47 protein-coding genes (1 of these 47 running past the window's edge) are annotated in these 55,396 nt (G+C 36.5%); 19 read left to right on the top strand and 28 right to left on the bottom strand.

All coding sequences use genetic code 11. From position 1 onward, the window contains the following. From ACUN8G_RS00460 to ribH, 5 genes are all read left to right on the top strand, one after another. On the top strand, positions 1-305 hold a 305-nt coding region (locus ACUN8G_RS00460), incomplete at its 5' end, for a GIY-YIG nuclease family protein (RefSeq protein WP_445480883.1). Positions 306-436: 131 nt separating this feature from the next. Continuing rightward, positions 437-886, top strand: a complete 450-nt coding sequence (ribD, locus tag ACUN8G_RS00455) for a bifunctional diaminohydroxyphosphoribosylaminopyrimidine deaminase/5-amino-6-(5-phosphoribosylamino)uracil reductase RibD (protein ID WP_437346670.1) — start codon at positions 437-439, stop codon at positions 884-886. Beyond that, positions 879-1,514, top strand: a complete 636-nt coding sequence (locus ACUN8G_RS00450) for a riboflavin synthase (RefSeq protein WP_437346669.1) — start codon at positions 879-881, stop codon at positions 1,512-1,514. Before ribD ends, ACUN8G_RS00450 begins: the two co-directional genes overlap by 8 nt. A 3-nt stretch (positions 1,515-1,517) precedes the next feature. Next, a complete protein-coding gene (locus tag ACUN8G_RS00445) occupies positions 1,518-2,735 on the top strand; it encodes a bifunctional 3,4-dihydroxy-2-butanone-4-phosphate synthase/GTP cyclohydrolase II (protein WP_437346668.1) in 1,218 nt (405 codons plus the stop codon). A gap of 12 nt (positions 2,736-2,747) precedes the next feature. Further along, the gene (gene ribH, locus ACUN8G_RS00440; RefSeq protein ID WP_437346667.1) at positions 2,748-3,212 is read left to right on the top strand and encodes a 6,7-dimethyl-8-ribityllumazine synthase; all 465 of its coding nucleotides are present in this window, start codon (positions 2,748-2,750) and stop codon (positions 3,210-3,212) included. On the opposite strand, the gene uvrA is transcribed toward ribH, so the two are convergent. Beyond that, positions 3,198-6,041 (bottom strand): excinuclease ABC subunit UvrA, encoded by a 2,844-nt coding sequence (gene uvrA, locus ACUN8G_RS00435; RefSeq protein WP_437346676.1) that lies wholly within the window; start codon positions 6,039-6,041, stop codon positions 3,198-3,200. The two genes, ribH and uvrA, sit on opposite strands and share 15 nt — an antisense overlap. An 80-nt stretch (positions 6,042-6,121) precedes the next feature. Between uvrA and ACUN8G_RS00430 the strand changes: the two genes are divergently transcribed. Both ACUN8G_RS00430 and ACUN8G_RS00425 read left to right on the top strand, forming a co-directional pair. After that, positions 6,122-6,754: an IMPACT family protein gene (locus ACUN8G_RS00430; RefSeq protein WP_437346666.1), complete on the top strand. Its 633-nt coding sequence runs from the start codon at positions 6,122-6,124 to the stop codon at positions 6,752-6,754. Between the two features lie 102 nt (positions 6,755-6,856). After that, the gene (locus ACUN8G_RS00425; RefSeq protein WP_437346665.1) at positions 6,857-7,297 is read left to right on the top strand and encodes an RrF2 family transcriptional regulator; all 441 of its coding nucleotides are present in this window, start codon (positions 6,857-6,859) and stop codon (positions 7,295-7,297) included. Positions 7,298-7,336: 39 nt separating this feature from the next. On the opposite strand, the gene ACUN8G_RS00420 is transcribed toward ACUN8G_RS00425, so the two are convergent. From ACUN8G_RS00420 to lepA, 5 genes are read right to left on the bottom strand one after another with little or no spacing between them, the layout of a single operon-like run. After that, positions 7,337-7,768, bottom strand: a complete 432-nt coding sequence (locus ACUN8G_RS00420) for a hypothetical protein (protein WP_437346664.1) — start codon at positions 7,766-7,768, stop codon at positions 7,337-7,339. Further along, positions 7,765-8,409, bottom strand: coding sequence for an O-methyltransferase (locus ACUN8G_RS00415; RefSeq protein WP_437346663.1), 645 nt, complete (start codon positions 8,407-8,409; stop codon positions 7,765-7,767). The genes ACUN8G_RS00420 and ACUN8G_RS00415 overlap by 4 nt, the downstream gene beginning before the upstream one ends. Position 8,410: 1 nt before the next feature. Then, the gene (locus ACUN8G_RS00410; RefSeq protein WP_437346662.1) at positions 8,411-10,408 is read right to left on the bottom strand and encodes a S8 family serine peptidase; all 1,998 of its coding nucleotides are present in this window, start codon (positions 10,406-10,408) and stop codon (positions 8,411-8,413) included. A gap of 6 nt (positions 10,409-10,414) precedes the next feature. Beyond that, entirely contained in the window at positions 10,415-11,317 is a 903-nt protein-coding gene (lepB, locus tag ACUN8G_RS00405; RefSeq protein ID WP_437346661.1) for a signal peptidase I, read from the bottom strand. Positions 11,318-11,334: 17 nt separating this feature from the next. Further along, on the bottom strand, positions 11,335-13,128 hold the full coding sequence (lepA, locus tag ACUN8G_RS00400; RefSeq protein WP_437346660.1) for a translation elongation factor 4: 1,794 nt from the start codon (positions 13,126-13,128) through the stop codon (positions 11,335-11,337). Between the two features lie 133 nt (positions 13,129-13,261). Between lepA and ACUN8G_RS00395 the strand changes: the two genes are divergently transcribed. Together ACUN8G_RS00395 and ACUN8G_RS00390 are read left to right on the top strand one after the other, a co-directional pair. Continuing rightward, positions 13,262-15,085, top strand: coding sequence for an outer membrane protein assembly factor BamB family protein (locus ACUN8G_RS00395; RefSeq protein WP_437346659.1), 1,824 nt, complete (start codon positions 13,262-13,264; stop codon positions 15,083-15,085). After that, complete coding sequence (locus ACUN8G_RS00390) at positions 15,072-15,722, top strand: HAD family hydrolase (protein ID WP_437346658.1); 651 nt, start codon at positions 15,072-15,074, stop codon at positions 15,720-15,722. Before ACUN8G_RS00395 ends, ACUN8G_RS00390 begins: the two co-directional genes overlap by 14 nt. A 6-nt stretch (positions 15,723-15,728) precedes the next feature. On the opposite strand, the gene ACUN8G_RS00385 is transcribed toward ACUN8G_RS00390, so the two are convergent. The 9 genes from ACUN8G_RS00385 to ACUN8G_RS00345 form a co-directional block, all read right to left on the bottom strand. Further along, positions 15,729-17,057: a hypothetical protein gene (locus ACUN8G_RS00385; RefSeq protein WP_437346657.1), complete on the bottom strand. Its 1,329-nt coding sequence runs from the start codon at positions 17,055-17,057 to the stop codon at positions 15,729-15,731. Between the two features lie 17 nt (positions 17,058-17,074). Next, a complete protein-coding gene (locus tag ACUN8G_RS00380) occupies positions 17,075-18,466 on the bottom strand; it encodes a sigma-54-dependent transcriptional regulator (RefSeq protein WP_437346656.1) in 1,392 nt (463 codons plus the stop codon). Positions 18,467-18,477: 11 nt separating this feature from the next. Beyond that, positions 18,478-19,167, bottom strand: coding sequence for a two-component system sensor histidine kinase NtrB (locus ACUN8G_RS00375; RefSeq protein ID WP_437346655.1), 690 nt, complete (start codon positions 19,165-19,167; stop codon positions 18,478-18,480). A gap of 107 nt (positions 19,168-19,274) precedes the next feature. Next, the gene (locus tag ACUN8G_RS00370) at positions 19,275-20,219 is read right to left on the bottom strand and encodes an NAD-dependent epimerase/dehydratase family protein (RefSeq protein ID WP_437346654.1); all 945 of its coding nucleotides are present in this window, start codon (positions 20,217-20,219) and stop codon (positions 19,275-19,277) included. Further along, a complete protein-coding gene (gene htpG, locus ACUN8G_RS00365) occupies positions 20,212-22,122 on the bottom strand; it encodes a molecular chaperone HtpG (RefSeq protein ID WP_437346675.1) in 1,911 nt (636 codons plus the stop codon). The genes ACUN8G_RS00370 and htpG overlap by 8 nt, the downstream gene beginning before the upstream one ends. A 96-nt stretch (positions 22,123-22,218) precedes the next feature. Then, complete coding sequence (locus ACUN8G_RS00360; RefSeq protein WP_437346674.1) at positions 22,219-22,386, bottom strand: Sec-independent protein translocase subunit TatA; 168 nt, start codon at positions 22,384-22,386, stop codon at positions 22,219-22,221. A gap of 49 nt (positions 22,387-22,435) precedes the next feature. After that, positions 22,436-22,930, bottom strand: coding sequence for an Aq_1264-related membrane protein (locus tag ACUN8G_RS00355; RefSeq protein ID WP_437346653.1), 495 nt, complete (start codon positions 22,928-22,930; stop codon positions 22,436-22,438). Continuing rightward, positions 22,927-23,454, bottom strand: a complete 528-nt coding sequence (locus tag ACUN8G_RS00350; RefSeq protein ID WP_437346652.1) for an FMN-binding protein — start codon at positions 23,452-23,454, stop codon at positions 22,927-22,929. Before ACUN8G_RS00350 ends, ACUN8G_RS00355 begins: the two co-directional genes overlap by 4 nt. A gap of 8 nt (positions 23,455-23,462) precedes the next feature. Continuing rightward, a complete protein-coding gene (locus tag ACUN8G_RS00345; protein ID WP_437346651.1) occupies positions 23,463-24,527 on the bottom strand; it encodes a porin in 1,065 nt (354 codons plus the stop codon). A gap of 130 nt (positions 24,528-24,657) precedes the next feature. Between ACUN8G_RS00345 and ACUN8G_RS00340 the strand changes: the two genes are divergently transcribed. From ACUN8G_RS00340 to ACUN8G_RS00315, 6 genes are all read left to right on the top strand, one after another. Beyond that, a complete protein-coding gene (locus tag ACUN8G_RS00340) occupies positions 24,658-25,245 on the top strand; it encodes a TetR/AcrR family transcriptional regulator (RefSeq protein ID WP_437346650.1) in 588 nt (195 codons plus the stop codon). A 122-nt stretch (positions 25,246-25,367) separates the two neighbouring features. Further along, positions 25,368-26,765 (top strand): TolC family protein, encoded by a 1,398-nt coding sequence (locus ACUN8G_RS00335; RefSeq protein WP_445480882.1) that lies wholly within the window; start codon positions 25,368-25,370, stop codon positions 26,763-26,765. Then, on the top strand, positions 26,758-27,735 hold the full coding sequence (locus ACUN8G_RS00330) for an HlyD family secretion protein (RefSeq protein ID WP_437346648.1): 978 nt from the start codon (positions 26,758-26,760) through the stop codon (positions 27,733-27,735). The genes ACUN8G_RS00335 and ACUN8G_RS00330 overlap by 8 nt, the downstream gene beginning before the upstream one ends. A 6-nt stretch (positions 27,736-27,741) precedes the next feature. Next, entirely contained in the window at positions 27,742-28,917 is a 1,176-nt protein-coding gene (locus ACUN8G_RS00325) for an ABC transporter permease (protein WP_437346647.1), read from the top strand. After that, complete coding sequence (locus tag ACUN8G_RS00320) at positions 28,907-30,055, top strand: ABC transporter permease (protein WP_437346646.1); 1,149 nt, start codon at positions 28,907-28,909, stop codon at positions 30,053-30,055. The genes ACUN8G_RS00325 and ACUN8G_RS00320 overlap by 11 nt, the downstream gene beginning before the upstream one ends. A gap of 1 nt (position 30,056) precedes the next feature. After that, a complete protein-coding gene (locus ACUN8G_RS00315) occupies positions 30,057-30,581 on the top strand; it encodes an outer membrane beta-barrel protein (protein ID WP_437346645.1) in 525 nt (174 codons plus the stop codon). A gap of 63 nt (positions 30,582-30,644) precedes the next feature. Here the strand turns inward: ACUN8G_RS00315 and ACUN8G_RS00310 are convergent, their stop codons facing one another. From ACUN8G_RS00310 to ACUN8G_RS00270, 9 genes are all read right to left on the bottom strand, one after another. Further along, on the bottom strand, positions 30,645-34,289 hold the full coding sequence (locus ACUN8G_RS00310) for an alpha-amylase family glycosyl hydrolase (protein ID WP_437346644.1): 3,645 nt from the start codon (positions 34,287-34,289) through the stop codon (positions 30,645-30,647). 91 nt (positions 34,290-34,380) lie between these two features. Further along, on the bottom strand, positions 34,381-35,469 hold the full coding sequence (locus ACUN8G_RS00305) for a prephenate dehydrogenase/arogenate dehydrogenase family protein (RefSeq protein ID WP_437346643.1): 1,089 nt from the start codon (positions 35,467-35,469) through the stop codon (positions 34,381-34,383). Position 35,470: 1 nt separating this feature from the next. Continuing rightward, complete coding sequence (gene aroF, locus ACUN8G_RS00300; RefSeq protein WP_437346642.1) at positions 35,471-36,484, bottom strand: 3-deoxy-7-phosphoheptulonate synthase; 1,014 nt, start codon at positions 36,482-36,484, stop codon at positions 35,471-35,473. Positions 36,485-36,498: 14 nt separating this feature from the next. Beyond that, the gene (locus ACUN8G_RS00295) at positions 36,499-37,104 is read right to left on the bottom strand and encodes a DUF1684 domain-containing protein (RefSeq protein ID WP_437346641.1); all 606 of its coding nucleotides are present in this window, start codon (positions 37,102-37,104) and stop codon (positions 36,499-36,501) included. After that, the gene (gene mutS, locus ACUN8G_RS00290; protein WP_437346640.1) at positions 37,101-39,719 is read right to left on the bottom strand and encodes a DNA mismatch repair protein MutS; all 2,619 of its coding nucleotides are present in this window, start codon (positions 39,717-39,719) and stop codon (positions 37,101-37,103) included. Before mutS ends, ACUN8G_RS00295 begins: the two co-directional genes overlap by 4 nt. 1,197 nt (positions 39,720-40,916) lie before the next feature. Beyond that, positions 40,917-42,470, bottom strand: a complete 1,554-nt coding sequence (locus tag ACUN8G_RS00285) for an NAD(P)/FAD-dependent oxidoreductase (protein ID WP_437346638.1) — start codon at positions 42,468-42,470, stop codon at positions 40,917-40,919. 1 nt (position 42,471) lies between these two features. After that, positions 42,472-43,263 carry an SDR family oxidoreductase gene (locus tag ACUN8G_RS00280; RefSeq protein ID WP_437346637.1) on the bottom strand — a complete coding sequence of 264 codons (792 nt, stop codon included), beginning with the start codon at positions 43,261-43,263 and terminating at the stop codon, positions 42,472-42,474. 151 nt (positions 43,264-43,414) lie between these two features. Then, the gene (locus ACUN8G_RS00275) at positions 43,415-44,632 is read right to left on the bottom strand and encodes an acetate/propionate family kinase (protein ID WP_437346636.1); all 1,218 of its coding nucleotides are present in this window, start codon (positions 44,630-44,632) and stop codon (positions 43,415-43,417) included. A gap of 9 nt (positions 44,633-44,641) precedes the next feature. Next, positions 44,642-45,589, bottom strand: a complete 948-nt coding sequence (locus ACUN8G_RS00270; protein WP_437346635.1) for a 3-hydroxyacyl-CoA dehydrogenase family protein — start codon at positions 45,587-45,589, stop codon at positions 44,642-44,644. A gap of 145 nt (positions 45,590-45,734) precedes the next feature. Here ACUN8G_RS00270 and ACUN8G_RS00265 point away from each other — a divergent pair, with 145 nt between their 5' ends. Then, a complete protein-coding gene (locus ACUN8G_RS00265) occupies positions 45,735-48,278 on the top strand; it encodes a RecQ family ATP-dependent DNA helicase (protein WP_437346634.1) in 2,544 nt (847 codons plus the stop codon). Here the strand turns inward: ACUN8G_RS00265 and ACUN8G_RS00260 are convergent. The 4 genes from ACUN8G_RS00260 to gap all read right to left on the bottom strand — a co-directional run bounded on the left by ACUN8G_RS00260 (position 48,271) and on the right by gap (position 51,966). Continuing rightward, on the bottom strand, positions 48,271-48,600 hold the full coding sequence (locus tag ACUN8G_RS00260; protein WP_437346633.1) for a hypothetical protein: 330 nt from the start codon (positions 48,598-48,600) through the stop codon (positions 48,271-48,273). The genes ACUN8G_RS00265 and ACUN8G_RS00260 overlap by 8 nt on opposite strands. Continuing rightward, positions 48,578-49,498, bottom strand: a complete 921-nt coding sequence (locus ACUN8G_RS00255; protein ID WP_437346632.1) for a rhomboid family intramembrane serine protease — start codon at positions 49,496-49,498, stop codon at positions 48,578-48,580. The genes ACUN8G_RS00260 and ACUN8G_RS00255 overlap by 23 nt, the downstream gene beginning before the upstream one ends. A gap of 117 nt (positions 49,499-49,615) precedes the next feature. After that, the gene (locus ACUN8G_RS00250; protein ID WP_437346631.1) at positions 49,616-50,815 is read right to left on the bottom strand and encodes a phosphoglycerate kinase; all 1,200 of its coding nucleotides are present in this window, start codon (positions 50,813-50,815) and stop codon (positions 49,616-49,618) included. A gap of 92 nt (positions 50,816-50,907) precedes the next feature. After that, a complete protein-coding gene (gene gap / locus ACUN8G_RS00245) occupies positions 50,908-51,966 on the bottom strand; it encodes a type I glyceraldehyde-3-phosphate dehydrogenase (protein ID WP_437346630.1) in 1,059 nt (352 codons plus the stop codon). A gap of 321 nt (positions 51,967-52,287) precedes the next feature. Between gap and ACUN8G_RS00240 the strand changes: the two genes are divergently transcribed. The 3 genes from ACUN8G_RS00240 to porZ all read left to right on the top strand — a co-directional run. After that, entirely contained in the window at positions 52,288-52,968 is a 681-nt protein-coding gene (locus ACUN8G_RS00240; RefSeq protein ID WP_437346629.1) for a Crp/Fnr family transcriptional regulator, read from the top strand. Position 52,969: 1 nt separating this feature from the next. After that, positions 52,970-53,791, top strand: a complete 822-nt coding sequence (locus tag ACUN8G_RS00235; protein WP_437346628.1) for a PHP domain-containing protein — start codon at positions 52,970-52,972, stop codon at positions 53,789-53,791. A gap of 100 nt (positions 53,792-53,891) precedes the next feature. Then, positions 53,892-55,396, top strand: partial view of a type IX secretion system anionic LPS delivery protein PorZ gene (gene porZ, locus ACUN8G_RS00230; RefSeq protein WP_437346627.1) — the 5' portion only. It continues 715 nt past the right edge of the window; the window shows 1,505 of its 2,220 coding nt (coding positions 1-1,505); it begins with the start codon at positions 53,892-53,894; its stop codon lies beyond the right edge, outside the window.

Here is a 55,396-nt window from a genome sequence, read left to right as displayed (position 1 = left end):
AAGGTCTGCAACCCGCCTTAGGCGGGCGAATCCGACCGCCGCCTCTCCATTTTAAGCATAACATTGTTATGTTTTACGTTTACGTCTTAAGAAGTCTAAAAGACAATAAAAGGTATATTGGACTCACCAATGATATTGCTCGTCGATTCTCTGAACATCAACGTGGCCTTGTAAAATACACTCGCAATCGTCGTCCTTTTGAATTGACTTACTATGAATCCTTTTCACAAAAGTCCGACGCCATGAAAAGAGAAAAGTTCTTCAAAACTGGCAAAGGACGAGAATATCATATTATCCCCTCTTAATTTTACATATAAATTTTAATCTCATAATACTAATCCAAGTCAATCATATTTCTATCCCAACAATTAATAGAGCAATAATTTTTTTACTCACGAAATAAAGTTATTTTTGAGATATCAATTTTAATATTTCTATGGATGCAAATAGAGACAAAGATTATATTTTACGATGCTTTGAACTAGCACTCAAAGGCGAAGGAAAAGTAGAGCCTAATCCGATGGTTGGTTGTGTAATCGTCAAGGATAATAAAATATTATCCGAAGGTTATCATGAATATTTTGGCGGACCACATGCAGAAGCCAATGCTATAAATAATGCAAAAGAAAATCTCGAGGGAGCAACACTTTATTGTAATCTTGAACCGTGTTGCCATACAAACAAAAAAACTCCTCCTTGCGTACCGCTGATAATTAAAAACAAAATTAAAAAAGTTGTTATCTCTTCAATAGATCCTAATCCGCTGGTAAATGGCAAAGGAATTGAGAAACTACGCCAGGCCGGCATAGAAGTAATAGTAGGCATTTTAGATGACGAGTCAAAAGAGTTAAATAAAAAATATTTTGAAAGTTTGAAAAATGTTTAGCGGTATCATTGAAGAAATAGGTTGTATAGAAAAAATCGAGAAAATTGAAAACGGAATTAAGTTTTCAACAAAATGTAACCTGATTTTTGAAGATTTAAAATTGGGCGATTCTGTCGCCGTTGATGGTGTGTGTTTAACTGTAACTTCGATAGATAATAAAATTTTTACAGTCGAAGCTGTAGGTGAAACTTTATTTAAAACTACACTTGGAAAAATTAAATCGGGTGATTATGTAAATTTAGAACGCGCAATTAGATACAACGAAAGAATAGGTGGACATCTTGTGCAGGGACATGTTAATCATAGAGGTAAAATAAGAAGCATAATACCAAAAGGAGAAAATTATTTATTAGAAATTTCGTATCCATATGAATTGAAAAAATATTTTATTAAAGAAGGGTCAGTAGCAATTAATGGCATTAGTTTAACTATTGCCCAATTATACGATGAATACTTAGTAATTTCTGTAATTCCATACACGTGGGAACATACAACACTGAAATTTAAAAAAACAGGCGACCTGGTAAACATTGAAGTTGATTTGATTGCCAAATATGTAGAAAGATTACTTAATTCAAATGAAGATTCAAATATTACTATAGATAAATTAAAAAAGATGGGTTACTAAAAAATGTCAAACGAAAATAAGTTAGACACAATTGAGCATGCGATCGAAAAATTCAAAAAAGGCGAGATGATTATTGTAGTTGATGATGCCGATCGCGAAAATGAAGGCGATATTATAATGGCTGCTGAATTTGTGACACCAGAAGCAGTAAATTTTATTACACGCGAAGCGAGGGGTATTCTGTGCGTAGCAATTACTCCTGAAAGAGCAGATCAACTTGGACTCGACTTAATGGTTAAATATAACACATCTCCCCATCAAACCCCTTTTACCATTTCAATCGATTACAAATACGGCACAACAACCGGTACATCAGCTTTTGATCGCGCAAAAACAATTAAAGCAATAGCAGATAATAATGCTAGAGCTGATGATTTCATGCGTCCTGGACATGTTTTCCCACTTATTGCTAAACGTGGGGGCGTTTTGAAAAGAGCCGGTCATACTGAAGCCGCTGTTGATCTGGCTCGCCTTGCTGGTTGTTACCCCGCAGGCGTATTATGCGAAATACTGGATAGCGACGGTACAATGTGTCGTGGGGACAGATTAACTGAATTTGCTAATAATCATAATTTATCAATTATCTCAATTGCCGACTTAATTGAATACCGCCGAAAACGCGAAAATTTAATTAATAAAATCGTAGTAGTCGACCTTCCATCCAAATACGGCGATTTTAAATTGCACTTATATGAAAGTACAATAGAACCTCATGAAAACGCATTAGCACTTGTTAAAGGAAATATATCCGATGGGAATCCCGTCTTAGTTAGGGTCCACTCAGAATGCTTAACAGGCGATGTCTTTGGTTCTTTAAGATGCGACTGCGGAGATCAACTGGTCACAGCGCTCGAAATGATTGAAAAAGAAGGTCGAGGAGTACTATTATATATGAAACAAGAAGGAAGAGGAATAGGACTGGTAAATAAATTACTGGCTTATTCTCTACAAGAAAAAGGAAAAGATACTGTAGAAGCCAACGAGGAACTCGGCTTTAAGGCAGACCTGAGAGATTATGGAATGGGTGCTCAAATCTTGAAAGATCTCGGTATTTCAAAAATCAGATTACTCACCAATAATCCGAAAAAAATTATTGGACTAAAAGGCTACGACCTCGAAATTGTAGAACGTGTGCCGATAGAAATTCCTGCTAACGAAGTAAATAAAAGATATCTTAAAACAAAAGCCGAAAAATTGGGACACATGATAAAAAATTTATAATAAGGAGGAAACATGGTTAAAATTACAGAAGGCCTACTAAATGCAGAAGGCAAAAAGTTTGCAATTGTGGTCTCACGTTTCAATGAAATGGTTTCCAAACAATTATTAAACGGAGCACTCGATTGTTTAATACGCCATAAAGCCGCTGAATCGAACATTCAGGTATTCTGGGTACCCGGATCATTCGAAATTCCTTTAACCGCACAGAAATTGGCTCAAACAAAAAAATATGATGCTATAATTTGTTTGGGCGCAGTAATTAGAGGAGGTACACCACATTTTGAGTATGTTGCCTCTGAAGTTGCAAAAGGGATTGCCAATGTTTCATTAAACACCGAATTACCTGTAATATTCGGTATTATTACAGCAGATTCAATGGAACAAGCTCTTGAAAGAGCAGGTGTTAAAGCTGGTAATAAAGGTTGGGATGCAGCACTATCTGCCATCGAGATGGCTGATTTATTAAGTAAAATTTAAATTATAAGTTAATTCTTTTTTCAGAAATTTTCCCGTAATGCTTTCTTCAACATTTGCAATTTCTTCGGGCGTACCGGCGGCTATAATATTTCCGCCGGCATCACCTCCTCCAGGTCCAAGATCGATAATATAATCTGCCACTTTTATTACATCCAGATTGTGCTCAATTACAATTACCGTATTCCCCTTATCGACAAGTTGATTCAATACATTTAATAAAATTCTTACATCTTCAAAATGGAGACCAGTTGTTGGTTCATCGAGCACATATAATGTTTTGCCAGTTGCCACTTTACTCAATTCTGCAGCTAATTTAATACGCTGTGCTTCACCACCCGACAAAGTAGTAGCCTGCTGACCCAATCGAATGTAACCCAATCCGACGTCATAGAGAGCTTTAATTTTTCTTTGAAGTACGGGTAGATCTTCAAAAAAATTCAGAGCTTCCTCAACTGTCATCTCCAGAACATCAGATATTGATTTTGTCTTGTATAGAATTTCGAGGGTCTCTCTGTTGTATCTTCTTCCATTGCAAGCTTCGCAAACCACATAAACATCCGGCAAAAAATTCATTTCGATTTTTTTAACTCCATCGCCACCACATTCTTCGCATCTACCTCCTTTGACATTGAAACTAAAACGCCCAGCATTATAACCACGCACTTTCGATTCAGGTAGCTGCGCAAATAGATCTCTGATATGCGTGAAAATACCCGTGTAAGTAGCTGGATTTGATCTAGGAGTCCTGCCGATTGGCATCTGGTCAATCTCGATTATTTTATCAATATATTCGAGTCCTCTTATGTCTTTATAAGGCAGTGGAACAACTTTAGAATTATAAATTTTCTTATAGAGTACGGGAACCAGAGTCTCGTTAATCAATGTTGATTTGCCAGATCCACTAACCCCTGTTATAAGAGTTAATGTACCAAGAGGAATTTTGAGATTTACGTTCTTTAAATTATTTCCAGATGCCCCTATCAATTCCAGAAATTTACCAGTACCTTTTCTTCTCTCTAAGGGTATATCAATCTTCTTTTTATTTTTTATGTATTCAAGCGTTAGCGAATTAAATCGATCGTCAATTTCCATTAATTCTTTCGTTTTCCCAGTAACGCATATTTTACCTCCGTGTTCTCCGGCCTTGGGGCCGAGGTCAACAATGTAATCAGAGTTTTCAATTGTTTGTTTATCATGTTCAACAACGATGACGGTATTGCCAAGGTCGCGCAAATTCTTTAATGATTCGATAAGTCTCACATTGTCTGATTGGTGCAATCCAATACTCGGTTCGTCAAGTACATAAAGTACACCCGAAAGTTGCGAGCCGATTTGTGTTGCAAGTCGTATTCTTTGCGATTCTCCGCCGGAGAGAGTCCTGGCAGAACGTCCTAAAGTCAAATAGCTCAGACCTACGTTCATTAAAAATTGTAATCTCGATTTTATTTCCCTCAGAATTTGTTTTGCAATCAATTCTTCTCTTTCGGTAAGCTTGAGGTTATTGAAATATTTTAGGGCATTATCGATCGATAGATTTGAAACTTCGGCAATATTCAAATCGCCAACCTTAACAGACAATGCTTCCTTCTTAAGTCGTCCACCGTTGCAGGCAGAACACGTATGAGTACTCATATAAGCTTCTGCCCATTGACGAACTTTATTTGACGATGTGCTTTCATAGTAATGTTTAATATAATTCAAAACCCCACCAAACTTATGCATATAAGTAACTTCTTTATCGCCGGCGTATGTATAAGTAAAAGGAATTTTTTCCTGTGTACCGTTTAATAAAACATCGAGTTGTGTTTTATCCAAATTTTTAAGGGGAGTATCGAAGTCAAAACCAAATTGTTTCGCAACACTTTCAAGTTGTTTAAAAAACCAAATTGATCGGGGTTTCCCCAGAGGTGCAATTCCTTCCTGGTTAATAGATTTGTCCCAGTCGGGTATAATCAAATAAATATCGAGCTCTTTTTTTTCTCCAAGGCCATCACATTCTGTGCACGATCCGTAAGGGGAGTTAAAAGAAAATGAATTTGGTGCAAGTTCTTGAAATCCGATACCACAATGTGCACATGCAAAATCTCTACTGTACCAATGGTCATTTTCCCCATCGTTAATAATTACACTTCCATTACCGTAATTTAGAGCTACTTCAACCGATTGACGAATCCGATATTTGGAAGCCTGATTAACCTTCAATCGATCGATAACTATTTCGATGTCGTGTGTTTTATATCTATCCACTTTAAAATTATCAATTAATTCGTGTACGACCCCGTCAACACGTACCCTCAAAAAACCATCCCTGAGGATTTCATTAAACAATTCTCGATAGTGCCCTTTCCTGCCGTGAATGACCGGCGCAAGTATTTGAATTTTTTTCTCAGCAAATTCATTCAGTATAATATCAATAATCTGGTCGGACGATTGTTTTTCAACAGGTCTACCGCAATTATAACAGTAAACTTTTCCAATCCGTGCATAGAGTAATCTGAGATAGTCATAAATTTCGGTAATAGTACCAACAGTTGAGCGTGGATTGCTTGCCGTAGTTTTTTGTTCGATAGAAATAGAAGGACTTAATCCTTCGATTAAATCGACATCTGGTTTTTCCAGTAGAGTCAAAAATTGGCGTGCGTATGTCGATAACGATTCAATGTAACGCCGCTGTCCTTCTGCATAAATAGTATCGAATGCAAGCGTAGATTTACCCGAGCCGGATAAACCTGTAATAACCGTAAGAGTATCACGCGGAATTTCCAGATCGATATTCTTCAGATTATGTTCCCGCGCTCCTTTTATTATAATTTTATTATGTTCTTCCATTTCAATAAATTTGCTCAAGTTCAATCTCTTATTTTATATAATAAACAGACTAAAATCAATCCATTTTTCTACTTATACCAATGACAACAATAAAAACGTTGAAAAAAGAGAGTCAATATAAATTCAGGGAAAAAGGTTCGCTCTTTCTGTCGCAGGGTTTTCCTGCCGAGACGATTGATGCTGCAGAAGAAATTCTGGAACGCATAAGGAAAAAATATTACGATGCCACGCATAATTGTTATGCTTTCAAAATTGCCGACGGGAATTTTAGATATTCTGACGACGGCGAGCCGAGTGGCACTGCCGGCATCAGAATATTAAATGCCATAAATCACTTTGATTTAACAAACATAATTGTGATTGTAACCCGCTATTTCGGGGGTGTTAAATTGGGCGTAGGTCTACTCGGAAAAGCTTATTATAACGGAGCTTATGAATTGCTCAGAAACTCAGAAATTAAAGAATTAAATCTTTTTTTGAGGACTTCTCTAAAATACAATTATAAGCATTCAAGTTCCGTCCACCATTTATTATCAAAATACGAAGCTGTCATAGAAGACAACATTTTCACATCTAAACCTGAAATTATTTTTAGCTTGCCAGCTCTTAATTACGAGCAGTTTAAATCTGACCTCGAGAGTCATTTTCCCCCACAAAACGACGGCAAACGCCCGATAGAACTTACAGAAAGACTTGAAAAAATTTACAAATAAATTTTATATATCATATCCGAAAATATTGACAAATATGGACTAAATAACTAATTTTAATTAAGATATAAATCTCTTTTTAATAATCTTAGAGAGGACTGAAGTATGATTTACACCAAAACTGGAGAATATGCAATTAGAGCAATTTTATTTTTAGCGCGCCAATCGAAAGACAGATTAGTAATGTCGTCTGAGATTGCTAAAAGCGAAGATATTCCTTCACATTATTTGGCAAAAATCCTTCAGAGAATGGCAAAATATGGCTATGTCGATTCGTTTAAAGGCAGAGGTGGCGGCTTTAGAATTACCGAATTGGCAAAGAAAAGTTCTATTCTGGAAATCGTAGAAAGAGTCGAAGGACCAGTTATTAACCTTAAATGCGTTACGGGCTTAAAAGAATGCTCCGAAGAAAATCCATGCCCTCTGCACGACGAATGGGAAGAATTAAGAAATAGAATTTATAATTTGATATCAAGCAAGTCGGTGCAAGAAGTAGCAGAAAAATATGCAGAAACCCTCAGTAAAAACACCTCACGTCAGAAATAACATTTTGTGAAGGGTTGGTAGCTCGTCTTCAACCCTTCTTTACTTGCCGTATTTCATGTCGTTAAAATAGAGCTTTAGAAAACTCAAATCCTCACATAGAAATTTCAAATTATTCATCGATTCGTAAGTAAGCTGTAGATATTTTTCCTCAAAAATTGTGCGAAGAAAATCGGTAGCATTAGACAAAATGCTTACCAGTAATTCCCTGATTTTGATAATAGTGTCAAGATATTCTTTCTCAATTGTCTGTAAATATTCGTTCTCCAGATGTTCGTCTTTTCTCTGAATAATGCTGATAATACCCCTCGAAAATTTGGCATGAAACGAAAGCTGTTCGAGCAATTCCAATTTATCCGACTTTATCGATAATTCAGCCAGTCTATAGATATCTTCTTTAAAATGAAGTTTACCTTTAGATAGATCTTCGATGTAATTACAAATTTTTTCCGCTTCTAATTTTGAATCTTTCATTTTAATTTAACTCCTATACCGATACCGTCGCCTACGGGAAGGATAGAAGAACTGAGTGCCGGATGCTCTAAAAAAAGTTGATTGAATTGACGAATTATACTGGTTGACTTATTATAAGAAAGAGGTACACGATTGGCAGCAGGATAACCATGCCACAGCAAATTGTCGATGAATAATATTCCCCCTTTTTTAAGAAGCATTAACGAGTAATAAAAAAGTTTTTCGTAGTCTTCTTTGTCGGCATCGAGAAAAATAAAATTATATTTTTTTTGAAGCGAAGGCATTATCGACAAAGCGTCGCCCTCTATAATTTGAATCTTATCTGATAGACCTGAGCGTTCAATGAACTCAGCTGCTAGTACTATGTTATCTTTACTTTTCTCGATAGTATCGATCACCCCCTTTTTTCTGAGTTCTTTTGCAATCCGTATGGTTGAATAACCGATTGCCATACCAATTTCGAGAACTCTTTTGGGGCGCGAAATCAGTATTAATTGCTCCAATAATTCAGCAGCTTTCCAGTCGAGTATAGGAATTCTGTTATTGAGGGCAAATTCCTCCATCTCAAAAATGAGAGGGTCGTCATTCTTACGTAGTTTCTTAAGATAGTCTATCTGAATCTTATTAATAATTTCCGGCATATTACCTCATCAACATGATTTTAATAACTTTTTGCTTCCCATTAATCAAAAACCTGCAAAAATATATACCGTTCGAAACATATTGATTATTATTACTTGATCCGTTCCATTTGAACTTATGCCAGCCTTCGTTTAAAGCTCCCTCATAAAGCGTATAGACCTTTTGTCCCAATAAATTATATACACTCAGTTCAATATTGCTCGTTTCGGAAAGAGCAATTTCAATATTTGTTTCTGCATTGAAAGGATTAGGATAGTTCTGAAGTATTGTGGGTTCAGAAGGGATTCTTTTTTCTACGACATTCAAATTATAACCAACGTTAAGCAAACCGTACTGAATTTTATAGTATCCTGACGATGGGACCCGTATTTCTTTTCCGTCTATTTCGTATGTATAATAAAACGACATTACTTCTCCATCTGATAAAACAGGAAGTTCGAATTGATAAATATTTTTTTCCTTTTCAACAAGTGGATATACAGAAAAATTCACATTGTCGGTCGATATATATATTTGAGGAACAGTAATCTCATTACTCATAGTATCAAAAAAAGTTTTATTGAGAATATATAAACTCCCAATTTTGTTCAGATTCGGGAAATTGATTGCTCGCAAAGAGGATATTAAGCCCCACCCTCTTTCGTTATTTGGAGAGGAAGAGTTATCGCCTGCCTCGAGCATAATGTGTCGTATTTGGTCATTAGTAAGATGCGGATAAAATGATTTTAACAAAGCAGCAATGCCCGCTGTTATAGGAGTCGAAAAAGAAGTGCCGTTGCCGGAATAATAGCCATCGGACGTGGCATAACTTACGGCTGAACCCAGTGCCACAAGTTCAGGTTTAATTCGTCCATCGGCCGTCGGTCCACGGCTACTGAAACTCGTAACTCTGTTGCTATCATCTACAGCGCCGACAGCAATTACATTAAAGGCATCGGCAGGACTTATAATTTTCCCGTACCGATTATCGCCGAATTCTGCGCCCCAACTTGTTGTACCTTCATTCCCCGCCGAGGTAAAAGTTGCCACACCAAATTCAAAAGCTTTATTTAGTGCACGCGCAACTATTGTCGTTCTACCATTCATATCTTCAAAAAGATAGGAAGATTCGGGTTTATCGAAAATATTATATCCGAGTGAACTGCTTATAATAAAAGCACCATTGGCTTCGAGCCATTCGACTCCAGCAGCATAATTGTCTTCTTCCAGATGTGTTTCAGACGAAACATTTTCTGTTTTTGCCAATAAATAAGAAGCTTCGTAGGCAGGTCCAATTATATTACCGGGATCATAACCGGCAATAATAGATAAGACCGCCGTACCGTGCCTGTCCTGATTTGCGAGGTCTCCTTTTAACGGCTCGTTCTCAGTAATATTGTCATTTTGAATGAAATCTTTTTCACCAATTACATTCACAAATTTCAAGGCAGGATTATCCCTGTAACGAAATCCAGTATCTAATAAACCTATAATAACACTTTTACCAGTTATACCATGATCGTGGATGTATGGAATATCTGAAAGAAGATTTTGTTTTAATGAGTAACCGTAGTTTTCTTTAAAAATCGATTTTCTAATCGAGTTACTAAACAATTTATTATAATTTTCGGGGTATACGTAATTATATTTTTTTACTTCACTGACTGAATCGACAAAAGGAAGAGATTTAATTTCGTCGAGTTTACCCTCTTCTATATAACATGAAACCGCATTGAACCACTTGAGCTGATGTACAATTTCAGCTCCCAATTTTTTGAGTTTATCAACATAACTTGAATTTAGAGGCAAGTCTTCATAACGGAGTAGATTGTTTTCACCAAAAATTTTTTTCCGTCTTTCGATTGTCGACGGACTCAGTAACGAGCGGATCTTACCTTCGTCAATTTTTTGAAGACTGCTGATATCTTCTTTGTCTTTAAAAAAAACAAAATACTTCGACTGGGCAGATAAATATTCAGTGGTGATTAGCAAAAAGCAAGATATAATAATAAATTTCATTATAAATCAGTGGACTAATTTAGCAATTCGATTAAGTCGAACAGAGCCCAGCAATTTAAAGAAATCGGAAAAAGGTATTGAAGGATCCCACGACCAATAAATCATAAAGGCTTGGCCAATAACTTTGTCGCGCGGCACAAAACCCCAGAAGCGGCTATCTGCGCTGTCATCGCGATTATCTCCGAGCATAAAATAATAATCTTTCTTAATTGTGTATTCGGTAACTTCTTTCCCATCAATCAAAATTTTATCACCCGCCACTGTGACAACTCTTCTTCCAAATTCTCTGTCAATTATTGTTCGCCACTGTTCTATGTTTTGTGTCGATAATTTTATAACATCTCCTTTTTTGGGAACTACGACTGGACCATAATTGTCTTCGTTAAAATTAGCTCCCTTTGGAAATATTCTCGGGTTAGCCACTCCTTTCGGTGTTACATAAGGGTTTGCATATTGAATATATGGCGGAATCCAGGCTTCTTCTCCATTTATGAACACAACCTTATCAATGATTTCAATTGTATCGCCCGGTAAACCGATGCATCTTTTTACGTAGTTGCTAATTACACTCGGACGCAACTCGTCCCTGTCGCCTGGATATTCGAATACAACTATATCGTACCTTTCGGGATCTTTTATAGCTGGCAATTCAAAATATGGCAATACAATGTTTGTAAATGGAATTGTACGAGGAGAAGTTGCTCCGTAAATAAATTTATTGACAAAGAGGAAGTCACCAATAAGTATTGTCTTTTCCATCGAACCTGTTGGTACCCTCGATGTTTCTATAAAGAATGTCTTAATAAATAGAGCAGCAATTGCAGCATAAAAAAGATTCTTAAATTGATCATAAATTTTTTGGAATGTAGTTTTGACCGGTATTTCGGATTTTTTGTTTTTGTGTTCCATATTTTTCCCAGTTAGTATTAGTCTTCAATTTGCAAAACTGCCAGAAAGGCTTCCTGAGGAATTTCCACATTCCCGACCTGTTTCATTCTCTTTTTACCTTCCTTTTGTTTTTCAAGTAGTTTCCTTTTTCTTGTTATGTCGCCCCCGTAACATTTAGCCAGTACATTTTTTCTGAGTGCTTTTATATTGGTTCTGGAAATTACTTTATTACCAATAGCGGCCTGAACGGCAATTTCAAACATATGACGTGGTATCAATTCCTTCAATTTGGTACATACTTTCTGACCCCACGTATAAGCTTTTTTTTCGTGCACAATGATTGATAGTGCATCGACTTTTTCTCCGTTCAGTAGTATATCTAGTTTTACCAGGTCAGATTCTCTGTAGCCAATAAATTCGTAGTCGAAAGAAGCATAGCCTCGCGAAATCGATTTTAATTTATCATAGAAGTCAAATATGATTTCCGACAGAGGAAATTCAAATGCCATGTCTGCTCTTGTTGGATCAATATAAGTAGTATTTATGTAAACACCTCTTTTTTCAATAGCAAGTTGCATTAAGTTCCCGATGTATTCGCTGGGAGTTACAATTTGTGCTCTAACGTACGGTTCTTCAACTCGATCAATTTCACCCTGCGGGGGCATATCGGCGGGATTGTCTACAATTACTTTTTCACCATTCTTTTTGTATACCCAGTATTCAACGTTAGGTAAAGTTGTAACAATCGACTGACCGAATTCTCTTTCCAATCTTTCCTGAACAATTTCCATATGAAGCATACCGAGGAAACCGCATCGGAAACCAAATCCCAGCGCAGCAGAGGTTTCTGGTGTGAAAGTTAGTGAAGAATCATTGAGTTTGTATTTTACGAGGGCGTCCCTCAAATCTTCATAATCATCTGAATTGGTAGGATACAAACCACTGTAAACCATCGGTTTAATTTCTTTATAACCGGGTAGCGGCTTTTCGGCACCGTTGCGTACATGCGTAACAGTGTCGCCTACTTTGGTATCTTCAAGTTCTTTAACATTGGCAATCAAATATCCCACATTACCCGCTTCTAATTTGCCCGTCCTGATGCGATTTAAGTGGAGGATTCCAATTTCCTCAGCCAGATACTTTTTCCCACTGGCAAAAAACTTTATTTCATCTTTTTCATTTATTATGCCGTTGACTACTCTTATATACGCTATAGCTCCACGATACGAATCAAATATTGAGTCAAATATCAGAGCTTGTAATGGAGCATCAGGATTTCCCTGGGGGGCCGGCACTCTTGCCACAATAGCCTCAAGTATCTCTTTGATACCCACGCGTGTTTTAGCACTAGCCAAGATAATTTCGTCTTCTTTGCATCCAATTAAATCAATTATTTGTTTTTTTACCTGGTCAATCATCGCGCTGGGCAAATCGATCTTATTAATCACGGGAATTATTTCCAGACCTGCATCGATTGCCATATATAAATTTGAGATTGTTTGAGCTTCGACACCCTGTGCTGCATCGACAACAAGTAAAGCACCTTCGCAGGCAGCCAGCGAACGCGAAACTTCATAAGAAAAATCGACGTGCCCTGGAGTGTCAATTAGATTCAGGATATAAGTATTGCCATCGTCAGCATTGTAATTCATCTGAATGGCGTGGGATTTAATGGTAATCCCTCTTTCACGCTCCAGATCGAGACTGTCGAGTAATTGTTCTTTTGCTTCCCTTTCAGAAATTGTATGCGTGAATTCGAGCAATCCGTCGGCTATTGTCGATTTTCCATGATCTATATGAGCTATGATACAGAAATTGCGTATGTTTTGCATGCCTAAAAATATATAATCCGTTGCGAAATATATAAATAAGTGACCCTATTTACAATTTACTCATTTTTCCACAACTCCAACTTGCCAATCAATTTTTTATTAAATTTGTACCTGTATGCTAAGGACAATTTATATGAAACGATTATTTCTCATTTTCATTCTTTTCAACTTTCATACTCTTCTTGCACAAAGTTTGAGTATTGCAGTCCTTTCATCTCCAGATGTCTCAAATTATAGTAGTGCGGAACTCGATTCGTTAACAAATTACATTAACTATAAAAGCAATGCAGACCTGATAATTTTAATCGGAAATTTAATCGATGATTATCAATCTGTAACTAAAATAAAGACATTTTCAGATAAGATTAACAAAGACCTACTTTTCCTTCCTTCGGCCAGAAACCTTTCAAAAATTAACTCAATACTGACGATGCCGGAAATATTCAACGACAGGTTTGATTTAAAGTTAGATAAATTTTTTCTGTTGGGTACTTCTCCTCTAATACCGTTCAAAAATTATCGTCATATTTCGGGGGAATTTTTTAACTGGTTGAGCGAAACACTCGATACGATTTCATTGTCGGAAGAAATCTACCTTTTTCTGCCAGAACCGGTTAACAACCTGGCCGATAACTGGAAAGAGATGCTAAAGATAATCTCTTCAAAAAATCTCAAACTTATTGTTTGCGGAAATTCCTCTCGCACTGAATTAAATAACATTTACGGCTATCCGGTACTCAACTTAGAAAATTTTAAATCAGTAAAATCAAATAAGTGGGAATTGCCTGAAATTCAGATTACGAAGGATTCGATAATCATTCAATACGGAAAGTTGCTTGAAGTTATAGATAAGACAATAGAATTAACAAAAGAAAAGATTGAAATCGACACGAACTCACTTCCAGATTCGACAATAGTATTTAAAGCATATCTTGAAAATGATTTGTACAGCCGTCCCATTTACTACAACAATAAATTATTTATTGCCGATGCTTCTGGCATTCTAACTTGCCGGGATACTAACGGTGATATCCTTTGGGATTACGATCTTAACGGAGATATCCACGGCTCAATTACAATGGCAGATCGAACGATCAATGCAGTTACTTTCCAAGGCGACCTGCAATCTGTTAGCTTAACTGGCGAACAATTTCAGTCAATCGGCTTCAACGAATATATAACCACCTCCCTATTGCCAATAGACTATGAGGGCAATAAGGAATTAATGATTCCCAAAGTTACCAAATCGAAGAAAGCACTTGTCTTCGGTACCAATGAAGGTAAAGTTTATTGCTATGATCTAGAAACTTTACAAGAATACTGGGTTAACGATATATCGGATGACGCTATCAACGACAATCTCATCATTCACGACAATAAAATTTTCTACACATCCGACGACGGATTTTTATACTGCATTGACGCCCGTACTGGACTTTTTATATGGCGATGGAAATACAAAAAAGGGATTGAACTTTCCAATTCCGAATTAATTATTACATCGAACTCGATTTTTGCAGTAGCTGACGACGGCCAACTTTTTTGCATCGATTATCTTCTCGGGAAATTAAACTGGTACAGAGATAAATATAAACTAAGAAAAGAACTTAGCCTCAGCAGCGACGGCAAATATCTTTTTTCATTCAATGATGAAAAAATACTGGTATTTGCCGTAAACACTGGCAATATAATTAAAGAAATAAAACTAGACCAAAAAATTAATTTCCATGCATTTCCTCCACTCTATTTAAACGACAATATGTATATCCTGGCTGTTGATGGAATAATTTATGTGTGGGACGGCAATAAAAAAATCAAAAGAATTTTTTCTTCAGGGAACGCGCCAATTCTAAGCATGTCTGTATTAAATGATTCTAATATATTGATTTCCACAACTGATGGGCTGATATTCAATCTAAACTTGAACAAACTGGTAAACTGGAATGAAAAATTTTGATGGAATTATTTTTGATATCGACGGCACTTTAGCAGATACTCATGAACTCATTTTCGACACATTCAACCATGTAATCGAAAAATATTTAAATAAGAGAATGAGCAATGATGAAATCGTCGCCCTTTTTGGTCCCACGGAGGATGTTATACTTAAGGAGTATTTTGCTGAAAGATACACCGATGCAAGGAATGATTATTACAATTATTACCAAAAAAATCATAAAGAAAAGGCTCCTGCATATCCTGGCATCGAAGAAATCTTAATATTCCTGAAGAGCCGTTCGATACCTGTTGGAATTTTTACCGGGAAAGGGAGACAATCCTCTGAAATCACTTTAAAAGAACTCGGATTGCTCGACTACTTTGATTTAATAATAACGGGCGACGATGTTGAAAATCATAAACCCGATCCAGAAGGTATAAGACTCTTTCTCTCGAAATTCAATCTTAAAGAAGAAAGAGTACTTATGGTAGGCGACGTTGCCAATGATGTTAAAGCGGCGCGGGATGCAGGCGTTAAATGTGCACTGGTTTTGTGGGATAAATTTTCACGAGAGAAATTTTATAATGTCGAAACTGACTTTAAGTTTTACAGTGTGGAAGAATTTAAAGAATTTATTAAGCACAATTTCGATTAATCTATCTTAATTGCTTATCGGATAAATAAAAGAGATTCTCGGTTCAATACGCCTTTGTGGTTTGTAACCCATAATTTCGTTTAGATTATTTCTAACCGGTTCGAAAGTCCAGCTATAAAAAAGTGAAAAAAGAAAATACTTTCGAAACTTATATCCCGCTTCGGCAAATGCAAATGAATGTTCGTCTGTTCCAAATAGATCCGTAAATTTTTCTATACCACACTTGTCGTATCCAGCACGAAAGGTGTAAGGAAACTGTTCAGAATCGAAAATAACTTGCAAATGTAAAATGCCGTCGTTTACTCCAACGGTCTTACTGAAACTGCCAGAAATTTTAAGTATGCCAAACCAATCGCCTGATAGTTCACCGAAGTAGCCGCTACCAGCTTTAACTTGCTTTAAAACATTTAACTTGCTACTAAAAGTCTTTTTGCCATAGTCCAGAGCAAACTTTTCAATTTCATAAAGAGAATTGAAGTAAGAAGGTATAAATTCTTTGCCGATAAATCTTTTTTCGATTCTTGCAAAGAGTTTTACTATCGAAAAACCTTTAAAGCCAAATATCATTCCAATTGAAGTACCGCTGCCAAAGTTAATAATCTTAGAATGATCAACATAAAAATCGAGGTCAGCGATTTCTGTTCTCAAAATCGGAAGACCGACATCGAAGCCCACTACAGTTGTATTGCTCTCCTTCTGATTAGCAACAAAAAATGAATCGATGAACTTTCCCGACGTAACACCCGCATTATCATCTGTATCTGTAACAAGCGTAGCACCGATTTCAAGCGAACCGACAACTAACAGACGAGCCAGGTTTGTATATTTTAGTGGTCTAACATAAAAACGTCCGCCGATCAATCCACCACTGCCGAAATTACTGTAGACCAACTCGAATCCATACTCATTAAAGTCAGCGTCAAATGCAAGCCCGATTTTTTTTGAATCCAGAGAAGGGCTGTTATTATAAAGATAAACTATACTGCCGTGACCTAATGTGGTATAATCGAGTGCACCCAGGCGAATATAAAGCGGATCGTTCTTTTGCCCGTATCTGACATATCTGATTAAACTTAGATAATCTGAAAATTCGTTGAAATTTTCAGAACGGATTTTGCCATCGGCTGTAAAATTGATATTCAAATCCAAACCGATCCCAACTTTTGAAATCGTAAATTCGGGAAACATTCTAAATGTATAGTGCGGTGCTCCGTTAATCCAGTTGAGTCCGAATCCACCTCCGAAATATGAATTGCCGCTATATGGAATTAAACTTTGTCCGCAGGTAAGACTGTTTATAAAATAAATCGAAATAAAAAAAATAAAATACCGCATAAAAGGAGGGGGTAATTTTAACTTATTTTTTTTGTTACTTCGATTCCGAGTTGTTCCATCCTGTAACGAAGTTTAGATCTCGACAGTCCCAGAATTTTTGCAGCCTGCACCTGATTGCCGTTTGTAATCAAAAGGGTTTTCTGAATCAGTGTTTTGACGACTTCGTCCATAGTTACACCTTTAGAGGGAATTTTAAGTACAAGACTGTCGGAATCGTTAACCGATTCTATTTTCTTTTCGATCAGAAAAGCAAAATGATGAACTCTCAACATATCTTCTTCGCAAAGAAGAACAACTCGCTCCATAACATTTCTCAGTTCTCTGATATTTCCTTTCCATTTGTAGGATTTAAGCAAGTCGAGAGCCGCAGGATCGATGCCAGCGATCGATTTATTAAATTTCTGATTGAACTCCTGAAGGAATGAATATGCAATAAACGGAATATCTTCCTGCCGTTCACGCAAGGGAGGAATTTCAATTTTGACAACATTCAAGCGGTAGAACAAGTCCTCGCGGAAATTCCCCTTTTTTACTTCTTCTTCGAGATTTCTGTTTGTTGCTGCCAGAACTCTCACATTGACACTTATTTCTTTTTCGCCGCCGAGACGATAGAACTTTCGCTCCTGCAAAACACGTAAAAGTTTTACTTGCATATCGAGACTCAATTCACCAATTTCATCAAGTAAAAGAGTTCCGTTGTTAGCCAGTTCAAATTTACCCAGTTTTGTTTTTTGCGAAGCTCCTGTAAATGCACCTTTTTCGTGACCGAACAATTCGCTTTCTGCCAGTTCTCTCGGAATCGAGCCGCAATTGATCGTAATGAAAGGAGCTGAAGCTCTCGGACTGTTTTGATGGATAAAACGTGCAAAGACTTCTTTTCCGGTACCGCTTTCTCCTTCGAGCAAGATTGTAGTATCACTGCTTGAGGCTAACTTTTCGACAGAATCCAGAAGACGTTGAATTTTTGAGCTCCTACCAAAAAATTCTTTCGTCAATTTATCCGTTTCAAGAATCGAATGAAGTCTGTCAATTTCACTTCTAAGTTTAATATTTTCAAGAGCCTTATCGAGTACAATGTTTAATTGTTCCAGTTCGATCGGCTTGAGAAGAAAGTCGAAAGCACCGAGTTTAATTGATGTAACCGCCATTTTTATGTCAGCGTATCCCGTAATCATGATTACAGGCAATGTCGGGTAATCTTTTTTAATTAATTTCAGTATATCGATACCATTGTGCGTGGTGAGATATATATCGAGAAGAATTAAATCGGGCTGATATTTTTTGACAATATCGGACCACTCTCCTGCGTCGTTACAGATTTCGACTGAATACCCCTCTTTGACAAGCACTTTTTTAAGGGACATTGAGACCAGGTCGTCGTCATCAATTATTAAAATTTTCGGTTCCATTTAAACCCGATTTAGAAAATGAATTTAATAAAAAATCTTGAGCCTTTTCCGAATTCCGAATCAAATCCAAGTTGTCCGCCCATTTCTTCAAGTAATCTTTTACAAACTGTTAGCCCAACTCCGCTACCTTTTATTTTACTTGTATAAAATCCGGCAAGAATTTTTTCTTTATCTTCTTCTTTAATGCCGCAGCCGAAATCTTCAACTTCCCAGACAATTTTTTTGTTTTCTGGAGTTTCATTGTATGAAGTTTTCACATAAATAACGCTCTTATCCTTTGAAGCTTCGATACTGTTATTAATCAAATTCAGCATTACTTGAAGCAATTTATTCTCGTTAATATTAATTTCAGGAATGTTAGGATCGAACTGCTTTATGATATTGATATTTCTTTTGGAAGCAGTAAATGAGATTATGTCGATAGCTCTTTCGGCAACAGAATTGATGGAAACACTTTTTTGACGATCGCCCGATTTACGTGTGAAATCGAGTACATCGCTGATGATAAAATTAATCCTTTCGAAAGCCTCCAGTGAAGAAGCTATTGATTCCCTCAGCTCGGCTGAAAGTTCTTTTTCGAACATATTGAGGTAGTCAAGATTCAACTTGATTACAGTAAGAGGATTGCGAATTTCGTGTAGTAATCCCGCTGTTAATTTACCTAATAAAGTCAGTTTATTATTCTGGATATAATCTTCCAAAACCCTATATTACCCTTTTATTGGAACCAGATGTAACTAAAATATAATCCAATCACTTGCAGCAAAGTTACAAAAAGATTTTTTTATTAAAAAATATCTTATTCGATTTATGCATTTAATCCATTGGATTTATAGAAATTGATAGTTTCTTCAAGAGCAATTTCCAGAGGGATTTCAGGTACAAATCCGAGTTCAGTTTTCGTTTCGGCAATTGAAGCCACACTTTGCTTAATATCTCCCGGCCTTTCAGCAAGATGAACAATTTTCGATTTACTGCCGGTTAAATCGATAATCATCTCCGCTAATTTATTGATAGTAATACTGCTTCCTGTAGCGATGTTAAAAGTACCCTGCGCAATCTTAGATTCTGCAGCCATGATATTTGCTTTAACTACATCTTTAACATAGATAAAATCGCGCGTTTGATTGCCATCACCAAATATTAATATGTCTTCTCCTTTTATCGCTCTTGTGATAAAAATCGGCACTGCTGCTGCATACTGGCTTGCCGGATTTTGTCTGGCTCCAAATACATTAAAATATCTGAGCGCTATTCCATTGACTCCAAATTGCTCGTAGTACATTCTCAGATAGAATTCACCGTCGAGCTTTGTAATGCCGTAAGTCGATTTAGGAAACAGGGGTGAATTGATCGATTTCGGTAACTCAGGATTGTCTCCGTAGACTGCAGCCGAACTGCTAAATATTACTTTCTTTATTTTTTTTGCTTTAGCTGCTTCGAGAATATTTATCAATCCTCCCACATTAATATCGATACATTCTTCTGGTTTTTCTATCGATTCTGGAACTGATATAACAGCAGCAAGATGATGGAGATAATCTGCGTTTTCTGTAACATCGAAAACAAGTTTTCTATCGGTTATGCTACCTTTGTGAAAAATAACGCCATTGAGTTTTTTGATATTGGAAAGTGAACCGGTCCTGAGATTATCAATAATATGAACTTCGGCACCTTTTTCGAGCCAGGCTTCGGCTATATGGCTGCCAATAAACCCGGCTCCTCCCGTAATTACAATTTTCTTTTTATTCATTATTTCTTTTTGATGTGTAGTTGATATACCACGAACTTGATTCTTCCAGATACTTGTTTACAAGCGACGAAAAATAATGCGGATCTGTCAAATCTCCATCGTTGAGTAATGAAATAAAATAAAGTTGTTCTGTAACTTCTTGTATAATCCTGTCGTTGGAATCTTTTTTAAACACTTCGAGCAAATTACGTATTAATTTATTATTTGGATTAATTTCAAGGCGTTTTTTACTTGGTTGCACGTCTCGATTTGTCATTCTAAGAATTTTTTCCATAGTTGAAGTCAAACTGTCATTAGTCGAAACAAGGCATGCTGGACTTTCAACAAGCCTCTGAGACTCAACAACGTCTTCAACTTTATCGCCCAGTATTTTTTTCATTTTTGCAAGCAAACTACTGAAATGTTTTTTGTCGTCCTTGCTTAATTCATCCTTCTTATCGGCGACTTCGTTTTCATTGCCTTTAATATTCTCAAGCGATTTTGCGTCTATGTTTTCAATTGATTTAAGAAGAAAGTCTTTATACTTACCGATAGAATTTACTACCAATTCATCAATTGGGTCAACCAAACAAAGAACCTCGATTCCTTTATTCTTAAAGATTTCAATATGTGGATTACTTAAGATAGCCTCCCGATTTGGCCCACTCGAGTAATAAATTTCCTTCTGATTTTCTTTCATTCTGTCGACGTAATCTTGCAGAGAGATTACTTCATTCTGGTCTTTACAGAATGATGAATTGAAACGGAGCAATTCGACATATTTTTCTCTATTGACAAAATCGACATAACCAAGTTTGAATATTTTCCCGTGCTCTCTCCAGAATTTTTCGTATTCTTCTTTATTGTTTTTGGCTTTTTCCTCGAGATATGAGAGTACTGTGGATGTAACGCTTGAGGCAATTTTATTGAATATCACATTTTCCTGAAGAGTTTCTCGCGAAATATTGAGAGGAAGGTCTTCAGAATCGACAACACCTTTTACAAAACCGAGATATTCCGGCAGCAAGTCTTTATTCTTATGCTGAACAAGGACTTTTCTTACATAAAGATCTAATCCGTAATTATCTCTATCGAGCCAGAAAAATTCGTCGCTTTTCCGGGGAATAAATAGAAGCGAATTAAATTGAATTGGAGCATCAATCGATTTGTGAATAACATCAGCAGGGGGTTCAGTGTCGTGTGTTAGAAATTTATAAAATTCTTCGTACTGTTCTTTTGTAATCGAGCTTTTTGGCTCTTTCCAGATAGCTGAGATTGTATTAATTTTTTCTTTTTCAACGAATATTGGGAATGAAATAAAATTTGAATGTTTTTTAATAATTGATTCGAGTCGCCATTGTTCAAGAAATTCTTGTGCGTCGTCTTTTAATAATACTTTGATTGATGTACCTCTGGGTAATTCTTTATCCAGTATCGCTACTTCGTATTGTCCTAAACCATCGGAACGCCATTCGACTGGTTGATCATCTTTTCTATATGAACGAGAAGTAACGATAACTTCTTTTGCAACCATAAAAACGGAATAGAACCCAATTCCGAAACGTCCAATAATATTTGTTGCGTCGTTTGAATCGGCTACCATCTTCAAAAACTCTTCCGTCCCTGATTTAGCAATTGTACCGAGATTCTTTGTAATTTCATCGTAATTCATACCGATTCCGGTATCGGAAACTGTGATTGATTTATCGTCTTTGTTTATTGTAATTTTTATTTCAAGTGGTAAATCTGGATTTATAACTTCTGTACCTCTCGTTGTTTCGAAGCGGAGTTTATCGAGAGCGTCCGATGCATTCGAAATCAACTCTCTTAGAAATATCTCTCGGCTTGTATATAAAGAATGGACTAAAATGTCGAGTAGCTTTTTAATCTCAGCTTTGAACTTGTACTTTTTAGCGGTATGCATTTCTTCCATCTCAACTCCCCAAATTGTGAAACACCACAAAAAATGCTACCGCAAAAATAAGGATGATTCAGTTCAGCTTCAATCTGACGCGGGCATTTAAGATTTGTCGTTTTCGGAATTTGTATCGTCTTCGTTGATGGCTTTTTTAAAAGACTTAACTCCCTGTCCCAATCCTCTCATCAATTCGGGTATTTTCTTACCACCGAATAATAATACAAGCACCAAAACTATTAGAATAATTTCAGTTGCGCCTAAATTTCCCATCATTCACCTCTTTTTTACGTGCAAAAGATAATAAAAATAATCCATTCTGTCATAATTTTTTTATGAATAATATCTCAAATATTGAAATTGCCACCATGATATAAAACGAGGCAAACATTAACAACGAGGAAATAAATGTTAGATAAACAAAGACAGGATTATAAAATCTAATTAACCAGATAGACCCGAATGTAATTAAAAGAGAAATTAGCGGTTCTACCATAAAAAATATCTTCCACGGTCCTTTGATAATGGAATTAAAATAAAATATAAGTCCCACAGAAAAAAATACAAATGAAAGTCCCAAGATATGATTATGAGTAGTGATCATTAGCTCAGATATCGGTTTGGGAAAAGCTTCTTTAATTTCGAAGTCTTCGTCTGTCTCCGAACCATTAAATCTTTCAACTACTCCTTCGGTGGATATATTCGTAGTATGTTTGACAAACAAAGCTCCAATACTCACACCGATTGTAAGCGTGAACAAATAAATCGCAAGAAAGGCTTTAAGTGATTTATCCAGTTTATACAGTACGAAGTTCATAAATCAGCTTGAATAATTTTTATTAACTCTGTTAGTTTGGCGATGCCCCTTGTAACTGCATCTGCGGAAATTGTAGCCCCGCTTATGGAATTTATATCCTCTCCAAGCTCGAAAGACGAGGAGTGGTCTTTCCCGATAAATTGTTTCAACCAACTTTTTTCCTTAACAGCTCCTCCGTAGGATTCTCTGTATTTAATAATTTCTGCATTTATTACTTTTGTTTTTGAATCGAAGATAACAAGAAATGTAATTGGAAGAGATTTACCGTAAACATTGTCCATAACTGCAAAGGCATGCAATGAATCTTCCCGGTATATTTTCCATATGTATAAATAATCTCTGAAAAACTTCTGCCTATGTTTAACCTCAAGCTTCGTTTTAATATTTGGAGCTATATCGTACTTAATCATAACAAATTTATGGCCGGAACCGAAAAAGCTTTTTACTGCTTTTTCGGCATCTTCTTTTATACCAGCATTTATTGAACCGAATAAGAATAAAAGTGCTATAAAAATTCTAAACATAAATTTCCTCAAAACATATATCCAACGCCAAGGTTAAATAGAGTTGTTTCTTGAGAGCCAAGTTCTTTAGTCCGTATGCCGTAATCAATTTTAAATACAACTTTTTCAATTGGTTTTACTGAGCAACCGACCATCCAGTAAGAATTGTGATTAGCTTTTTCTGAATTTCCACCAGTAAGAGTTGAAGCAGCTGTGTTATAATCAGTGTACCTGATAAAAGGAATTATTCTCGTTCTCCAGTTCAGCAGGCTTGAAACATCATAACCCAGATCGATATAAAAACCGTTTGATTTTTTCAAATTGTATTTTTCATAGTCAATATTACCATATTCAAACACGAGATATAGATTATTTCTCTGGTAAGAAGCATGAACTTCATAAATTGAAATAGCATTTTGAGATGTGTCACCTGAAGCATTATTGTACGAATAAGAAGCGCCAAATTTTAAACCAGGAAAACCGAGATAATTGACACGCAGATTATACAATAAGTTTTCTGCATTGGCCTTATAACCTTTTAGGCGGCCGTTACGAATGGCAGCCGATTCGCTAAAACTATCGCTATTGAGTCCTTCCATTATGGTTAATTTATAGTCAAATGACTTATAATTTCCGAAAAATGAGACACCATTGCCGAACCACGTAGTGGGAATAATTTTGCTATGATAGTCTGGTCTTTCTACGCCAAAGAACAACGGTGGTTCATGGTACTCGTTTAGCAAACCGATGGAGGGCAATATTACACCCGCCTGGAATCCAAACCAATCAGCATGGTTGTATTCCACATAGGCTTGTTCTAATTCAAGTTCTCCCTGACCGTTCTGAACAAAATTATGTTCAAGATCAACTTCTGATTTGAATGACCATTTTTCATTAAAATTATATCCGAGAAAAATTACAAAGCGATGAAAATCGAGGATTTCTGAAGCTTTAGTATTCTCAACCTTTGAATAGTTGTAATGAAGTTCACCGTAACCACCAACTGTTACCTTAGATTCAAAAAACTCGTCAGTTTGAGCTATCGCAGTTATACAATAAGCAAAGAACAAGAATAAAGAGATGTAAAAACGCATGATGACGACCTCCATTAATATGATTTTTATTTAGACCAAATATAAATAAAAAAAATATTTTTCCAAATTTTTTCTTGACAATAATTTATGCATCCTGTATTTTTGAATCATTATTCATTAATAATGTAGTATGAGAGTAAAAGAAGGAAATAAAGAAAAAGATATACTCGATGCAGCCGTCGAGATTTTTGCTCGACATGGATTTCACAAAGCTAAAATTTCTCAGATAGCCGAACAGGCCGGAGTGGCTGCAGGGAGCGTATATCTTTATTATAAGAATAAAGATGACATCTTGATAAAAATCTACAATACACTTTGGGAAAAACTTTACAGCGAATTGCTATCCATTACTGGTAATGATTTACTCTCCCCAATTGAGAAAATCGATGCAATGATTGACCTGATTTTCGATATGTTTACGCAAAATCCCTCGGTTGCAATCGTCTTCGTCAATGAGCAAGAAAGTATGAATCGTATATCGGGTGATAAATACTCGCTCTACTACGAAAAGTTTCTGGATGAAGGTGAAAAAGTAATTAAAGAAGGTATTAAGGCTGGATTGTTCAATAAGAACATCGACTTTAAGATTTTCCGCCACTTTATATTTGGTTCAATTCGCAATCTGCTTCACCAGTGGGCGTTAACGCCAGATAAATTACCATTGAATAAAATACGCCATAATTTCAAATTTTTGATAAAACACGGGATAATGAAATAATTTTTTTTAAATTAATTATGAATAATGATTCATTTTTCGGCTTAATCATGCGAAACAACAAAACTCTTATTGCCCTTCTGCTCTTAGCGGGTAAATTAATCGCGCAACCCCTCGAGTTGTCGTTGAAAGAATCAATACAGCTTTCTCTCTCAAACAGTTACACTGTAAAAAAATATGAATCGCGCTTGAAAATGAAACAGGCTGAAAACAAGAAAGCCTGGGGTAATTTTCTTCCTGTGGTATCTCTCGAAGCTTCTTATACTCATTTGAATGACGACATGAGCATCGATCTAAATCCAATTAAAGATGCCATTGTAGGCCTTCAGGCCAATTCTCAGACCGAAATACAAAATATTTACAACATACTAAACGGTCTGCCAGCTATGAGTGATGCGCAAAAATCTGCCATTCGGAATCAAATTGCTTCAGGGCTAAATTCATTGTTGCCCCCATTTAGTATGACATTTAAAGAGCAAGATTTTAAAACTGCCACCATAGTAGGTTATCAACCAATATTCTTAGGAGGCAAACTATTAGCTGCAAAAAATTATGCCTCGAGTGAGTTAAAAGCTGCGGAATTAGAACTGCAATCAATAAAAAATCAATTGTGTTATCAAGTTACCGACGCATACATTCAGGTAGTACTCCTTGAAGAAATCGTAGAAACAAGGCGTTCGGTACTTGATGGTATCCGCAAGCATAAAGAAGATGCATGGAAATTATATAAAGAAGGTATTATTGCATATCATCACTATTTAAGAGCTGATGTTGCTTATGCTGATGCCGAGACCAATTTATTAAACGACGTCAATAAACTTGAACTTGCGCTCGTTAAATTTAAACAGCTATTAAATCTATCCTCAAACACTGAAATAATATTGACCGACACCCTCTTTTATAATGAAACAGACGTGGATATAAATAAACTTAAATCGGATGCAATCACCAGGCAGCCTTTACTGAATATAATCAGGAAGAAAATGGATGCAGCACGACAAAACTATAATATTGCTCGTTCCGAGTTTTTACCCAAATTATTTGCATTCGGGAAATATGAAATGTATCCGGAATATTTATCTTCCCTTGAACCAAGGTGGGCTATTGGACTCCAAGTAAACTTCAATTTATTTAACGGCTTCAAAAATTATCTCGACTTGCAAAAAGCAAATTATATGGAATCTGAAGTCGAACAAATTATGAATGAGGCGATTGATCAAGTTAATTTGTGGATTACAAAATCTTATTCCGAAGCTGTAAACGCTTCCGACCGATATAAGAAGTTAGAATCTGACATTAAATTAGCCGAGGAAAATCTTAGAATTAACGAAAAAAGATTCCTGAGTGGAATGGGCACTTCGTTAGAAGTCGTAGATGCACAATTATCGCTCGAAAAAGCCAAACTCAATCGAACTACTGCTTTGTACAATTACTACAAGTCTTTAGCCGAACTTTATTATGCCACTGGCGACTTCGATAAATTTTTTGATGTTTGGAAGAATAAGGAGTTTTCACATGAATAAAAAAATTATAATACCTTCCATTGTACTGGGTATACTCATTTTGCTTCTATTAATAGTTTTTTCTGAAATTTTTTCTAATGACGAAAATATAATTACGGGATTAGTAGAATCTCATCAGGTAGATGTATCTTCAAAAATACCAGGTAGACTGAAAAAAATATACGTCCGCGAAGGAGACAAAGTAAATATTGGAGATACACTCGCCATAATTGAGAGTAAGGAACTCGAAGCCAAGTTAAATCAGGCCAAAGGTGCCCTTGAAGCCGCAAATGCAAAATACCGTATGGCTCTCAATGGTGTACGCAGCGAAGAAAAAGAAGCTGCTTTGAATTTGTATCTGCAAGCTAAATCTCAGTACGAATATGCATCCAAAACATATAATCGCTTTAAGGAACTTTATAAAGATAATGTAATATCATTACAAGAATTCGACGAAATCGAATTTAAATACAATGCCGCTAAGGCTCAGATGGAGGCAGCAAAGGCTAAATACGAGATGGCCCTTAATGGCGCACGTGACGAGGAAATAGCTGCCACGCGCGGACTTTTAACACAAGCCGAGAATGCTTACAACGAAGTACTGGCTTATAGCAACGAACTTGTTATCAAAGCTCCAGTATTGGGTGAAATTACCGACATCTATGCAGAGAATGGTGAATTGATTAACTCAGGTTATCCAGTATTTTCCATTCTGCCCGAAAATGATCGATATGTAATTCTTCATGTAAGAGAAGACGAAATGACAAAAATAGCAAAAGGCAAAATATTCAAAACAAACGTACCAGCTCTTAATCTCAATGAGTTCCCCATGAGAGTAAATTACATATCCCCTTTGGGTGATTTCGCTGATTGGAAACCAACTAATCGCAAAGGTGATTTCGACTTGAAAACTTTTGAAGTTCACCTTGTTCCAACTGACAACAACAATAAATTGCTGCCAGGAATGACAGTTCAAATAAACTTCGAATAATAATATATGGATTTGCAAAATATATATCGTATAGCAGCAAGAGAAATCAGAGGGATGGACAGAATGAACGTTTTTATTGCGATCGTCCTTCCTATGATAATCATTTTTATATTCAATACTATATATCAAAAGGAAATTTTACACGAACTTCCCGTAGCCATTTACGATTGCGACAGAAGTGAATTATCAAGGAAATTGATACGCCTTATCGACTCTTCTCCATCTATGAAGGTTACCGACGCTTACGTTTCTATCGATATGATAGGAAAAGGCTTCAAAGATGGCAAAATTGAAGCAGTTTTCTATATCCCCTCAAATTTTGAACGTTCGATCAAAAATGGGATGCAATCAAGAATAATTGTTTACAAAAACAGCTCCAACATTATTACGAGTAACCTTATACTAAAAGAGGCCTCCGTAATTGTAAAGACTTTTTCAGCAGGCGTGATGTTGAATAAATTAAAGAAAAATTCAATAAACGAAACACAAGCATATCCTTTGTTAAATCCGGTTAAAATTGAGGCGTCCTCTCTTTACAATCCTAATTATAGTTACCTTAGATATCTGCCCCCTGGATTAATAATTTTTACTATTCAAATAGCAATAATGTTAAGTACGTCTTTGGCCATCAATTCAGAGTTCGTAAAAGGTACTTTCGCAGAGTTGCTCACGATTTCCCATGGCAAATTGATCTCAATTTTTGCAGGTAAATTTATTCCATATTTTACGATTTATTTTTTCATGTCGCTAATTATTCTGTTCGTAATTTTTCCATTCTTCAATATTATAATTAATGGATCTTATCTAATAGTAATATTACTCTTTATAATCTTCATTGCAATAAATGTTAGTTCAGGACTTCTAATCTCTACATTATTTAACGACCAATTATTAACAACTCAGTTCACAATATTCATTAACACACCGGCTTTTATATTGAGTGGTTTCACATTCCCTATATGGGCAATGGCATCTGCTCATAAAATTCTGGCTTATTCAATGCCTTTCACCTACTTTTTAGAATCTTTTATTAAAGTAGCCAATTCCTCCTCTTCTTTATATGATATTTCATCTGAGTTATCAATACTTCTACTTTATACTATCGTCTCATTTACTGTAGCATTAATTGTTCTAAAATACAAAGTCAAAAAATTGCCAACAGCGAGCTCGAATGAAATTTAAAAAGAAAATAGAAAAGCTAACAAGTATTATCGTAGAAGAATTTCATACTGTAAGAAAAGATATCAATCTGTTTGCGATACTTATCCTTGCTCCCTTATTTTATTCTCTTTTCTATAGTACTGTATATGTTAATAAAGTAGAACGAAATGTACCATTAGCTGTTGTCGATTTAGACAAAACAAAATCTTCAAGAGAATTGATTAGTTTGCTCGATGCCCACTCCAATATAAGCATCGAATTAGAAACCGAATTTCCCGACGAGAAATTAATTAAAAATGGTACTGTCCAAGGAATTTTGGTTATTCCTAAATATTACGAGAAAAAGCTTAAACGGCATGAGAAAAATAGCATCAAGGTATACCTCAATACATCACGCTTTTTAATTTCGAATGACTTAAACAAAGGGATAAATGAAACAATAGGTTCTATCAATGATAAAGTAAAATTATCTTATTTCAGATCGAAAGGATTTACAACTGAACAGGCAAAAATATTATCTGAACCTGTACAACTCGAAATCCGTAATTTGTTTAATCTGCTGGATAGCTACGGTTATTATCTAATACCTGCCATTCTTATACTAATACTCCATCAGACATTATTATTGGGAATCTCTAAAAGCATTGCCGAATGCAGAGAAAACAATGAAATATTAGAATGGAAAAGAGACATTTTAACAATACTTACTGCCAAGGGAATTTTTTATACACTTCTATACTCTGTATATCTGTTGTTATTTACAACCATTATCTTTTACATGTTCGGTATAGAATTTAAAGGTAGTTATATCATCCTCATATTAACTGGCTTACTGTTTATCAACAGCGTAGTTTACTTTGGTATTTTTATTTCCTCATTCTTTTTGAAGAAATTGCATGCACTTCAAATTATGGCACTTACATCGTATCCTATTTTTTTATTCTCTGGATATAGCTGGAAATTAGATGCAATGCCTATTGTAATAAAGACTCTAAGTTATGCTGTCCCTTTTACACCGTATATAAATCTTTTTACCAGGCTTTCACAAGCAGGAGCCGGATTTAAAAACCTTATGCCAGAAATTTTACACCTTATTATTCTCATACTAATTTACTTTTACGCTTCTTATATCAGAATTCATAAACTAAACGAGGTATAAAATGAAACGGTTGTTAACATTAATAGTATTAATTACTATTCCGTTTTCTGTTTATTCGCAAAGTCGAGTATCGGTCGGCATTATTTTCAGCCAATTTAACAATATTGGTGATGAAGGAATTACTGACATAAAATCGCCACTGGGTTACGGGTTGTTAGTTGGATACGATATTACACCCAAATTTTCTGTAGCATTTGCAGGTGAATATTTAAAGGGGAATATCAAATCATTTAATGGGAAGGAGACAAATTATAGGACGGCGTTAAACGCCATTGTTAAACCATTCAATACACAATTACTTTTCCCTTACGTAACTGCAGGTTTTGTTGCTTCCTTCAAAGAATACGACTATGAAAATTTACCTTCCACTGATAAATTTAAATTGTATGCACGCTATGGTGCAGGAGTCGATTACAAACTGATTGATAATCTTTCAGTCAACTTCGACCTGGGAGTTTATTTCAACGGTATGGAATTTTCTGGTTGGACTAACAGTTTGGGTTTGAGAATAACCCCTAATTTATAAGTTCAGCTCACTGAGCTGATTCACACAACCCCTGTAACGGCAGGGTCATTATGACTCTGCCGTTTATTGTTTTCTCAAAAAATCTTTAAATATCTCGATGCGATAACCGGATTCTTCTGACAGTTTTTTAATCACAGTATAATTTTTGAAAGCCTTCTTAACAATCTCGACTATTTTCATTTCAGAATCTTGATCAATGTCGCTTTTGTTATTTTCCGTAAGTAAATACAAAATTATTTTTTCCGTTAATGAAAGTGTAAAAAGCCAGTCCAGGAACTCCTCAAAATTTTCTTTACTGAAATAAACTATTCCTTCATACTCGTTTACACCAATATAAGTTTTTACCGACTCGTCGTCTAACATCTTCAGAATACAATTGAATCCGTATTTACCTTTCTCTTCATTTTCATTTTCCTTGTTATGGCAAAACATTTCAATTGCGCCATTATTAATATCCTGCAAAATTTTAAGTAGTAATAATTCACGTAGCAGCTCGTATTCTCCTTTGCCGATTCTCTTTAGTAATTGTCGAATAGGCGAATCGAGAAGTATTTTGTTTATATAATTCTTCTTATTCAAATCACCATCGTCCTCGAATAGCAAAGATAGATTCGATACCACGAGCCAGATTAAATAAAGGATTGTATCATCCTTATAGTTTCGGTACTCGTTAGTTATAACAGCTTGATGTAATTCTTTATTAGGGATCTTTTCATCAACAATAAAATGTTTTTGTAATGTACTGTTGAGTAATCTCAGGGCATCAATTTCAAGTTCGAAATTTTTCCAAATTAATTGAGTATCGGCTACAAGTTCAAATTGTGTAGAAACGGTATCGATTAGTTTATTGAACTTTCGTTTTAAGATATCACTACTTCGGCTTATTTCAGTCGAACTGTGGATATAATTGTTATAAAATTCTTTTATGGAATCCTCCTCAAAAATATCGAGGAACGCATTGTGTATCGGTTCGAGCTGCATTTCTATCATTGCTCGTGAAATGCTTGGTACACCTTTCCCCTGCAATCTTCGTTCGAGCTTCTCCCAATCGCCAAATTCGTCATAAATTTCGCGGAAATCCAAAAATACAGAGGACTGGAATCCTTTTAGTTCAATATAGAATCCGTCAATCGATAGGTCATATCCGGATTTTAGATATTCAAGGTTTGTGACGTGTTCTCTAAAAATGTAATAATAATTTTTAGAAGACTTGATGCCAAGAGCATCAGTAAGTGTTTTGACGTGCAATTCTTTTTTGCTGCCTTGTTGAACCAATTTAGGAGTGGATCTGAAAATTTTACCCGCTGTGGTTTGGTATTTATTATTATAAAACACAAGAGTTTTTTCGCCATTCTCTTGATTAGTGAAAGCAATTACATTTTCATTAACGTGTCCGTAGTCGTCAATGAAGTCATAAAACCAGAAATTTTCAACATTACAGAATAAATATCTTCTTCTGAGTAGAGGGAAAATTTCCCTTTCGTGTCTGTCGATAAGCCATTGATTTGGCAATTCGTTATAATAAGCTCTTTGATATTCCATACCGTATTTTTCGGTCAGTCCTTCAATTTGACCGTGAGCAAACATCGGCAAACCGGGCAAAGTAGACATTAATATGCAAACGCCGAAATATTTATCGTTTGTACCAAATTGTTTTATTGCAGTTTCTTCATCGGGATTACTCATAAAGTTGACATAACGCTTGAGTATTTCCGGTTCGAACTCGAGTGTGTTTGTAATCAAGTCTCTGAATTTATCATTTTCCTCTTTCATCAGCATATGCATGAAAGCCGAATTGTAAACTCGATGCATACCAAGAGTTCTTACGAAATACCCTTCCATCAACCAGAAGGCTTCGGCAAGCAGTAAAGTATCGGGCATCTCTTGATTAATTCTATCGACAACCTCTCGCCAGAATTCTTTTGGAAAGAGTCTGTCGAATTCTTCCTGTGTCATCGAAAAATCGGATCTCGAGGGGATATCGCCTCCTTTCCCTGGTTCGGGATACCAGAGTCTGGAAAAATGCCTTTTGGTCAAAGTCATCGCCGCATCGAAACGGATAATTGGAAATTTACGAGCAACTTCAAAAATTTTCTGAATTACTGCTTCGCGCACTTCTGCTTTAATCATATCGAGTTGAGCAGTATCGTTCCATGGCATATTTGTACCATCGTTGCCATGATAAATATAACGTCTTTCGCCAGTATTATTATTTATCCATTCGAATACAACTGCAGCATCAGAACGATCCCAGTATCCATCTTCGATTCTTATTTGAATTGCTGGATCGTCTGAAAGATTTGGACCAGTAAAACTGTAAGATGGAAAAGGCGGATAGGAAGTCTGTATAAAATAATCAGGGTGCTCGACAATCCAGCGTGAATAAATTCCTGTGTGATTTGGCACCATATCGCTGGCAAGACGGATACCGTAATGTTTTGCCTTTCTGACCAGATTTTGATAAGCTTCTTCGCCGCCAAGATCGTGAGCAATTATATAATCATAGAGCGAGTATGCCGATCCGATTGCGTCGATATTTCCCATCAAATGTTTTATCTTTTTAGAAACACTGCTCCTTTCCCAGATACCGATCAACCAGAGTGCATTAAAACCCCATCGACGCAAGTTTTCTAGTTCTTCATCTGGAATATCGTCAAGTCTTTTGATAGCTCTCTGATATTTTTTGCTCAATTGATCGAGCCACACGTAAGTATTTTTTGCGATCAAAACTACTTTAGGCATCCAATCAGTATCGGCAGTAAAATTCTCGGGTTCTTCATAATCTTTTTTGGCTTCGAGTGCGTATTGAAAGCCGGATTTCCCGAGTCTAAGGATATCCGCATTTTCTGGCACACCAACGAATTGAGGCGCTATAATCGGAGCTCCACCTGGTCCACCTCCTAAAATATATTCCTCTTTAATAAAATCCTTGCTCCGCAATAACTTTTTCAGAAAATCTTCGTTTAACAATACGCCCCACTTCTCTCTTATAAAATCGAGTTGACCTTCAATATCTTCAGGACTGTATTGAAAAGGTGATTTGAAGAAAGTAAATAAATCCTGGTTTTCTAAACCGAAGTGCTTTTCTTCTTTGAAAAATTCTTCCAACAAAGTAATAGTTTTGCGATAAAGATCCCTATCCTTGAAATAATTGTCGTCGAATAACTCTCTGATTTTTTTGTTTGCTGGATTCTGATTGGCAAAATGGAGAAGTATTAATTCTTCCAGTATAATTTCAGTATTTTTCTTACCGGCAGTAATTGAGTTGATATAATCGTGGATGCTAATTCGTCCTCTGAATATATCGTTAGTTGGAAATAATTCCACAAATTCAAACAATAATTTTACATATCGGTTGTCGCCGATATTATTAATTATAAAATTTCCTGCACGCTCGAGAACCCCAGGGTTAACACTCTCTTCATAAATCCTGAGAAGATAGTGATAAATCTCGTCAATTAATGCGGCTGCATTTACTTTGCCAGCTTGAAGATGGTCCTGAGGATTTCTTTTTGCATTAATTTTATGTACCAATTTTCGAACGGCATGAAAGTTGGCAAAAATCAGATTGCCTTCAATCGAGAAGAATTCATCTTCGATTTCGTATTTCTTACGAATTTCTGCTGCCACATGAAATTCGTATTTGGGATACGAATTCTTCTTTAGATTTTGCGAAAAAATAGACGAAGTTATTGTTGTTTTTGCCATTTTTCTTTATTCATCTGTTTACTGTACAAAATATAAGTAAATATTGCGATTAACGTAAGAATAAATTGTGATGTGAACGCCTCCGAAATGACTAAAAACGAGTTGCGAATCCCAGATCCTCTATAATGGTTTTAGCTTTAGTGGCATCTTGTTGGGTTTCGAATGAAATTCTGAAAGTGCCACCCGAGCCGAGTCTTATTTTCAGCAATTCCAGGTCTTTTATATTAATTCCCGCTTCGTAAAGAGCGGTTGTTATTCTTGCTAAGACTCCAGGTTGATCCTTAACAAAAACAAAAATGTCGAAAAGAGGATTGATGAAACCCTTTGTATTTTTAGGAATTTCATCTCTTTTTTTGCGTGCGCTTTCGAATTTTTCAGCTAATAGTTTGTAATTACCCTTTTCGATAGCATTTTTTAGTTCAGCTAAGTCGTAAGAAAAATTGTCAATCGCCTGTAAAATATTTTTCTGGTTGTATTTTATTATTGGTTCCCACAAATTAAAATCGCTTGCCGCTATCCGTGTCATATCTCTGAATCCCCCGGCGGCAAAATCGAAGAAATTAATATCGCTGTCTTTAATAACTGCTGAGTTTATCAACGAGACCGAGAGCAATTGCGGCAGATGGCTGACTGCCGCCACAATTATATCGTGTATCTTGGGATTTAGAAATCTAATACGTGCGCCTGTGGAATGAATCAAATTAGTAAATTGATCTATTATCGGATAGTTCTTCGCTGTGTCGCTCAAGATGTAAACGCTATTTTCGAATAAAGTTGAATCGGAGTGTTCAAAGCCACTTTTTTCTTTACCCGCCATTGGATGCCCGCCAATATAAAATCCTTTACAGCTGATTCCACAATCATTCCAGATTTGATTAAACACTTCTTTTACACTACAAACATCCGATATCACCTGTCCAGCATTCAATTTCGGGATTAAATTCTTAAAAGTTTCAATCGACTTATCAACCGGAAAGCAAAGGAAAATCAATTCGTTATCCAGAGCGTCTTCGATAGTTTCAAGTTTTCTATCGATGACTTTTTCTTTCAATGCTTTTTCCAGAACAATTGGCCGATCGTAAGCCGAAATTGATAAATCTGTATTTGCAGATTTAATTGCTTTGGCTAACGACCCGCCAATTAAACCCAATCCGAGAATAGCTATATTGTTAAAGTGCAATTTAAAATGACCTATTTATTACCTTTGCAATTGCATCGAGTTCTTTCATCAAACTAATAAAAGTATCTGGCAGCAGAGCTTGAGGACCGTCCGAAAGAGCTTTTTCTGGATCGTCATGAATTTCGATCATCAATCCATCTGCACCTGCAGCAACAGCAGCTCTTGCCATTGGCGGCACCTGATCACGCAATCCAGTAGCATGCGAAGGATCGGCTATAACTGGCAAGTGGCTCTTCTTATGTACAATTGGAATTGCTGAAAGGTCGAAAGTGTTTCGAGTGTAGGTCTCGAATGTTCTTATTCCTCTTTCGCAGAGCATTACGTCAGGATTGCCACCGCTTAAAATATACTCGGCAGACATAAGCCATTCTTCTATGGTAGCAGCAATACCACGCTTGAGCATAACGGGTTTTTTCACATTGCCTAATTCTTTCAGCAACGGAAAGTTTTGCATATTGCGTGCACCTACCTGAAAAATGTCGGTGTATGGTTCGATCAATTCAATATGACTTATCTGCATAACTTCGGTAATTACAAGCAGGTTATATTTATCCGCCGCAGCACGCATCATTTTCAGACCTTCAATGCCCAGCCCTTGAAACGAATAAGGAGAAGTTCTTGGTTTAAATGCACCTCCTCGTAAAATTCTGGCGCCCGATCTAGCTACAGTTTCTGCCAGTCTGAAAATTTGATCTTCACTTTCAACCGAGCACGGACCTGCCATCATTACAATTTTTTCGTTCCCAATTTCCACGTCCTTAATTTTAATTATCGTATTTTCTTCTTTAAAACTCCTGCTGGCAAGTTTATACGGAGTGGTAACTCTGTAGACGTCTTCCACGCCTTCGAGGATACTAATATTTCTTATATCAAAATTAGGCTGTACACCGATGGCACCTATAATAGTTTTTTCGGCTCCTTCGGAGATATGAACCTTAAAACCGTAGTTTTCCAGATGATTTATTACATTTTGAATCTGTTCTTTTGTAGCATGTTTTTCGAGTATTACAACCACGTTAAATGACCTCCTTAATTATGAAATTTTTTTTCGCCCGCCCTAATTTCCAACGGGATATAGTCTTCACGAGAAGGTATTGCACAGGAATAGTTAGGATTGTATGCGCAATACGGATTATAAGCAAGATTAAAATCAATGGTGTAAATATAATTCGGATTGGCCTGTTTTTCAAAATCGAGATATCTGCCTACTCCGTACGATTCTTTATTTGTCGTTTTATCGGTGAACCAGATAGAATAATATTTCGTACCGTCGACTCCGTATGACTCGTAAACATTTATTTTGTATTCTTTATTATCATATTGAAATTTCAGATAACCGTATTTTACAGTCTTTCTTGGCTCACCTTTAGTGCCGAAAATTATTACTGTGTCTTTCTCGGGATATTCATATAGTTTACTGGTGAAGACGAATTTGGGATTGACGTCAAAATAATTCAATTCATGATACTCAACTTTATTTTTGAAATTAAACGGTGATTGTGGATCCGATCTCATAAATTCGTTTACTTGCTTGCGGTGCTCTTCAATTTTTTTTACATATGCTTCTTCCTCTGGCGATAATTTATCTGAACAAGCCATAGCCAGAACGAGCAAAATAAAATAAAGTTGTTTCATGTATTTTTCTCTTCTTTTATTTTTTTCCTTAATTCGTTCAATTTGTTTAAGGCTTCGATCGGCGTAATTGTATCGATTGGCAGATCTTCGATTTCTCTCCGCAATTCTTCATCTTTCATTTCAAAGAGACTAATCTGCATACTATCGATTTTCTTCATACGAGAAATTTTTTCTTTCTTAACTTCATAAGGGGTAAGTTCCTTGCTTTCAAGATTAAGTAAAATTTCTTTTGCACGGTTTGTTACATAGATTGGCAAACCAGCCATTTGCGCAACTTGAATACCGTAGCTGTGGTCCGCACTACCTGGTTTAACCTTATGCAGAAAAATGACTTTATCGCCGTATTCTTTGACATCAACTTTGTAATTTTTTATTCTTGGAAAAATATCGGCCATTTCATTCAATTCGTGATAATGAGTGGCAAATAAAGTTTTGGAGGCTATTTCTGGATTTTCGTGCAAATATTCTGTAATTGCCCATGCAATCGATATCCCGTCGAAAGTGCTTGTACCTCTACCAATTTCATCGAGCAGAATAAGACTTTTCTTTGTAGCATTATTTAAAATATTTGCCGCTTCTTGCATTTCGACGAGGAAAGTACTCTCGCCCATAGTAATATTATCGCTTGCTCCAACGCGTGTAAATATTCTATCAACTATTCCGATTCTCGCTTTCTTTGCTGGTACGAAAGAACCAATTTGTGCCATTAAAACTATTAGACCAACCTGCCTCAAATAAACTGATTTTCCAGCCATATTTGGACCAGTCAGAATAATGATCTGATCTTCTGAAGATGATAAGAAGCAACTGTTGGGTGTGAATTTTTCTCCCGGTGGTAAAATTTGTTCAACTACTGGATGTCTTCCATCTACTATCTCGATAACATCCGACTCGTCAACTGTGGGTTTTACGTAATTATATTGCTCGGCGCATTCTGCAAACGAGATGAAACAATCGAGCATAGCAATCAAGCGAGCATTTGTTTGTATTGCATCTGTTGCCGCAGCGATTTGATATCTGATTTGTTCGAACAACTCGAACTCCAATCTGACAATATTATCCTGGGCATTTAAAATTTTTTCTTCGTAGTCCTTTAGCTCAGGAGTTATATAACGTTCACTGTTAACGAGAGTCTGTTTTCTTATGTAATTCGAAGGTACCTTATCTTTATTTGCATGACTAATCTCAATATAGTAGCCGAAAACTTTATTGTAACTTACTTTCAAGGATGCTATGCCTGTTTTCTGCCTTTCTTCTTTTTGAAGATTTGCAATCCACTCTTTGGCATTGAAGGCCAGATTTCGTAATTCGTCGAGTTCCGGATTATATCCCTTCTTAATCACACCACCGTCATTGAGTGTGGCGGGTGGATCTTCATTAATTGCGCTTTCAATTTTCCCGACCAGCTCTTCGAGAGGACTCAATTTTTCGTTGATTTGTTGTAGTGTTTCAGCCTTCGTCTGGTCGAGCAGTTGTTTAATCATCGGAATTTTCTTGAGGGAATTTTTAAGATTAATAATTTCTCTTGGGTTGATTCTGCCAGTGCATGCTTTTGCAATTAATCTTTCAAGATCGCCTATTTCACTTAATTCTTCTCGAAGATTTTTTCTGAGAGTTTTATTTGTAAAAAATTCTTCTACGCACTTCTGTCTTTTCAATATTGGTTCAAGTTTTTTTAATGGGGTGGTTATCCATCTTTTAAGAAGGCGCCCACCCATTGAAGTGGAAGTTTTGTCAAGAATCGATATTAGCGAGCCTTCTCGTTCGCCGCTTTGTATGGTAAATAAAATTTCAAGGTTCCGTTTGGTAGCATAGTCGAGCACCATATACTCAGTTGGATTATAAACCGAGATTCGATTAATGTGCGGAAGATTTGCCTTTTGTGTTTCGCGTAGATAATAAAGAGCTGCTCCGGCAGCCGAAACAGCAAGTTCCATTTCTTCGATTCCAAAACCTTTCAAGGTTTTGATTCCAAAATGATTCAATATCAAATCCTGGCAATAATCGAAATCGTAAATCCAGTCGTCAATTTTAGTTATTCTTGCATCTCTGGCGTATTTACCAATTAATGGTTCGAGGAGATTCTTTAATTTTTTGGGAATTAAAATTTCTGCAGGATTAATCAAACCGAGCTGTTCAGGGAGATACTTCTTATCTGTTTCGTAAGTCTGGAATTCGCCCGTCGAAATATCACAAAATGCAAGTCCGTATCTTTCTCCATCTCCTGATATCGATAAGAGGTAATTATTCTTTTTATGGTCGAGGAGCTTATCGGAAAATGCCACACCCGGAGTTACTACTTCGATAACCTCCCTCTTTACTATTCCTTTTGCAAGTTTTGGGTCTTCCACCTGTTCACAAATTGCCACTCGATAACCTGCACGTACAAGTTTAGGTAAATATGAATCGATGGCGTGATGTGGGAACCCGGCAAGTGGAACATCTTCAGCTGCACCGTTAGCCCTCTTGGTCAATGTTATACCTAATACTTTCGATGCAATTTTAGCGTCTTCCTCAAATGTCTCGTAAAAATCCCCCATCCTGAATAACAATATTGTATCAGGATATTCTTTCTTTATTCTTGTATATTGAGCCATTAACGGCGTAATGCTCATACAAAAAAATCTCGATTTTTTGGGATAAAAATATACTATAATGAATAACGAATAACAATTTGGATTAAACAGAGGCGTGCTGTGAAAATTATGAAAATTTCTAAGCTTAGAGAAAATACAAAGGCTATCTCTTGAGTGAAACAGCCTTTATTTATTAACTTTTTAGTGAATTAAGAAATTCACGCCTATATTGATACTTATTATTTTTGTTACCCAATCTTCTTGATTGATATTTGACTCTCCCATTTTAATTCTACTATAATTTATTGCTGCTTCAACTGCAAAATAATTCGTAATGATGTAATCAGCTCATTCACAAAACTTTATTCTGTATAGTTTAAAGAAGTGTTGTTCTTTGTTTCTATAAAATAGTCTCTGTTCTAAGATAAGGTTTGAATCTTTCATTAAGGTCAAAATAATAATTAAATTCTGGACCATAGCCATAATTACGTACGTCGTATCCATAATATGTTAATGAAACGGCAGTGTAGAAACTATCAACAAAGAAATATCCGATTTGTAATTTGAAACGATATAGATTGAATATACTACCATCATTTGTTCTACTTTCTTACGAGATCGGAGCTTTACGGAATAGACGCCCTGACTTACATACGGCTGTGCTTGAAGATTGCCGAGTGACATTAATTATTAAAAAATAATGACATGTCCCTCTATTTAAGCGGTTTATTTTGCCGATTAAGAAAAATAAATGTTATTGTTTGCTTCACCAGATATGATTTTGCTCCTGAGTAATAAGAACTAATTATAATTGTTTATTTTAAATTGCTCAATTTATCCTGACACCCTCTTAAAATAAAATTTTATCATTTCCAAATAAAATAGGCGACCTTTCAAGGCACCACTTGAAAGCTAAGAAATTGACTTCCTGAATAAAAAGCAATCGAGAAGTAACTCATATATAAACAGCACATCTTAATTACAATTGAACGTATTGTATAATGGATTTGTGAACTCGTAAACTTTTTATGAGCTGTAATACAATCGGGAATAAAAAATATCGAATACAATTCTCCTACAGGCAATTTAACAAAATCATTTTATCGATTCCGTAAGAATAATATTTTAGTAAACTGCAGAAAGTGCATATGAGTTTATATGAATCTACAACGAAGTTTGAAAAATTTTTTCTGCCTTTTGACAAAAAATTAGATGTGTATTGTAAGCCAAACATTTTCAAATAATATAATCAGCAACTGCTTCGGCTATTTTTTCGCCATCGATAGCAGCAGAAACAATTCCACCCGCATAGCCGGCTCCTTCACCTGCAGGATAAAGTCCCTCAATTTGAAGATGCATTAATGTTGTTCTATCCCTCGGAATGCGCACAGGAGAACTCGTCCTGGTTTCAGCAGCTAAAATTTGGGCTTCTGAAGAAATATAACCTGGCATTCTTTTATTAAAAATAAGAAGCGCTTCATGTAAACTCTTTTTAATTCTTTCAGGAAACAATTCGTTCAAGTCGTATGAAACTGTGCCTGGAATATACGAAGTATCTGGAAGTGAGTCGGATACTCTCCCTTTTAAAAAGTCGACAACTCTCTGTGCGGGGGCTTTTTGGGATTTTCCACCTGCTTCAAATGCAGCAATTTCTATCGATTTTTGAAATTCCAGTCCAGCAAAGACTCCTGCATTTTTATATTTCACCCAGTCGTTTTCATCCACGGTTACAACAAGTCCAGAATTTGCAAATGGAGAATCGCGTCTCGATAAACTCATTCCATTGAGTACAAGCTCTGACGGTGCAGTAGATGCCGGAATTATTATACCACCGGGACACATACAGAATGAGTAAACGCCTTTATCATCAACCTGGCAGGCGATATTGTAACTTGCCGCGGGTAAATTTGGATGTCGTTTTTTTGTGTGGTATTGAATGCTGTCGATTAAACTTTGTGGATGTTCAATTCTTACTCCAACTGCAAAAGGCTTGGGTTCCAACAGTATCTTTTTTTTGTCGAGTAAATAGTAGATATCCCTCGCGGAATGACCTACGGATAATATTACCGCATCTGCAACATATTCCTTCTCATCATTTACTATCACTCCCCGGATATGCGAATCGTCAATTATTATATCAGTTACACGTGAATTGAAATGAATTTCTCCTCCGTACTTTAGAATTGTTTCTCTGATGTTTGCAACAACTTTGGGCAGAATATTAGATCCGATATGAGGATGCGAGTCAATTAAGATTTCGGATTGTGCGCCGTGATAAACAAGAAGATTCAAAATTCTTTTAACATCCCCTCTCTTCGTCGATCTTGTATATAATTTGCCATCGCTGTAGGTACCTGCGCCGCCTTCACCAAAGCAGTAATTGGAATCGGGATTGACAACTCCGAATTGTTGAATTGCTCTTAAATCTCTTCTTCTGCTTCGAACGTCTTTCCCTCTTTCCAGGATAATAGGTTTTATACCAAGCTCAAGAAAACGGAGAGCAGCAAACATTCCAGCGGGACCGAAACCAACAATAATGACAGCTTTTCCTTTTTCAACATTTTTAAAATCGAATTTAATAATATCTTCAAACGGTGCTTCTCTTACATAGGCAATTGCTTTTATTTTATAAACAGGATTTTGTCGACGTGCGTCTATAGAACGTTTTATTATCGATACATGACTGATTTCATTAATATCCGTGTGAATTTTTTTTGCTGCTTCTTTTCTTATAAACTCATAATTATAGATGTTATCCGGATCGATTATTAATTCAATTTCTTTTTTCATGTCAATAGGTCGATTTTATTATTCCGCCATCGACGGCAATGGTCGAACCGGTAATATAACCTGCCTGTTCGGAGGCCAAATATACGATTAAAGAAGCCACCTCGTCCGGTCGACCGAGACGTTTCATCGGCACATCGTTTGCCATCGAAGATAAAATTTCTTCATGCGAAACGCCGCTCTCTTTGGCTCTTACGACGGCTAATTCGTAGAGTCGGGAAGTTAACGTATATCCAGGCGCAACATTATTTACAGTAATATTAAATTTTCCAACTTGATTACTCAAAGTCTTTGCGAATGCTGTTAATGCGCTTCTAAATGAATTTGATAATACAAGATTGTCGACGGGCTGTTTTACTGAAAGTGATGTAATATTAATTATTCTGCCCCATTTGTTTGCTTTCATTCCAGGAAGTACAAGTCGAGTAAATCTTACAGCGCTCATCAGCACTTGTTGAAACGCTTCGTCCCAATTTTTGTCGTCAAGATTATCAAAGAAACCCGGTGTAGGACCTCCGCAGTTGTTTACAAGGATGTCGATACTTCCAAGCTCCTCTTTAACTTTCTTAACTGTATTTTCAATATCTTCGCTCTTATTAATATCACAGACAACCCACATCGGTTCTACGTTAAATATGTTGCGGATTTCAGAGACGGTTTTAAGCAGATTATCTTTATTACGCGAGCAGATGGCAACTTTGCACCCTTCTTTAATAAACAATTCTGCCGTTGCTCTTCCAATACCCATACTGGCGGCAGTAACCAGTACGGTTTTCCCTTTTAAAAAAAGTTCCACTGAGTACCTCTCGTCGATTAATTTCTTTAATTATGAATGTGAAAAATAATACTTGTGGTAATTATAAAAAAATAGCAGGCTCAAACGAGCCTGCATCTAACAAATTAAGGAGGTCATGCTATGAAGAATTCCTCATTATGAGGAAACCGGTTTAAGAGGGGAGGTTGTTCATCTGTTCTCTAACAATTTTTTCAGTATCAAGTGCAATCACAAGTTCTTCATTTGTTGGTATACGTAAAATTTTAACCCCGGAATCTCCAGACGAAATAATTGCCTCGCCCACTGGATTCTGGTTCAAATTATCGTCGAGTTTAATTCCGAGAAATTCCAGATCTGCACAGACGTCTCTTCTTACCATAGCGGAATTTTCTCCTATACCGCCTGTAAATACTACTGCATCTAAACCACCCATTGCAGCTGCATAAGCACCGATATATTTTTTAATCCTGTAAGTAAAAACATCGAAAGCATTTTTGGCTTTTTTATTCCCTTCGAGAACAGCATTTTCAATCTCTCTCATATCGCTGCTTTCGCCGCTGAGTCCTATCAATCCGCTATGTTTGTTCAACAAAGTATTTGCTTCCGAAATCGACAACCCTTCTTTACCCATTATATAAAGAATGACTGATGGGTCCATATCACCGCTCCTTGTACCCATTAAAAGTCCTTCAAGAGGGGTAAAGCCCATTGTTGTGTCGATCGATTTGCCATAATTGACCGCAGCCATTGAGCATCCGTTACCCAGATGGGCTGTGATTATTTTGAGTTCTTCGATTGGACGATTTAATATTGCTGCGGCTCTTTCGGATACATATCTATGCGATGTGCCGTGAAAACCGTAACGTCTAATTTTATACTTTCTGTACAACTCGTAAGGAATACCATATAAAAATGCCTTCGGGGGCATTTGAACGTGAAATGCTGTATCGAATACAGCTACCTGTGGAATATCAGGAAGTTGTTCTTTGGTTGCATTTATACCTTTGATGTTTGGGGGGTTGTGTAATGGTGCCAGCTCAATATTTTCTTTTATTGCATTCATTACCTGGTCGGTAATAAGAACAGAGCCCGAGAAAGTTTCACCTCCATGAACAACTCTGTGGCCTACAGCATCAATTTCTTTTTTATCCTTAATTACTCCGTGGTTACGACTGAGTAATACTGCAATTACATATTCAATAGCTATCGAGTGGTCCAGGATTTCGCCAACAATCCTTATTTTCTCTTTACCGTGAGGTGTATGAGTTAAAACTGCGCTCGACATTCCAATTCTTTCTACCATTCCTTTTGCAAGAGCAATCTTTTGGTCTGTGTCGAAAAATTGATATTTAATTGAAGAACTACCGCTGTTTAATACCAGAACCTTCATTTCAAACCTCTATTTCATCATTGAAGTAATTATTTTCCCATCGGCGTCGTATTTGAAGAAGCCTTCACCTGTCTTCTTGCCGAGCTTTCTTTCTCTTACAAGTTTTCTAAGAATTGGACATGGTCTGTAACGTGGTTCGCCCAGACTATGCCATAAAGTTTCCATCCATGCGAGGACTTCGTCGAGTCCCATCGTATCTGCCATTTCAAGCGGACCCATCTTAAAATTGTAACCGAGTTTCATGGCAGTATCGATATCATGGGCCGAAGCAATCCCCTCGAGCAATATATACATCGCCTCGTTAAGCAAGGGAACAATTGCACGGGTTGTAACGAAACCAGGATATTCATAAACTTGAACTGGTGTTTTACCGATACGTGCTGCAAATTTCTTAATTATTTCGACTGTCTTGTCGGAGGTTTCGAGTGCACGTACCAATTCGACAAGTGGAACTTTCGGCACAGGATTCAGGAAGTGCATTCCAATAATTTTATCTGACCTTTTTGTAACTTCGGCTATTTTAGTCAAACTCAGCGTTGAAGTATTCGAAATAAAAATAGTATCGGGTTTAGCAATTTCATCGAGTTCTTTGAAAATCTGTTTTTTCAATTCATAATTTTCGTCAACGGCTTCGATAATCAGGTCGCAATCGGGAATTTCCGTGCGGTCGGTTGTCCATTTTATTCTGCTGAGAATCGATTTCATTTCACTCTGTGTCATTGCCCATCTGGAAATTTCCCTTTCCATCGAAGCTTTAAGACTTTCCTGTGACTTCTTGCAGCGTTCCTCATCCTTTTCGATTATAACCACATCGATGCCAGCAGCCGAAATGGTTTGCGCTATCCCCTGCCCCATCAAGCCACCGCCTATAATCGCAACATAATCGATTTTCTCTTTATCGCCGTTGGCTACTTTACTGCCCAACAGATCTTCGAGACGTAATTTTTCTTCTGACATTTTTTACCTTAATTTTTTTGCGAACAATTACAAAATTCGTACCAACAATTTAATAAGAAATAAGATAAATTTGTTATCTTATTTGTAGGCATTTTATTAAATCTAAAAAAAACAAATCAAATATGAGAATTCGAACCACTTTATTATGAAACCCGAGGAGATTTTAACTGAATTTTTCGGTTACAAAAATTTCAGACCAGGACAAAAAGAAATTATCGACTCGATCCTCGAAGGAAGAAATACGCTGGCTATAATGCCTACAGGCAGCGGGAAATCAATTTGCTACCAAATTCCAGCCCTTGCCTCCGACTCACTTTCGATCGTAATATCACCTCTAATTTCCTTGATGAAAGACCAGGTGGATGCGATCAATCTTAAACAAGAGGTTGCAGCTTTTATTAACAGCACTCTCGATCTCAGAGAAACCTATTCGATCTATCATAAAATTGATTCAGGGAAAATAAAGCTGCTTTACGTTGCACCGGAAAAACTCGACAATAATGAGTTTAAAGAAAAAATCAGAAGTGTAAAACCTGCTTATCTCTTTGTTGACGAAGCTCACTGTATAAGTGAATGGGGACACAATTTTAGACCAAGCTACAGGAAAATAAGAAATTTTGGAGAATATGCCGGCATTACAAAAATATCTGCTTTTACAGCAACAGCCACAGAAGACGTGCGAGAAGATATTGTAACCCAATTAGGTATGAACAACCCACGTGTTTTTGTCTACGGATTTGAAAGGTCTAATTTGCATCTTCACGTTATAAAAACTCTGAGGAAAAAAGAAACCCTTCTGAAATTACTCGAAAGAAATGAGTTGCCTGCAATAGTTTATACGGCAACGCGCAGATACTCCGAGGAACTGGCCAAATTTCTGACAGACAATGGAATTACTTCTTCTTACTATCATGCTGGATTAACAACCGAATTGAGAAAAATCATTCAGGACGACTTTATTGAAGGCAAAACGAAAATAATAATTGCCACTAATGCTTTTGGGATGGGCATCGATAAAAGCGACATTAGAACAATTATACATTATAACATTCCCGGTAATCTCGAAAATTATTACCAGGAAATTGGACGGGCTGGAAGAGATGGCAAGCCTTCAAATATTTTTTTATTATTCGACGAAGAAGATATTAATATTCAGGAATATTTCATCAATAATTCTTTTCCCACCCGAAGTCATGTCGAGTTCGTCTATAATTCAATTTGCGATCATCATCGAATTGCTTTAAATAGATTTCCAGATAAACCGATACTCCTTGAGCCAGCATTAATCGCTTTTCTTGAAAAGCATAATATTAATAAAGCTCTACTTGAGTCTTCTTTAAAAATTCTGGAAAAATCCGGCTACCTCAAGCAGGAGAAAAGCAATTCGAGCAAGTATTATGCGTTTTTTTCCTATCCGTATGAAAGAATTGAAAACTTTGCAAGTCGACTCGAAAACGATGAGCTTAAAGACCTTCTATATTTGCTAATAAAACTTTATAAAGAAAAAATATTTATTCGCAAAACAGAGATTAACATAAAAAAGTTATCAGAAATTTTAGGCATTACAGAAAAAGAGATTGTAGAAAATCTCGAACTTTTCGATCGATGCGGTATAATAAATTTTACAAAGCCCACACCCCACGTCGAAATTAAATTTATTAAAGAAAGGCTTCGAAATGATCTGCTGAACTTCGACTTTACGGACAACGAGCGCTTGATTAAACACCACAAAACAAAATTGCAACGAATGATCGATTTTGCTAATACAAATGAATGTCGTATGAAATTTATACTCGATTACTTTGGAGAAAAAAATGAAAGTTACACGTGTGGCAAATGTGATAATTGTACTAATGTTAAAATTGAATTATCCGACAACGATTATATTAAGGGACATATTCTAAGTGTTCTGCGCGAATGCGGCGAACCTTTAGATCCACCAACACTTATAAAAATATTAATAGGCTCAGACTCGAACTATCGAAATTACACTTCGTATGCTGCCTGCACGCACTTTACACAACTGGAAATTGAGAACTCGATTACGGATCTGCAAAACGAGAATAAAATTGTTTGGAATAAAGGACTTGTAAAATTAAAAGCAGACAAGAAAAGCGACCATTTTAAAGATTATGAACATCAGTTAGTTCTAATGAATAAATTGAAAGAAATCCGAAAAGAAGCTGCCAGAAAATTCAATCAGCCCACATATATGATTTGTCCCGACGAGGTTTTGATTGAAATATCTCGCCGGAAGCCTTCTACTTATGCCGAATTGATGTCGATACGCGGATTTACTAAATATATGTACAACAAACTGGGCGAAGAAATAATTACTGTAATAAAAACTTTTGATAAGGAGAATACTTTAGAAAAGAAACTTTCCGACAGAAATCTGCCTCAAAATTTCAGGAAAATTTATGAATTCGTTCAAAAAAGATATTCTTTAAAGGATATATCATCGATGACAGGCTTGCCAGAATCCGTAATTTCTCTCCAGATCGAAACACTAATTAGCATCCTACCTGAATTGGAAACCGATTATCTCTTCGACAAAGGGGAACTCGAAATAATTAACGAAAAGATCGACGAAGGTATACGAGATTTAAAACAGCTTTATAAAATATTCGATGGCAAGATCAGTTACTCAAAATTACGAATTGCATTAGCCAGAAAAAGCTTCAGTTAAAATTGCCTTCCTTTTTCAAGCGGTCTAAATATTCCTCGGATAAATTAAAAAAAAGTTCCCACTTATCTTTATCTTCTTCGAGGCTTTTTAAATAATCTTCAAACTCTTTTTCGTGCATCTCATATTTTTTGAAAACGTGTTCCTTAAGGATCTTAGAGGAATCGGATTCTGCGCCATATTTTTCGTTTATGATCAATAAATGGACATACACTTCTGCAGCTTTTTGATCCTCCGGCAGGTTATTTTGTTTGCATCCGTAAAACAATGCGAGAGGGAAAAATAATGCCAGCAGTAAAATTTTATTTTCTTTTACTGGCTTCAAAAAGAATTCTCTTCTCACGTTCTGTCAAGTTCTGATATCCGCTTTGACTTATTTTATCAAGAATTCTATCGATCTCTTCCTGTGTAATTTCTTCCTTATCGGAATCGAGTTCGTAGAACTCCGCTTCTTCTATTTCAGTTTCTCTAAATTTACGTGGTTTTCTGAATTTAGTTGTACTTCCAGATCTTCTGTCTCGCCTGAACAAATTAAAGAGATTATTAAATCTAAAATTGTAATTCCTGTCGAGCACAACGAAAAGAAATCCGGTAACTGCTCCTCCAATATGAGCCAGATGAGCTACAATTGTAGGCTCGTTGACAGAAACGAATTCAAATAAGATAAGAATTGCAATTAAATACTTTGCTTTGATAGGAATAAGAAAGTAGAATAAAATATATCTATCGGGAAAAAACATTGCAAAGGCAATCATTATACCGAATACTGCCCCTGAGGCGCCGATTGTTGGAGCCAGAACTGAACCTAACAACGGCGATAAAAAAATCTGGAACAAACCCGCGCCAATTCCACATGCCAGATAAAAAACTAAGAATTTTCCTGGACCCATAATATTTGCTATTTCCATACCAAACATCCAGAGCATAAACATATTAAATAGAATGTGGGTAAAACTGCCGTGCATAAATTGATAAGTTATAAATTGCCAAATCTGGAAATTATAAGGCTCGCCCAGCTGGTCAAATCCCGTAATTGGATTCAATGCAAAATATCTATTCAGGTAGTACCATCCGGGAATACCGCCAAAAGTAAAATTCTCGAATATCAATTGTATTAAGAAAACTACAATATTGATGATTAGTAAATTCTTTATGACTTTCGGAAAGAAAGAAAAACCTCCGAAACCCGACGGTCGATAATAATCTCTTGAATCAAGTCCCATTTATTTATCACTCTTTTTTATATACGAAAATAATTTTTTTTTACGAGAAATGCCCAGCGTTGAGGGTTTTAAATTGAGGCTGACTCAGAAATTACGAGTCAGCCCCGGCAGGAACAATTAATTGTCGTCATTCAATGCAGCGACACCAGGCAACACTTTGCCTTCCAGAAATTCCAACGAAGCGCCACCTCCTGTAGAAACGTGTGATACTTTATCTTCCAGATTTGCTTTTTTAATAGCAGCAGCCGAGTCGCCACCTCCAATAATGGTTTTGGCACCTTTTGAAGTAGCTTCTGCAAGCGCTTCGGCAATTGCAAATGTACCTTTGGCAAAATTATCAAACTCGAAAACTCCAAGCGGTCCATTCCATATAATTGTTTTGCTTTCTAAGATAACTTTCTTGAAAGCTTCGATTGTTTTAGGTCCTATATCGAGCCCCATTTTGTCTGTAGGAATTTTATCGGAATCCACAACTTCAGAAGGAGCGTCGTTATTAAATTCCGGAGCAACTACGTTATCCTTCGGCAGCAAAACATTTTTACCTGATGTTTTGAATTTTTCGAGCATCTCTTTGGCAAGTTCAATTTTCTCTTCCTCGAGAAGCGATTTGCCAATTTCATAACCCATCGCTTTGTAAAATGTATAAGCCATTCCTCCGCCAATTAAAAGATTGTCAACTTTCGGCAGTAGGTTTTCTATAACGTCGATCTTACCCGAAATTTTAGAACCGCCAAGAATAGCCGTAAATGGACGCTCGGGATTGGCAATGGCACCACCGAGATAGTCCAATTCTTTTTGCATTAAATATCCAGCTGCGCAGATATTGATATAATTAGTTACTCCCTCAGTTGAAGCATGAGCGCGATGTGCACTTCCGAAAGCATCGTTTATATACACGTCCCCCAAACTGGCTAACTGTTTAGAGAACTCAGGGTTGTTTTTCTCTTCTTCGGCATGAAAACGTAAATTTTCCAGCAATAAAACCTCGCCTTCCTTCAAAGAATCTGCCATTGCTTTAACTTCATCTCCAATGCAATCGGTAGCAAATTTCACTTCATTACCGAGTAGTTCGCTCAAACGGACAGCAACCGGTTTTAATGAATACTTTGGATTGGGACTGCCCTTTGGTCTGCCGAGGTGACTCATTAAAATTGCCTTTCCACCTTCGGAAATAATTTTCTTAATTGTCGGCAATGCTGCTCTAATCCTTAAATCGTCTGTTATATTCATGTTCTCATCGTAAGGTACATTGAAGTCGACACGAACCAGTACTCTTTTCCCTTTGAGGTCTACTTTGTCAATACTTAGTTTTTTCATTTTATCCTCCAATCGATTTACTTGAGTCGATATAAAAAAGACGCAGCGCGGTACTTAGCCGTCAACTGCGTCTCTCTTAAAGCTGATCGAATTTATTTAATCATTTTAATGAGTAAATCTACTACTCTACAGGAATAACCCCATTCGTTATCATACCAGGAAATGATTTTGAAGAATCTCTTTTCGCCAGGCAAATTATTCTGGAGAGTTGCCAGCGAGTCATAAATCGACGAGCGTTCATCATGAATGAAGTCGGTCGATACAACTTCTTCGTTGCAGTAACCGAGGATACCTTTGAGATATGTTTCGGAAGCTTTCTTCATCAACTGATCGATTTCTTCGATTGAAGTATCTCTTTCGGCGCGGAATGTAAGGTCGACAACGGAAACGTCTGCTGTTGGTACACGGAACGACATGCCGGTTAATTTACCTTTTGTCGATGGTAATACCTGTCCAACTGCTTTGGCTGCTCCGGTTGTTGAAGGAATAATATTAATTGCAGCAGCTCTACCTCCTCTCCAATCTTTTTTCGAAGGACCATCGACAGTTTTTTGAGTAGCTGTATACGAGTGAATTGTAGTCATCAATCCTGTTTCGATACCAATTCCTTCTTTAATTAATACGTGAACAATTGGGGCAAGACAATTAGTTGTGCAGGAAGCATTTGATACAATAATGTCTTTTGCGGGATCATATGAATCATCGTTAACACCCATAACGATAGTTTTTACATCGCCCTTTCCGGGAGCTGTAATTAAAACTTTTTTAGCACCGGCATCGATGTGTCCTTTTGCTTTATCGGAACTTGTAAACAGACCGGTCGATTCAATGACAATATCAACTCCCAGATCTTTCCAGGGCAATTGGGAAGGATCTTTCTGAGCCATAATGCATTTGATTTTATGTCCGTTTACGACGAGCACATCGTCTGCTTCGAGCGATGGGTCGCTCTTTTCACTTCCGAGAGTACCTTTGAATTTACCGTGGACGGAATCATATTTTAGTTGATAAGCAAAGTATTTTGCGTCGGTGCTGATATCTACAACTGCAACAACGTCTACCTCTTTACCGAGGTATCCTTTTTCGGCAAGTACATTTAGTACTAATCTACCGATTCTTCCGAATCCGTTAATTCCTACTTTTACTGCCATAATTTATCCTCCAATTACGAATATGTGAATAAAATTCGGACACAAATATAGATAATTATCTCCCCTTTTTCAATTTAACAATATTAAAATTCTGTAATTTTTTAACAGAATTTTTACATTAACCGTTTTAGTTAAACTCTTCTGCCAAATCATTCTAATTAATTTAGGAGAAGGTGGCAGTTCATTTAAATATGATTATGAGTATTTGATCCATCCATTAAATATTTACTCTGTTCTTTACGTCTAAGAAATTTACTTGTCAAAAGGCTTACAAAAAGTTATTTTTATGCAATCATTCTGAAATTAACTTCAGGAAGGGCTATGGAATCGGGAAGTTTCCTTAAGTATGTGCCGATTTTCTCGAATTTACCCGATGTAACTTTAAAAAGTATTGAGAACTCGGGTACGCGTAAGATCTATTCCAAAAATGAAGTAATCTTGAAAGAAGACGAATCTGGTACAGCCCTTTTTATAATGCTCAAAGGAAAAGTAAAAGTATCGCGTACAAGCGAGGACGGCAAAGAAGTTATTTTATCGATCCTCTCTGACAATGATTTTTTTGGAGAGATGGCAATACTCGACGGGAAAACAAGGTCGGCCACTGTTACGGCAATTGAAGATTCAGAAATTTTCATAATTCAGAGGAATGAATTTATCGACCTGCTCAAAACACATCACGAAGTTGCTCTGGCACTACTCGAAGAACTTACGAATCGACTTAGAGCCGCCAATGTAAAAATAAAAGCACTTTCTCTCAAAGACGCCGAAGGAAAAGTTGCCACCGTTTTACTTGAATTGGCAGAAAGTATCGGTAAAATAAGACACGGGAAAGTCGAACTCGAAAAATTACCGGTACAGCAGGATATCGCAAATATGGCAGGCACTTCCAGAGAAACAATATCGAGGACACTTCATTCCTTTGCCAAAAAAGGTCTAATCGAGATCGATGGGCCAAACATAAGAATTGTAGATTACGAAAAATTCAAGGAACTCTACGGCTGAGATGATCGATTTACATATTCATACCACCTACTCCGACGGTGCTTATTCCCCTGAGGAAATTGTTCAGATGGCTTACGAAAAAGGTCTACGCACAATAAGCATAACTGACCACGATACAATCGATGGACTCGAAGAGGCAATTCTATGCGGAAAGGACCTGGGCGTTGAAGTAATTCCAGGACTCGAAATCAGTACCGACATCGATAATGTGGAAGTCCATTTACTGGCATATTTTATCGACTATAAAAACAAAGAGCTTCAAAAATGCCTCACTTTTTTTAAGGAAGAACGTTACCACAGAGCAAAAAGGATTGTTGAAAAACTGAGAAGTCTCGGTATGAATATTACAATTGACGACGTAATTGAGAGAGCTAAAAATTCCGCTATCGGCCGGCCTCACATCGCTTATACACTTGTTGACCTTGGTATTATCGACAATTACTTTGAAGCATTCGAAAAATATATCGGCGACAGAGGACCGGCATACGAAAGGAAAATTCATTTTTCTCCTCAAAGCGCTTTAAAACTAATCGAAGACGCCGGTGGACTTTCGTTTATAGCCCATCCGGGCTTTATAAAAGAATCAATTTTGGTCAATATTATTGAAGCAGGTCTCGACGGAATCGAAGTAATCCATCCGAGCCACAACGAAAATCAAATCGCTTTTTATAAGGGAATCGTAAATCAATATTGTCTACTCGAAAGCGGGGGTTCCGATTTCCATGGTGGCAAAAAAAATGACGAAGGAAATTTAGGCAAATATAACTTAGCCCCCAATCACCTTGATGCAATGAGAAATATGCTTCACAGGAATACCGCCTGATATTACTCTTTTTTTTCATCCCTTTTATATTTTCCTAAAATGAAATTATTGGGTTTAAATATTATCTTTTACTACCAATTATTATAACTTGCGGTGAAATATGGTTAAACTTATCAAAAGCATTTTTTTATTATTTATTGTTTATGCGAATCTTAATGCCCAGAACATATTGAATTGGGAAGTCTATTCAAATATGGATAATGTTGTTGATCTAATGACCTCTGATAACGGAATATGGGTTGCTACTTCAGGCGGAGCTTATTTATACAATCCGGAAGATTCATCTTTTGTTATTATAAACAAAGCGGATAACATCAACAGCCAGAATTTCACATCAATATTTATCGATACAGATAATAAAATCTGGCTCGGCACAGTCGAAGGCTTTGTCATTTTTTACGACATCGAAAGTGGAGCATCTAAAAATATTCTGGATATCTATAAATCCGACAAATCACAAAAAAGAATTAATAATCTCTATGCTAAAGGCGACACAATTTTTGTCGCCACGTCTTTCGGCGTTGTATTGATTAATAAAAATAATTATTCACTCTACGATACATTTACAAAATTCGGGAATTTTTCGTCGGAGATTAATGTCAGTGCAGTAATCAAAGATGAAAGAATTTTCACAGCTACTTCTTCTGGAATAGCTGTTCAAAAGCCTGGTTCAACAAATCTCGTTGCACCAGAATCGTGGCTTAATTATACATCATCTTCATCAGGTTCTTTTGGTACAATTAGAAAATTCGATCTTTATTCCGACAAAGTTATTGCAGCTACAGATAACGGTATTTATCAATACAACACGTCGTGGGACATTTTAACATTAGAAGCCGTTCCTGTTGTCGACTTCTACGTAGACAATACAAAGATTTATGCCGCATCGAAAAATTCGCTCTACCTCTACGATGGTTCCGAAGTATCATTGATCTACAATAATAATTCTTTCGAACTTACGTCGGTTGCTGTTTATAATGGAAAAATTTATTTAGGTACTACATCCGGAGTAATTGAACTTTCAAACGGAAGTGAAAAAATAATCAAGCCGGACAATCCGGCAAGCAATTCTTTTTTGAATATGGACGTAGATATTGAAGGCAATCTATGGATTGCAACGGGTAAAGATGGTCAGGGAATTGGTGCTATGGTATTTGACGGAAATCATTGGGACGTGGTGAATTACCAGAAATTTCCATCACTTCAGACAAACGACGTCTTCAGTGTACGAGCTTCCAGAACTTCTGAGGCAGTATATTTAGGCACCTGGGGAAAGGGATTTGCAATCTATAAAGATGGCTCTTTAGAAGCTTACAACGCTGGGAACAGTCCACTTGCAGGCATTCCAAGTGACCCAAATTTTGTAGTAATTACAGATATCGAAGAAGATTCAAAAGGCAATGTCTGGTTGACAAATTTACAGAACACATTCCTGCAACAACTATATGTATTAACAACAGAAGGCAATTGGTACGGTTATTCGTACACAAAACCACTCTTGACTTCGAACGAATTGACATACGAACTGGAAATTGACCAGTTTGATACAAAATGGTTCCGCCTGTTTTCCGGAAGAATTGGACTTTATTATTATAACGAAAACAG

It is taken from the genome of Melioribacter sulfuriphilus (assembly GCF_052656625.1).
This window is presented reverse-complemented; position numbering and strand designations above follow the sequence as displayed.

Excerpts from the sequence above, each read along its gene's own strand:
- ribD (WP_437346670.1), top strand. The coding sequence starts at position 437 with ATGGATGCAAATAGAGACAAAGATTATATTTTACGATGCTTTGAACTA.
- ACUN8G_RS00450 (WP_437346669.1), top strand. The coding sequence starts at position 879 with ATGTTTAGCGGTATCATTGAAGAAATAGGTTGTATAGAAAAAATCGAG.
- ACUN8G_RS00445 (WP_437346668.1), top strand. The coding sequence starts at position 1,518 with ATGTCAAACGAAAATAAGTTAGACACAATTGAGCATGCGATCGAAAAA.
- ribH (WP_437346667.1), top strand. The coding sequence starts at position 2,748 with ATGGTTAAAATTACAGAAGGCCTACTAAATGCAGAAGGCAAAAAGTTT.
- uvrA (WP_437346676.1), bottom strand. The coding sequence starts at position 6,041 with ATGGAAGAACATAATAAAATTATAATAAAAGGAGCGCGGGAACATAAT.
- ACUN8G_RS00430 (WP_437346666.1), top strand. The coding sequence starts at position 6,122 with ATGACAACAATAAAAACGTTGAAAAAAGAGAGTCAATATAAATTCAGG.
- ACUN8G_RS00425 (WP_437346665.1), top strand. The coding sequence starts at position 6,857 with ATGATTTACACCAAAACTGGAGAATATGCAATTAGAGCAATTTTATTT.
- ACUN8G_RS00420 (WP_437346664.1), bottom strand. The coding sequence starts at position 7,768 with ATGAAAGATTCAAAATTAGAAGCGGAAAAAATTTGTAATTACATCGAA.
- ACUN8G_RS00415 (WP_437346663.1), bottom strand. The coding sequence starts at position 8,409 with ATGCCGGAAATTATTAATAAGATTCAGATAGACTATCTTAAGAAACTA.
- ACUN8G_RS00410 (WP_437346662.1), bottom strand. The coding sequence starts at position 10,408 with ATGAAATTTATTATTATATCTTGCTTTTTGCTAATCACCACTGAATAT.
- lepB (WP_437346661.1), bottom strand. The coding sequence starts at position 11,317 with ATGGAACACAAAAACAAAAAATCCGAAATACCGGTCAAAACTACATTC.
- lepA (WP_437346660.1), bottom strand. The coding sequence starts at position 13,128 with ATGCAAAACATACGCAATTTCTGTATCATAGCTCATATAGATCATGGA.
- ACUN8G_RS00395 (WP_437346659.1), top strand. The coding sequence starts at position 13,262 with ATGAAACGATTATTTCTCATTTTCATTCTTTTCAACTTTCATACTCTT.
- ACUN8G_RS00390 (WP_437346658.1), top strand. The coding sequence starts at position 15,072 with ATGAAAAATTTTGATGGAATTATTTTTGATATCGACGGCACTTTAGCA.
- ACUN8G_RS00385 (WP_437346657.1), bottom strand. The coding sequence starts at position 17,057 with ATGCGGTATTTTATTTTTTTTATTTCGATTTATTTTATAAACAGTCTT.
- ACUN8G_RS00380 (WP_437346656.1), bottom strand. The coding sequence starts at position 18,466 with ATGGAACCGAAAATTTTAATAATTGATGACGACGACCTGGTCTCAATG.
- ACUN8G_RS00370 (WP_437346654.1), bottom strand. The coding sequence starts at position 20,219 with ATGAATAAAAAGAAAATTGTAATTACGGGAGGAGCCGGGTTTATTGGC.
- htpG (WP_437346675.1), bottom strand. The coding sequence starts at position 22,122 with ATGCATACCGCTAAAAAGTACAAGTTCAAAGCTGAGATTAAAAAGCTA.
- ACUN8G_RS00360 (WP_437346674.1), bottom strand. The coding sequence starts at position 22,386 with ATGGGAAATTTAGGCGCAACTGAAATTATTCTAATAGTTTTGGTGCTT.
- ACUN8G_RS00355 (WP_437346653.1), bottom strand. The coding sequence starts at position 22,930 with ATGAACTTCGTACTGTATAAACTGGATAAATCACTTAAAGCCTTTCTT.
- ACUN8G_RS00350 (WP_437346652.1), bottom strand. The coding sequence starts at position 23,454 with ATGTTTAGAATTTTTATAGCACTTTTATTCTTATTCGGTTCAATAAAT.
- ACUN8G_RS00345 (WP_437346651.1), bottom strand. The coding sequence starts at position 24,527 with ATGCGTTTTTACATCTCTTTATTCTTGTTCTTTGCTTATTGTATAACT.
- ACUN8G_RS00340 (WP_437346650.1), top strand. The coding sequence starts at position 24,658 with ATGAGAGTAAAAGAAGGAAATAAAGAAAAAGATATACTCGATGCAGCC.
- ACUN8G_RS00330 (WP_437346648.1), top strand. The coding sequence starts at position 26,758 with ATGAATAAAAAAATTATAATACCTTCCATTGTACTGGGTATACTCATT.
- ACUN8G_RS00325 (WP_437346647.1), top strand. The coding sequence starts at position 27,742 with ATGGATTTGCAAAATATATATCGTATAGCAGCAAGAGAAATCAGAGGG.
- ACUN8G_RS00320 (WP_437346646.1), top strand. The coding sequence starts at position 28,907 with ATGAAATTTAAAAAGAAAATAGAAAAGCTAACAAGTATTATCGTAGAA.
- ACUN8G_RS00315 (WP_437346645.1), top strand. The coding sequence starts at position 30,057 with ATGAAACGGTTGTTAACATTAATAGTATTAATTACTATTCCGTTTTCT.
- ACUN8G_RS00310 (WP_437346644.1), bottom strand. The coding sequence starts at position 34,289 with ATGGCAAAAACAACAATAACTTCGTCTATTTTTTCGCAAAATCTAAAG.
- ACUN8G_RS00295 (WP_437346641.1), bottom strand. The coding sequence starts at position 37,104 with ATGAAACAACTTTATTTTATTTTGCTCGTTCTGGCTATGGCTTGTTCA.
- mutS (WP_437346640.1), bottom strand. The coding sequence starts at position 39,719 with ATGAGCATTACGCCGTTAATGGCTCAATATACAAGAATAAAGAAAGAA.
- ACUN8G_RS00285 (WP_437346638.1), bottom strand. The coding sequence starts at position 42,470 with ATGAAAAAAGAAATTGAATTAATAATCGATCCGGATAACATCTATAAT.
- ACUN8G_RS00275 (WP_437346636.1), bottom strand. The coding sequence starts at position 44,632 with ATGAAGGTTCTGGTATTAAACAGCGGTAGTTCTTCAATTAAATATCAA.
- ACUN8G_RS00270 (WP_437346635.1), bottom strand. The coding sequence starts at position 45,589 with ATGTCAGAAGAAAAATTACGTCTCGAAGATCTGTTGGGCAGTAAAGTA.
- ACUN8G_RS00265 (WP_437346634.1), top strand. The coding sequence starts at position 45,735 with ATGAAACCCGAGGAGATTTTAACTGAATTTTTCGGTTACAAAAATTTC.
- ACUN8G_RS00255 (WP_437346632.1), bottom strand. The coding sequence starts at position 49,498 with ATGGGACTTGATTCAAGAGATTATTATCGACCGTCGGGTTTCGGAGGT.
- ACUN8G_RS00250 (WP_437346631.1), bottom strand. The coding sequence starts at position 50,815 with ATGAAAAAACTAAGTATTGACAAAGTAGACCTCAAAGGGAAAAGAGTA.
- gap (WP_437346630.1), bottom strand. The coding sequence starts at position 51,966 with ATGGCAGTAAAAGTAGGAATTAACGGATTCGGAAGAATCGGTAGATTA.
- ACUN8G_RS00240 (WP_437346629.1), top strand. The coding sequence starts at position 52,288 with ATGGAATCGGGAAGTTTCCTTAAGTATGTGCCGATTTTCTCGAATTTA.
- ACUN8G_RS00235 (WP_437346628.1), top strand. The coding sequence starts at position 52,970 with ATGATCGATTTACATATTCATACCACCTACTCCGACGGTGCTTATTCC.